A 57671-nucleotide genomic window follows, 5' to 3' on the forward strand; every position below is an offset into this window, starting at 1 on the left:
GTCCGCGGCGCCCACCGAGACGAGCTGCCGGTACGCAGCGGCGACCGTGTTGCGGTTGACTCCCAACTCGGTTGCGAGTTCACGGATCGGCGGCAACGAGTCGCCCGGTCGCAGACGACCGGAGACGATGGCGTCTCGCACGCTCTGGACGATGGCCTGCACCGTCTGCCCGGTGATCACGACGCTCACCACGACCTCCCTGCTGATCAAGATCACGTTCTTTTGTCCTAGGACAAATGCTACGGTGGTCGCACGGCACCGAGATCAGGAGTTGTGCGCCATGAACCGAAGTCCCGAATCCGCCCGTCCGGCCTGGGTGCGCCAGGTCGCCTACTGGTACGGCGGGCGACTGCCCGCGTCGATGACGGACTGGGTGCGCAACGACCTCGCCGGTCCCGGTGCGTCCGTGCGGATGGTCGCCCGGTGGTCGATACCGTGCATCCTGCTCCTGCTGCCGATGTTGTTCGTCCCCGCCCCGTGGGGAGTGCGGATCACCATGACGATGCCGATCCTGCTGTCGTACCTGTTCTTCTCCATCGCCCTGAACCGGGTCTACCGTCGCTACCGACTGGTCCAGCACGGACTGGACCCCGAGCTCGTCAACGCCGTCGATCGTGTGAAGAACGCCGACCTGTACGCCGAGTACCACCGGAAATACCGCGGCGAGAACGGCCGGCCGGTGTCCGTCTCCCGGTAGGGGACCAGGCCGCGTCACGGTTGCTCAGCCCCAGCTCGGCAGCCAGATCTGCTGCCGCCACAGGCCGGGCGAGATCGGGGAAGCGGTGAGGATCGGCCACAACCACACGAAGTTGGTGACGACCAGACCCACGTAGATCGCCACCACCATGATCGCGAGGGCCCGACGCTCGGGCCGGGCGCGGGCAGTCGCCGCAGCCGAACGCAGCAGGTCGCCGCAGCACAGCGCGAGGCCCATCACCAGGAACGGCGCCAGCACGGTCGCATAGAAGAAGTACATCTGCCGGTCCAGGGCGAGGAACCACGGCAGGATCCCGGCGAGGTAGCCGACCAGGACCGCCGCGTACCGCCAGTCACGCCGCACGATCCACGACCACAGTCCCCACAGCAGCATCGGCAAGGCCAGCCACCAGAGAGCCGGTGACCCGATCAGCATCTGCGCGCGCACGCACTCGCCCGCGCCGCACTGGTCGGGACCGTTCTCGAGCGCGTAGAGCATGGGGCGCAGGCTCATCGGCCACGTCCACGGCTTGGACTCCCACGGATGCTGGTTGCCCGCCGAATTGGTCAGCCCCGAATGGAATTCGAGGATTCCCGACTCGTAGTACCACAGCGATCGCCAGGCGCCCGGGACCCAGGCGAACGGTCCGTCGGTACCGATCGTGTTGCCCACCTGATAGCGGTAGACGGCCGTCTCGCTGTTGAACCAGGGCAGGTAGGTCAGGAAGTAGATGACGACCGGCATCACCGCGAGGCTCGCGCCGCTCGGTACGACGTCGCGCACCAGGGTGCCCACCCAGGGGCGCTGCACGTGGTACGCCCGGCGGGCGGCGACGTCGAAGCCGATCGCCAGTGCGGTGAAGAAGATGACGTAGTAGATGCCCGACCACTTGGTGCCGCAGTTGAGCCCCAGCATCACGCCGGCGACGAACCGGTACCACCGGAAGCCGAGGCGCGGCCCGAAGGGACTGTCGGCGATGCGGCCCTCGCGGTACACGCGGTCCATACGCTCCCGGACCTGGTCGCGGTCGGCGACGAGCGCGGCGAAGGTGGCCACGATGAACAGCGTCTGGAAGATGTCGAGCATGCCCATCCGCGACTGCACGAACAGCACGCCGTCGCAGATCGCGAACACACCCGCGATCGCTCCGACGAGCGTCGAACGCGTGAGCCGACGAACCGCACAGTAGATCAACACGACGATGAGGACGCCCGAGATGGCCGGTGCGACGCGCCATCCGAGCGGTCCGTAACCGAAGACCGCCTCCGAGGCGGCCAGCATCCACTTGCCGACCGGCGGATGCACGACGAGGCCGTACGCCGGGTTGTCCTCGATCCAGTTGCCGCCGGTCAGCACCTGCCAGCCCTGCGGGACGTAGTGCTTCTCGTCGAAGACCGGTGTGCCCTTGTCAGTGGGGTGGGTCAGGGCCCAGAAGCGGGTGATGGTGGCCAGCAATGCGATGACCACGCCGACGAGGAGTCCACGCCCGCGGTCGGGGGCACCGAAGAGCGGTGCGGGCACGTCCGGGCCCAGGCGAGGTGGCACCCGATCGATCCTAGTGGTCCCTCGTAAGCTGGCTGTCGATGAACGCCGCCCAGTCCGACTCGCCCCAGCTCGACGACGATACGACCGTGTCTCCTGACGCCACCGGGGGCGCCGATCCCGGTCCCGGTCACTCATCGGACGCGCGCGGCCGGCTGGTGTTGGCGGCCACCCCGATGGGACAGGTCGACGACGCCTCGCCGCGTCTGCGTGCGGCGCTGCGGACCGCGGACATCGTCGCCGCCGAGGACACCCGTCGCGCCCGTGCGCTGGCCGCGGCGCTCGATGTCGAGATCGGCGGACGGTTGGTCAGCTATTACGACCAGGTCGAGGCCGCTCGGACGCCGGGTCTCGTCAGCGCGATCGCCGAGGGGCAGACCGTACTGCTCATCACCGACGCCGGGATGCCGTCGGTCAGCGATCCCGGGTACCGCGTCGTCGTGGCATGCGCGGACGCGGGACTACCGGTCACGGCACTGCCCGGGCCGTCGGCGGTGACGACGGCCCTCGCGGTGTCGGCACTGCCCTCCGAGCGGTTCTGTTTCGAGGGGTTCGCTCCCCGCAAGCCCGGCGCACGGGCCGCGTGGCTGCGTGAACTGGTGTCCCAGCCCCGGACCGCGGTCTTCTTCGAATCACCGCACCGGCTCGCCGACACGCTGGCGGCCGCGGCCGAGATCCTCGGTCCGGACCGTCGCGCGGCGGTGTGCCGTGAGATGACCAAGACCTACGAGGAGGTCCGGCGCGGCGGACTCGCCGAACTCGCGGAATGGGCGAGTGGGGGCGTCCGCGGCGAGATCACCGTCGTGATCGCGGGTGCCGTCGCGGCCGAACCCGTCATCGACGACCTCGCCGATCGAGCCGAGGAACTCGTGGCCGACGGCATGCGCCTCAAAGACGCCTGCGCCGCGGTCACGCAGGGTTCCGCTGCCTCTCGACGCGACGTCTACCAGCAGGTGCTYGAAAGACGTCGAGCTGATCCGGGCTGACGCGCAACTCCACCCGCGGCGCGAGGCGGTAGGGGCGGCTCGAGACGAGCGCGCCGACCACCCGGCGCAGCCGCGACAGTTCGGCGCGCACGCTCACCGTGTGGCCGTCGTCGCCGAAGAGCAGCTGGCTCAACCGCTGTGAGGTGAGGCCCTGCTCGCCGGCGTCGGCGAGCAACAGCAGGATCTGGGCGTGGCGACGGGTCAGGACGGTGCGCCACGGTTCACCGTCGCCGGTCACCGTGACCGTCGGCTCACCGTCGAGGGAGAGCTCGGCCAGGACCGGGCCGGACGGACCCGCCGGACGCACCAGCCATCCGCGGCCGAGACGTTCGACCACACAGATCCCCAGTCCCGGCACGAACTGACGCATGTCGTCCGTCGGCACCGCGACGCGCACGGGCGGGGTGCAGCCGCGTCCTTCGGCCACCCACCCGTCGTCGTCGATGAGCAGTCCCGGTCCGTGCAGGCCGGCCAACTGCGCCTGGCCGGTGAACCGGAGTTCGGCGAGCTCTCGCTGGTGGGCAAGGGTGATCTCGTGTTCGCCGAGTGCGGCCAGCGCCGAGGTGAACGCCGATGCCGCCGGCTGCATCTCCATGGCCGGGCCCGCCAGGCCGGCGATGGCGATCATGTCGCCGGTGCGGTGGTCGTGCACCGGCACCGCGGTGCAGAAGAGTCCGTGCAGCGAACTGTAGTAGTGCTCGGCGCCGAACAGCCGGGTCGGGCGCTGGAGATGAACCGCGAGGCCCACCGCCGTGGTGGCGGTGGAGTTCTCGTCCCAGCGGCTGCCCTCGACGAGGTCGAGTCGATCGGCCTCCGGGAGAACGGACGCGGAACCTCCCCGCCACAGCAGCACGCCGTCCGCGTCGAACACGCCCAGGGTCATCGACGCGTCGTCCGCGGACTGGGCGAACAGCCGCTGCAGCGGCTGCACCGCGTCCCGCAGCGGGTGCGTGGCCCGGCGCGTCTCGAGTTCGTCGTCGGAGATGTGGCCCGGATTGTGCGTGTCGACGGTGGACCGGTGTCGACCCGACCGGACACGGCCCCATGATTCGACGACATCCTCCGGGACCTCGGCACGTGGGGTGCCGCCGGACATGAAGGCATCGTGGTCACGGCGCAGATCACGATCGAGCACCGCGAGATCGGTGGACGACCGGATGGGCACAGTCATGGCGAAATCGTACCCAAAGCGGCACTCGATCATGCCGATCCGCGCGACCCCACGATGCTCGCGGCCTTGTCGAGGCACTCCTGCCATTCCCGAGCCGGGTCGGAATCGATGGTGATCCCACCGCCGACACCGAGGGCGATGGCCCCGTCGGGTGCGATCTCCACGGTCCGGATGGCGACGTTGAGATCGAGGGCGCGGTCGGGTCCGGCCATGCCGATGGCGCCGCAGTACACGCCGCGGGCATCGGCCTCCCAGTCGTCGAGCAACTCCATCGCCCGCAGCTTCGGGGTGCCGGTGACCGACGCCGGCGGGAACGTCGCCGCGAGAACGGCGTCGTTGCCCGTGCCCGGTGCCACGATGGCCTCCACCCGCGAGACGAGGTGCCAGACGCCGGGGGCGGGCACGACCGACAGGAGCTCGGGTACCCGCACGCTGCCGGTCACCGCGATGCGTCCCAGATCGTTGCGGACCAGGTCGACGATCATGATGTTCTCGGCGATGTCCTTGGCCGACGCCGCCAACGCGTCGGGGTCGGCGTGCGCGGGCAGGGTGCCCTTGATCGGCGACGACGTGATGATGTTGCCGGTCCGGCGCAGGAACGTCTCCGGCGACAGGCTCGCCACTGTTCCCCAATCGCCCTGTAGGAAAGCGGCTTTCGCCGGTGCGGTGGCGCCCGCGAGTTCGGTGAAGAAGTCGACGGGGTGGCCGCCCAGCGTTCCGGTGAAACGGGTGCACACACAGGCCTGGTAGACCTCGCCGTCCCGGATCGCGTCGAGACACCTCGCGATGGCGGCGAGGTGCGGAACCCGCTCCGGAGCATGCCATTCCGTCGCCGACGATCGGGTGGTGGCGCTCGGCCGGGCCGAGGAACGGTCGCCGGCGGCACGGACGGTCGCCGTCGCCCAGTCGGGGATGCCGGTGCCGACGGGCTCCCATCGGCCGTCGCGGAGCACGAGCACGCCGTCGGTGTGCCCGCCGGCGTTCGCCGGCAACGACGCCTCGTCCGGCCGCACCGGGAACCCGAGGTAGCCGAACCAGAACCGGTCGGGATCGTCGGGTGGGAGGCAGCCGGGCGTCAGTGCGACCGACGGTGCGATGACCGCGTCGGCGTCGTACCAGTCACCGATCAGCGCGGCCGGTGGCGGCAGGCGACGGGCGGCGGTCTCGGCGTGCAGTGCGCGGAGCACGTCGAGCGCAGGCGCTGCCGCGACCGGGCCGGGCAACGCAGATCCCACCCCGTTCGACGCGACCATACGGAGTGTGCGAGGTCAGTTCTCGTATCGCGGGAACACCGGAGTCGGCTTCGGCAGCACGGTTCCGGGTTCCAGCCGGCTCGCGACCGCGGTGAACTGACGATCGTCGTCGGCGACGAGCAGGTCGAGGATCTTGTTGGACGACTCCGGCATGACCGGCTGGCTCAGGAGTGCGACGATGCGCACGACCTCGGCGCAGACGTAGAGAACCGTGCCGGTGCGCTCGAGATCGGTCTTGGCCAGCTTCCACGGTTCCTGTGCCGAGATGTACCGGTTGGTCTCGGCCAGCGTCGCCCACAGGGTCTCCAGGGCCAGGTGGATGGCCTGGTTGTCGATGTGGGCCCGCACGGCGTCGAGCAGGGAGTCGGCACGCGCGAGGAGCGCGGTGTCGACGTCGGTCAGTTCGCCCGGTGCCGGCAGGGTGCCGTCGAAGTACTTGCCGATCATCGACAAGGTGCGCTGGGTCAGGTTGCCGAACTCGTTGGCGAGGTCGGCGTTGATACGCGACACGATCGCCTCGGCGGAGTACGAACCGTCCTGTCCGTAGGACACCTCGCGGAGGAAGAAGAACCGCACCGGGTCGAGCCCGAACTCGTCGATGAGGTTCTCCGGGTCGACGACGTTGCCGACCGATTTGCTCATCTTCTCGCCCTTGTTGAACAGGAATCCGTGCGCGAACACCCGCTTCGGCAGTTCGACGCCGGCGCTCATCAGGAACGCGGGCCAGTAGACACAGTGGAACCGGATGATGTCCTTGCCGATGATGTGCAGGTCGGCCGGCCAGAAGCGTGCGAAGGCGTCCGGGTCGTCGACGAATCCGACGCCCGTGAGGTAGTTGGTCAGGGCGTCGACCCACACGTACATGACGTGTTCGGGATGGCCGGGCACCGGGACGCCCCAGTCGAAGGTCGTGCGCGACACCGACAGATCGGTGAGACCCCCCTTGACGAAACTGATGACCTCGTTGCGCCGGACGTCGGGGCCGACGAACTCCGGCTGGGACTCGTAGAGCTCCAGCAGTTTGTCCTGGTATGCCGAGAGCCGGAAGAAGTAGGTCTCCTCCTCGGTCCAGGTGAGCACGTGTCCGGTGTCGGTCGCGACGCGGTCGCCGGACTCGTCGACCCGGGTGTCGGCCTCGGCGTAGAAGGTCTCGTCCCGGACGTCGTACCAGCCCGAGTACTTGTCCAGGTAGATGTCGCCGCGGTCGCTCATCCGCTTCCACAGTTCCTCCGACGCCCGCTTGTGGTCCTCGTCGGAGGTGCGGATGAAGCGTTCGAAGCTGGACCCGAGGCGTTCCTGCAGGGCCTGGAATCGGTCGGAGTTCCGCTTGGCCAGTTCCGCGGTGGGGATGCCCTCCGCAGCGGCGGTCTGCTGCATCTTCTGCCCGTGGACGTCGGTACCGGTCAGGAACCGGACGTCGAACCCGTCGAGCCGCTTGAACCGTGCGAGCGCGTCGGCGGAGATGTACTCGTAGGCGTGCCCGATGTGCGGAGCGCCGTTGGGGTAGGCGATCGCGGTGGTGATGTAGTACGGGCGTCCGCCGCCGTGGGACGCGCCGGACGGATCAGGGCTGGTCAGATCGGGTGCCATAGTGCCCAACAGACTACCGACCGCGCGCGACCGGACCCAATTCCGGTCCGGCCGATTCGGTCGGTTCACACCCACCCCTTTTCGGTGAACCCACGGCCCGGTGTGGACGTGGGTTCACCGAAATGGAGTGGGTTTGCGGCTCATGGAACCTGGCGCTCAGTCCACCGGCCGCTGGTCCAGAATCACGACCGCTGTCCGGGCGACCATGTCGTCGGCATCATGGATGTACACCTGTAGCGCCGAAGTCGATGCGGTACCGGGGATTTCGGCGAGCGCCTGCACCAGCCTCGATCGGACGGCCGCGTCGGGGTCGGCGCCCAGGCGGTCGACGAGCAGGTCGACGATCCGTTCTCGATGTGCCTCGTGGCCGGCGAGGATCTCGGCGGCCTCGACGTCCCGGTCGCCGGCTGCGATGAGCTCGACCAGTGCATCGACCGCAGCGGCGACGCCGCGACGCCCGAGGGTCAGGGCGGCGATGCGTCGGACCACGGTGTCGGGGTCGTCGAGCAGGCCGCGCAACACCGTGGCGACCTCCGGGGTCTCGTCCATGGCGGCGAGGGCGGTGACCGCTCGGCGTCGGATCGACGGGTCGGGGTCCGACGCGCTGGTGGCGAGACGCTCGATGCCGCCCGGCCGCTGCGCGAGGGCCCAGCGCAGCGCGCCGGCGACGTTGGGATCGGTCTCGGCCAGCAGCGCGTCGGCCAGCGAATCCCCGGACACGCCCACCTCCCCGGCGAGCAGTGCGGCCTGCTGACGAAGGGCCGCATCCTCGGACTGGACGGCACGGAGCAGACCGATCACGCCCAGCACCGACGACCAGTCCGAGGGACCCGTCGCCCGGACATGTTGCAGGCGCTCGAGGAGCTGCGCGTCGGCGGCCATCCTCGCCTTCGTGTCGTCGACGAGCCGGTCCATGAGCGAGTCCGGCGCGAACTCCGGGTCGTCGAGCGCGAGTCCCACCTCCCGCAGCGACAGTCCGAGCGAGCGGAGACTCTCGACGTGCATCAGCCGTTCGAGGTCGGCGTCGGAGTATTCGCGATAACCGCCCGACGTCCGGCCCGTGGGCCGGACGAGGCCGAGCGAGTCATAGTGGCGCAGCATCCGGTTGCTCAGACCGGTATGCCGCGCCACCTCGCCGATCAGCACCGTTACGTACCGTCCTCTGGCTCGATCGCCGACGAATTCTCCGCCGCGGCATCGCTGTTCACCAACCGTGTCGCGTACTCCAACGCAGCGGCGAAGTCGCTGTCCGGGTCGTCGATCAACCGCTCGGTGGCGGCCACGTGTGCCCGTACCGTCAGATCGCCGCGCCTCTTCGCGGCGGTCAATGGTCCGGCGGCGAAGCCTCCGAGCCCGGCCAGGGCACGGCTGAGACTCCGCTGCACGTCCGTGCTCCCACGACCGAGTTCGCCGGCCAGTTCGTTCGCGAGCCAGGTCTCCCGCCCGGACGGGACCAGGCCGACGGCGGTCCGCCACGCGGCGCGCGCCACCTCGTCGTCCGTGTCGTGCAGGAGCGCGAGGGTGATCGACGTCCACGCCGATCGATCCCCGATCTTCGACAGGGTGTGCAGGGCCTGGGCCCGCGCCTGTGGGGACGCCGACCCCAGCTCGGTCACGAGTCCGGGAACCGTGAGATCGGCGGGCAACCGCGTGAGGGCCCAGGTCAGCATGTCCCGCACGAAGAAATCCGGCTCGACGCCGCAGCGTCGGATCAGCTCCTCGGCGTAGCCGGGATGCGGGTTGCTGCCCGCCGCCATCGCGGCCCGCAGCCTCGTCGAGGCGTCGTCGGCGGCGAGCGCCGCCAGCAGGGCAGGGTCGGACGCGTGGGTTGTCTGGTCGGTCATCGTCGACCACCTCCTTCGCCACCCATCTGAGCGCTTGACACAGTGAGAAGGTCAAGCGCTGAGATGTAGTGGTGTGTCTCGGAAATAAGCGACTGGTCTCCGGCGCTCGATCGGTGCCTGGCTGCGTTGTCGTCGGTCGAGATAGCTCCGCTATCCCTCCCTCCTCCGCCTTGCCAGACCACCGATCGCTCCACCGGATACCGGCCACCTATTTCCGAGACACACCACTAGATCTCCCGGCGATACGGTTCGCACCCCGGCGGGGCCTTCGGTGGTTCGCGGTATTCCAGCTCCGGAATGTGCATGGTCATCGGCGCGGACTCGAGTGTGAACTTCTCGCCGTGGTGCGCCAGGTCGATCGGCGGGCCCGACAACAACCGGTACGTCGCATTGTCCTTGTCGACGGCCACCACGATCTTCGAGTCCCGGATGATCATGCGGAAGGACATGTAGGTCAACCGCTTCGGCAGCCGCGGTGCGAACGTGATGTTCCCGCCGAAGTCGCGCATACCGCCGAAACCCGCCACGCAGTCGGTCCAGGCACCGGCGAGAGCCGCGATGTGCAGGCCACTGCTGACGTTGTTGTGCAGGTCGTGCAGGTCGGTGAACACGGACTCGGCGAGCAGGTCGTAGGCGAGATCGGGGTAGCCGACCTCGGCGGCGGTGACCGCCTCGCAGCAGGCCGACAGCGACGAGTCACGAACGGTCAGTGGGTAGTAGTAGTCGAAGTTGCGCAGCTTCTGCTCGGGCGTGAAGGCGTCCCCGAACAGGTAGGTCGCGAAGACCAGGTCGGCCTGCTTGACCACCTGCTTGCGGTAGAGGTCGTAGTACGGGTAGTTCAACAGCAGCGGATAGCGTCCCACCGACGACTCGAAGTCCCAGGCGCCCAACAACGTGAACGACTCACACTGCTGGTGCACGCCGAGCGCGTCGTCGAAGGGGATCGTCATGTCGTCGGCGCACGCTTCCCAGTGCGCCGCCTCGGCGGTCGTGACCCCGAACTGCTCGGCGAGATCCGGACGGCGATGCACCGCCGCCACGGCGTCGCGCAGATTCTGTTGCGCCGCCAGGTTGGTGAAGGTGTTGTTGTTCACGACGGCGGTGTACTCGTCGGGACCGGTGACCCCGTCGATGCGGAACTTACCGTTCACATCGTGGTGCCCGAGGCCGGCGAACAGCCGGGCGGTCTCGACGAGAAGTTCGACGCCGCATTCGGTTTCGAACTGCTCGTCGTTGGTGGCCCGCAGATAGCGCGCGGTGGCGTTGGCGATGTCGGCGGAGACGTGGACGCCCGCGGTGCCCGCGGGCCAGTACCCCGAACACTCGTCGCCGTTGATCGAGCGCCACGGGAACATGGCCCCGCGTTGCCCCAGTTCGGCGGCCCGGGACTTCGCTTTGTCCATGGTGGAGTGGCGCCATCGCAATTCCTCGCCGGCGGCGGCGGGCACGGTGTAGGTGAGCATCGGGAGGATGAAACTCTCGGTGTCCCAGAAGGTGTGACCGTCGTAGCCGGGGCCGGTGAGACCCTTGGCCGGGATCGCGCGGGACTGACCGCGCGCGCCGGCCTGCAGGACATGGAACAACGCGAAGCGAACCGCCTGCTGCAGTTCCGGATCGCCGTCGAGTTCGACGTCGGCGTCGCGCCAGAAGTCCTCGAGGTACCGGACCTGGTCGGCCTTGAGCGAATCCCAACCGGTCTCCATCGCCATCGCGAGGGCCGCGTCGACCTGGGCGCGCAGCGCCGGCACCGAGCGTCGGGCCGACCAGCCGTACCCCATGTACTTGGTGAGGGTGAGACTCTTGCCCTTCGGCACGTTGGCCGCGATGGTGAGCCGGGCCAGGTCGCCGTCGGCGCGGATGAAGGTGTCGGCCTTGTCGGGGAAGTAGATCTCGTGGTCCATGCCGGCCGCCATGTGCAGGCCGGACTTCTTGGTGTGGTGGACCAGCATGCCCCAGTAGTTGCGACAGGTGGCGAGGTCGGAGACAAGCGGGGCGTCGAGTGCCGCCGCCAGGCGCGGGTCGTTGCCCGGTGCCGGAACCGGCTCGTTGGCCAGGAGATCGGACTGCAGAACGAGTTTCATGTCCTCGTCGACCGGCTCGACCTCGTACCGGATCGCGGCGATCGTGCGTTTGGTGAAGGACACGAGGCGTTCGGACTTGATGCGGACCTTTCGGCCGGTGGGTGAGGTCCACACCGTGTGACGACGCAGGGTGCCGGTCCGGAAGTCCAGCGTCCGCTCGTGCTCCTCGGTACGCCCGTACCGAAGGTCCATCGGCTCGTCCTCGACCAGCAGCCGGATGATCTTGCCGTCGGTCACGTTGACGACGGTCTGTCCGGATTCGGGATATCCGTAGCCGCTCTCGGCATAGGGCAGGCCGCGCAGCTCGTAGAAGCCGTTGAGGTACGTGCCGGGATGATCGACCGGCTCACCCTCTTCGAAGGACCCGCGTAAACCGATGTGCCCGTTGGACAGTGCGAACAGCGTCTCGGTTCGGCCCAACATGTCCAGATCGACGCCACCGCGCCACTTCAGCTGCCACGGATGGATCTCGAAGCCGAAGTCGTGGCCGTGCTCGGCGGTCATGCGGGGAGCAATTCGACGAGGTCGTTCACGACGATGTCGGCGCCGGCGGCACGCATCGCCTCGGCCTGGCCGCCGCCGACCCGGTCGATGCCGACGACGTAGCCGAAGGCTCCCGCGCTGCCGGCCGCGATGCCGGAGATGGCGTCTTCGAAGACGACCGCCGCGGCGGGCTCGACGCCCATCAGTTCGGCGCCCAGGAGGAACGAGTCGGGTGCGGGTTTGCCCTTCAGGCCTTTCGACACGATGTCGAGTCCGTCCACCCGGACCTCGACGAATTTCGACAGGTCTGCCGCATCCAGCACTGCTGCTCCGTTCTTCGAGGAGGTCACCACGGCGATCCGGAGACCGGCGTCGCGCGCCGCCTCGAGATATCGCACGGACCCCGGATAGGCCTGCCCGCCGTCCTCGGCCAGGCTGACCAGGAACATGTCGTTCTTACCGTCTCCGATCGCGGTCACGGTCTGCGCGTCGACATCGTCGATTCCGCGAGAGGCGAGGAAGGCCCGGACGCCGTCCTCACGGGGACGTCCGTCGACGTAGTCCAGATAGTCCTGATCGGTGAACTCGACGAAATCGGCGTGGTCTGCGCCGCCCGCACGGGCGGCGAGAAAGGCGTCGAACGCCTTCTTCCACGCCTTGCGGTGGAGCACCGCGGTCTCGGTGAGAACCCCGTCGAGGTCGAACAGTGCGACGGTGATCGAATCTGGCAATCCCAACACGCTTCGCCACGCTACCCGTCCCGGGCGACTCCGGCGCGATTTGCGTGGCCACCCCGGGCGTTTTCTGCCGGCCGCGGGCGCGCGATCGCACGCGTCGTCCCGGACAGCGGTTCGTCCGGCGACGCCTGCGCGCCCGAAAAGGCTTTGACCGGGCGACAACTGGAGGTGAGACGATGGTCCGATGACCCGACGATTCGCTCAGATCGATGTGTTCTCCGCTACCGAGACCGGTGGTAACCCGGTTGCCGTGGTGCTCGATGCCACCGACATCCCCGACGACCGGATGGCCGCGTTCGCGCGCTGGACGAACCTGTCGGAGACGACCTTCGTGCTGCCGCCGACCGACCCTGCCGCCGATTACCGTCTGCGCATCTTCACCCCGGACGGCGAGCTGCCGTTCGCCGGGCATCCAACCCTCGGCTCGGCACATGCCTGGCTGACGACGGGCGGCCGGCCTGCGGGGGAGGACATCGTGCAGGAGTGCGGCGTCGGCCTCGTGCGACTGCGGCGCTCTGGTGCACGGCTGGCCTTCGCGGCGCCGCCGTTGCGGCGGTCCGGACCCGTCGACGCCGCCGTCGTCACCGAGGTCGCCGCGGCGCTGCGGGTCGACACGGCCGAGGTCCGCGCGGCCGAGTGGGTCGACAACGGGCCGGAATGGATGGTGTTGCAACTCGAATCGGGCGAGCGGGTGCTCGAGGTGACCCCGGACATCCCTGCCCTCGGCGATCACAAGGTCGGATTGTTCGGGCGGTACGGCTCGGGGGACGGAGAGGTCTTCGGCGAGGTGCGCGCGTTCGTTCCGGGCATCGGGGTACCCGAGGACCCGGTGACGGGCAGTCTCAACGCCGGAATCGCCATGTGGTTGCGTGCCACCGGGCAGGCGCCGGCGTCCTACGTCGCCGCGCAAGGTGCGGCGCTCGGTCGGGCCGGCCGCATCCACGTCCACGACGACGGCGAGCACATCTGGGTCGGCGGCGACACGACGACGGTGATCGAGGGCACGGTGACGCTCTAGTGGTGTGTCTCGGAAATAAGCGACTGGTCTCCGGCGCTCGATCGGCGCCTGGCTGCGTTGTCGTCGGTCGAGATAGCTCCGCTATCCCTCCCTCCTCCGCCTTGCCAGACCACCGATCGCTCCACCGGATACCGGCCACCTATTTCCGAGACACACCACTAGCGATGTCGGACCGCACCGGATGGTGTCGGCGCGCTGTGCCAAGGTGGGTGCCATGAGCGACGCCCCTGGCGACCCGGACAAGGGTGATCCCGAGACGAGTGGCGGCGAGACCCTGAGCAACAAGGCTGCCAAGAAGCGACGTCGACGCGAACCGCCACCGGACCCGGCGCCGCTGCCCGGCCTCGTCGACGCGCACACCCACCTCGCTGCATGCGGCGGACGCGACGCCGAGACGGTCCGCGCGATCTGCGACCACGCGCTGGGCGTCGGCGTCGGCCATGTGGTCACCGTCGCCGACGACATGGTCGATGCACGGTGGGCGGTCGCCGCCGCGGAGTGGGACGTTCGCGTCTACGCGGCGGTGGCCCTGCACCCGATGCATGCCGGCGATCTGAACGACGAGACCGCCGCCGAGCTCGAGCACATGGTGCGTCACCCGCGAGTCGTCGCGGTGGGCGAGACCGGGCTCGACTATTACTGGCCCGGAAAGTCCGACGACTGTGCGTCGCCCGAGGTGCAGCACGAGACGTTCCGCTGGCACATCGACCTCGCGAAGCGGGTCGGCAAGCCGCTGATGATCCACAACCGCGAGGCCGACCGGGATCTACTCGACGTCCTGGCCGCGGAGGGCGCCCCGGAATCCGTGATCATGCACTGCTTCTCCGGTGACCGAAATGTTGCACGCGAATGTGTCGAGCGTGGGTTCATGCTCAGTTTCGCCGGCACTGTGAGCTTCGCCAACGCCGATGAGCTCCGGGTCGCGGCCGAGTTGGTCCCCGACGACCAGATCCTCGTCGAGACCGACGCGCCGTTCCTGACCCCGCATCCCTACCGTGGCCAGCCCAATCAGTCCTATTGTCTGCCGTACACAGCCCGGGCCCTCGCGGCCGTGCGTGGCGTGGCGGACGAGGAGATGGCTCGCATCCTCGGGGCGAACGCACGGCGCGTCTACGGCATCCCTTTGCCATAATCTGGCCGGTTCGTTATCGTACTGTGATCCAGCTGGCCGATGTGCTGATCCACTCGGCCGGCGTGGTGCCAGTGTTGCCTATCAGGATGTCGTGCCCTTGTCTTCTCTGCCCAACCCAGAGCTGCAAAACCCCGAACTGTCGAACCCGGAGCCGTCCGCTCCGACATCGTCGGGTTCGGTGTTCGCCAAGATCAACGGCTCGAAGTCGTTGCGTGTCCGCGTCGCCGTCGGCGCCGTGTGCGCCACCGTCGCGGCCGGCGGGGTCATGGGCGTCAGCATGCACAAGAACGTCGCGATCGACGTGGACGGCGACATCCGGCACGTGTCCACCATGGCGATGTCCGTCGAGAGTCTCCTCGAGTCGGAGGGGCTGGCGCCCGCCGACGGTGACAAGGTGAGCCCGGCACCCGACTCGGGCTTCGGCGACGGCCAGACCATCAAGGTCAACAAGCTCAAGGAACTCACCCTCGACATCGAGGGCAAGCGCGAGACCATCGTCACCAACGCCTCGACCGTGGACCAATTGATGGCCGAACGCGGACTGACCCACGCCGCCGAGGAGACCGCCTTCGGCGAGGAACTGCCGGTCGACGGCGGTCAGATCGAGGTCGCGCTGCCCAAGCCGGTGAACCTCGTCGACGGACCGGCCCGCAAGCGCCCGACCGTCGCCGCGCATACCGTCAAGGATCTGCTCGAGTCGCTCGGCACCCCGCTGGGCGCCGAAGACAAGGTCACCCCGGCCGCCGACACCAAGATCACCCCGAACCTCAAGATCGTCGTCACCCGGATCAAGACCGAGGACGTCACGCTCACGGAACCGGTCGCCCCGCCGGAGGTCAAGAAAGAGGACCCGACCCTCGTCCGCGACCGCAAGGTCGTGGAGAAGAAGGGCACGCCCGGCGAGGCGCGTGTCACCTACAAGGTGACCACCGTGAACGGCCGGGTCGTCAAGCGCGACAAGCTGACCAGCGAGGTGCTCAGCGAGCCCGTCGCGGCCACCGTTCGCATCGGCACCAAGCCGGGTGCGCCGTTCGTGCCGCCGGGGTCGGTGTGGGATGCGCTCGCCGCGTGCGAGGCGACCGGCAACTGGGCGATCAACACCGGCAACGGCTTCTACGGCGGCGTCCAGTTCGACCAGAACACCTGGGAACGCTGGGGCGGACTCGAGTACGCGCCGCGCGCCGACCTCGCCACCCGCGAAGAACAGATCGCCATCGCGAAGAAGACCCAGGCGGTCCAGGGCTGGGGCGCATGGCCGTCCTGCTCGTCCAAGCTGGGCCTGCGCTGATCAGCGACTCGACAGCGGGTTCACCCGACAGCGCGCCCGACGAGGCTCCGCGTCTCCTCGGGCCGGCACAGATCAGGGAGCTCGCGGCGGAGGTCGGCGTCCGGCCGACCAAGACTCTCGGACAGAACTTCGTCCACGACGCGAACACCGTGCGAAGGATCGTCGCGGCATCGGGGGTCGGGCCTGACGACACCGTCCTCGAGGTCGGGCCCGGGCTGGGCTCGCTCACCCTCGCCCTCCTCGGGACGGCGGGCAGGGTCGTCGCCATCGAGATCGATCCGGTGCTCGCGGAACGTCTTCCGGCGACGATCGCGGAGTATGCCCCGAGTCGGCAGGGCAACTTCGAAGTCATCCTCGCCGACGCGCTACAGGTGACGCGCGACGACCTGCCGGTGGTCCCCACCGCTCTGGTCGCGAACCTGCCGTACAACGTGTCGGTGCCGGTCCTGTTGCACCTGCTCGGACTCTTCCCGGAGATCACCACCGCCCTCGTGATGGTGCAGGCCGAGGTCGCCGACCGCCTCGCCGCCGGCCCGGGCAGCCGCACCTACGGGGTGCCGAGCGTCAAGGCGCGCTACCACGGTCGCGTGAGCCGGGCCGGTGCGGTGGGGCGCAACGTCTTCTGGCCCGAACCCAAGGTGGAGTCGGGTCTCGTCCGCATCGAACGAACCGACGACCACTCGACCGATCCCGTTGTGCGGCAACAGGTGTTCGCCGCGATCGACGCTGCATTCGCCCAGCGACGCAAGACGATGCGCTCGGCGCTGGCCGGCTGGGCCGGTTCGGCGGCCGAGGCCGAACGCCGGCTCCGTGAGGCCGGTATCGATCCGGGTGTGCGGGGCGAGAAGCTCGACGTCGACGACTTCGTCCGCCTCGCTCGCACGACCTGATCTCGACGCCGGGTCGCTGATCGCGGGAGACCGCGGCTCGTCGTGGGGGCGGGCGCAAAACCACTCGCCGTCGGCGGGGAGAGGCTCGTACCGTGTTGTGCATCCACAGCATCGACGACGAGGTCCGACATGGCTCCACCACAGACTCTGACGACGCCGAGGCTGCGGCTGCGCGCACCCGCCGACCGTGACATCGAACCGATCTTCCGCGCCTGCCAGGACCCGGACATCCAGCGCTTCACACTGGTCCCGGTCCCGTATACGCGTGCGCACGCCGAACATTTCGTCCGCGACATCGCCCCGGCCGCCGGGTCGTCGGTGTGGACGATCGAGATCCCCGTCGGTGAACTCGTCGGCACCATCGGACTGCGAACCGTCGAGAAAGGCGTTGCGTCACTGGGCTATTGGTGCGCGCCGTCGCATCGGGGCCATCGCTACCTCACCGAGGCGCTCGCCGCGGTCCTCGACCACGCCTTCGCCGACCCCGCCGACGGCGGAGCCGGGTTCGATCGCGTGATCTGGCGGGCGCTGGTCGACAACGTGGCCTCGGCGCGGCTGGCGGCGTCGGCCGGCTTCCGCTACACCGGCCGACGCCCCGAGGACGAGATCGATCAGCTCCCGTCGGGTCGCCACGTCGGCGATGTGCACACCGCCGTGCTGCGGGTGGGCGAAGACCGCACCCCGCAGTCCTGGAACCTCGAGCAATCGGACTCAGTTCGACGCGGCGCGCAGTTTCTCCAGTAGCTCGGGAGCGGCGTCGCGCAGGAACGCATCCTGGGTGTCGCCCCCGATCTGCACCAGCGCGATGTCGGTGAACCCCGCCTCCCAGAAGGGTTTCACCGCCTCGACGATCTGGTCGAGGTCCGGGCCGCAGGGGATGTTGCCCGCGACGTCGTCCGGCGTGACGAACTGCGTCGCTGCGGCGAAGCCCGCGGTGGTGCGCAGGTCGGCGTTGACATCCCACCCGCCGGCGAACCACCGGAACTGATCGTGGGCGCGCTCGATCGCCTTGTCGCGGTCGGGATCCCAGCTGATGGGGATCTGCCCGATCGCGCGGGACCGCTGCCCGTCGACGGTCGGGGTCGACGAATGTTCGTTCCACGCCTTGATGAAGTCGGCGTCGGGTTCGACGGCGATCAGGTGGTCGGCCAGTGGCCCGAAGGTCTCGATACCCGCATTGCCCGCCACTGCGACGCCGATCGGGACGGGCTGGTCGGGCAGATCCCAGATCCGGGCGGCGTCGACCTGGAAGAACTCGCCGCGGAAGTCGACGAGCTCACCGGTGTGCAGTTTGCGGATGATCTCGATCGCCTCGGCGAGCATGTCCTGGCGGTCGGCGACCGAGGGCCAGCCCTCGCCGACGACGTGCTCGTTCAGGTTCTCGCCCGAGCCGAGGCCGAGAGTGAAGCGACCGTCGGCGAGGATCTGCAGCGTCGCAGCCTTCTGCGCGATGATCGCCGGGTGGTAGCGGATCGTCGGGCACGTCACGTAGGTCATCAGGTCGACCCGCTCGGTCGCGTGGGCCACGGCTCCCAGGACCGTCCACGCGTACGGTGCGTGTCCCTGGGCCGAGAGCCACGGGAAGTAGTGGTCGCTCGACACCTCGAAGTCGAAGCCGGCGTCTTCGGCGCCGACGGCGTACCGCACCAGCTCTTTCGGGCCTGCCTGCTCGGTCATCAGGGTGTAGCCGAAACGTGTTGCCATGGAGGTCTCCTCTGCGAGATGGGTCGCTTCGGTGTAGCCATGAGTCATGGGTCCGAAACCCGGGACGCTCGAGACGGTGGTGCCCGGACGACGGACGTTCGACGACGGGGCGCGGTTCTCGACCCCGGAAACGAGGCGCAGATGCCAGACCAGAACGCGGATGGGTCGGTCGACACCGTGCTGCTCGATGTCGACGGTACGCTCGTCGACTCCACCTACCTCCACGCATTGGCGTGGATGCGGGCCTTCGCTGCTCACGACCTGATCCCGCAGTGGTGGCAGGTGCACCGGGCGATCGGCATGGGCGGCGACCGTCTCGTCGGCGAGCTGCTCGGCGACGACGTGGAGGAATCGCTCGGTGACACCTTGCGCGACGAGTGGGAGGACGCCTATCGCGACCTGCTGCCCGACGTGCGGCCCCTGCCCGGCGCGGCCGATCTGGTGCGGGGACTGCTGGACGCCGGCTACCGGGTGGCGCTCGCGTCGTCGGGCAAGTCGGAGTTCACCGACGCCGCCCTCGAGTCGATGGGATTGTCGCGGAACGACTTCGCCGCCGTGACCACCTCGGACGACGCCGATTCGTCCAAACCGGCGCCCGACATCCTGTCGGTCGCCCTGGACGAGGCCGGCGGCGGTAAGGCCGTCGTCGTCGGCGACACCGTGTGGGATGTGGCCTCGGCGCATCGCCTGCCGGCGGAGTGCGTGGCGGTACGGTCCGGTGGATTCGCGGAGGGTGAGTTGCGCGACGCGGGCGCGGTGCTGGTCGTCGAGCACGTCGGTGAACTCGTCGACCGCGGCTGGCGCCCCTGATCGACGGCGGCTGGATCGCCGGACCGACCGCATCGGTGGGCGCGGGGCCGACGCCGGGGCGCTAGGCTGGATCATTGTGTCGCGAACGTCGCTGTCGGTGGTGTCGGACTCCGTCACCGCGCGGGCTCCGTCGAAAGTCAATCTGCACCTCGGGGTCGGTCCGCGCCGCGAGGACGGCTACCACGACCTCGTGACCGTCTTCCAGGCGCTGTCCCTGCACGACGACATCAGGGTCGCCCGGGCCAACGAGATGAGCATCACGGTTCGTGGCGAAGGCGCCGGGTCGGTCCCGACGGACGAGTCCAACCTGGCGGTCCGGGCGGCGCTGGCACTTGCCGAGTGGGCGGACCGTCCCGGCAAGGTCGCGATCGACATCGACAAGACGATCCCGGTGGCCGGGGGCATGGCCGGTGGCAGCGCGGATGCCGCCGGGGCGCTGGTCGCACTCGCCGCCCTGTGGAAGCTCGACATCGGCCGCGACGACCTCGCCGCGATCGCGGCGGACCTGGGCAGCGACGTCCCGTTCGCGTTGCACGGCAACACCGCCCTGGGTACCGGACGCGGGGAGCGGCTGATGCAGGTCCTCTCCCGCGGTGACTTCCACTGGGTGCTCGCGCTCGCACGCGACGGACTGTCCACGCCCGCGGTGTACCGCGAACTGGATCGGCTGCGCGACAGCCGTTCCGGAGAATGCGCCACCGACGACGAGCGGGACCTCCTCCGCCGCCCGGACGAACTCATGCAGGCTCTGGCGTCCGGTGACCCGCATGCGGTGGCGCCCCTGCTGCACAACGACCTACAACCGGCGGCGCTGTCGCTGCAACCCACCCTCCGCCGGACCCTGCGTGCCGGAATCGACGCCGGAGCACTGGGCGGCATCGTGTCCGGCTCCGGTCCGACATGCGCCTTCCTGTGCGSCGACGAGACCGGCGCGGTGAACGTCGCCGCCGAACTGTCCGGCGCCGGCGTCGCCCGGTCGGTCCGCACCGCCAGCGGTCCCGCCGCCGGTACGCGCGTCCTCGGAGCCGACGTCCGCCACTGATCGCCTACGGTTGCCTGATGTCCCGCAGACCCTCCGCAGTCGTCGCCCCACTGCTCGCGGTCAGCGCAGTCGTCGCTCTACTGCTCGCGCTCTGCATCGTCACGGCCGGCCCGTCGACGGCCGCCGCACCCGCCGACGGTTTCGTCTTCACCACCTCCGAGGTTCCCGACGACGAACTCCCGTCGGCGGCCGGTTCGGGCACCCGCCTCACCTATGCGACGCGCGATCAGAACGGCCGCCCCGCGATGTCGAGCGGCGTGTACTGGGTGCCGAAGGGTACGCCGCCCGCTGGTGGCTGGCCCGTCGTGTCCTGGGCACACGGGACGGTCGGCCTGGCCGACGAGTGCGCGCCGACCCTGCACCGGCTGGGCGACGGCGTCGAGGCCCCGGTGCGCGCGGCGCTCGACGCCGGTTTCGCGGTCACGGCAACCGATTACGCGGGGCTCGGGTCGGCGGGGGAGACCGAATACCTCGGCGGTCGCGCGGCGGCTCACTCGGTGATCGACATGATCCGCGCGGCGCGCTCGGTCGACGCCTCGCTCGGATCACGCTGGGTGTCGACCGGGCACTCCCAGGGCGGCCACGCTGCGCTGCACGCGGGCCGTCTCGCCGCGGAATTCGCACCGGAACTGCCGGTCGCCGGCATCATCGCGATCGCCCCGGTCTCGTCGCTGGACAACCTGTTCGGTCTGTTCGGTCCCCGCGTGCCCGGCCTCGGCGCGCTCAATGTGCTGAGTGCGCCGTTCCTGTTCACCCTCGCCGGCCTCGACCACGCGAATCCAGAACTCCGCGTCGCCGATTCCCTGACGTCGGACGGCAAGCGTTTTCTCGACCGCGCGCGTGCCCGGTGCAACGGGGATCTCGTGGATGCGTTGCGGTCGGTGCCGCCGGGCTCACTCGTGGCGTCGTCGTTCACTGCGGAGCAGGACTTCCGGGACGCCCTGCGGGAGTACGCCGAGGTGCCCGTCTCTGGCTACCCGGTGAAAGTCACGCTCGCACATGGTCTTCTCGATCCCGTGCTGCCGTACCCGCTGAGTCGTTCGCTGCGGTCCGCGATGCGCGACGCCGGCACGGATGTGGACCTCAAGACCTACGCGCGGGCCGATCACAGCGGCGTCGTCGACGAGTCGCTGCCGGACGTGCTGGCCGCGATCCGGGAGTCGTTCGGCCGTTGAGGTCGGGCCGACCGGTTCTCGCGGAGTCGATCACTCGACGCTCTCGCCGAGTTCCATCCAGCGTTCCTCGAGTTCCTCGAGTTCGGATTCCATGCTGCGGATGCTCTCCGTCTCCGCGGCGAGGCCTTGGTAGTCGGACTGATCATGGTCGGCGAGCGCGGTCCGGGCAGCATCGATCTTGCTGTGCAGCTTGTCGATCCGACGCTCGAGCGAGGCGAGCTCCTTGTTGGCCGCGCGCAGCTCGGCGCCGCTGAGGGTGGAGCCCGACACGCCGCCGTTCCCCGAAGCTGTGGCGCTCGTACCGGATCCGCCCGATGTCGATCCGGAACCCGACGTCTTCGCCTGTGCCGAGCGGAGTCTCAAGAACTCGTCGACGCCGCCGGGGAGGTGGCGGAGCCCGCCGTCGAGGACGGCGAACTGCTGATCGGTGACCCGCTCCAGGAAGTACCGGTCGTGCGAGACGACGATCAGCGTGCCGGGCCACGAGTCCAGCAGGTCCTCGAGCGCGGCGAGCATGTCGGTGTCGAGGTCGTTGGTCGGCTCGTCGAGGATCAGCACGTTCGGCGCGTCGAGCAGGATGAGCAGCAACTGCAGCCGCCGCTTCTGCCCGCCCGAGAGGTCGCGGACCGGGGTCGAGAGCTGCGCGCCGTCGAAGCCGAGCCGCTCGAGCAACTGCGACGGCGACAGTTCCTGTGCCTTCGACCCGGAACCGAAGGTGTACGTGGTCTGCAACTGCGCGATGACCACCCGCACCGGGTCGTCGAGGTACCGGTCGAGGTCGTCGAGGCGTTGGGTCAGGGTGGCGACCTTGACCGTCTTGCCGCGTTTGACCCGGCCGCCGGTCGGTTCCACGGTTCCGGCGATGAGGCCGAGCAGCGTCGACTTGCCCGCGCCGTTGACCCCGAGTATGCCGGTGCGCTCACCGGGCGCCAGCCGCCACTCGACGCCGTCGAGGACGGTGCGGTCACCGTAGGAGACCGACACGTCGAGCAGGTCGACGACGTCCTTGCCCAGACGAGCGGTGGCCAGTGACTGCAGGGCGACCGTGTCGCGGACCGGTGGGACGTCGGCGATGAGGGCATTGGCCGCGTCGATGCGGAACTTCGGCTTCGACGTCCGGGCCGGCGCGCCGCGGCGGAGCCAGGCCAGTTCCTTGCGGGCGAGATTCTGTCGTCGTGCCTCGATCGCGGCGGCCTGCCGGTCCCGTTCCACCCGCTGCAGGATGTACGCCGCGTAGCCACCCTCGAAGGGTTCGACGATGCGGTCGTGGACCTCCCAGGTGACCGTGCACACCTCGTCGAGGAACCACCGGTCGTGGGTGACCACCAGCAGTCCGCCGGCGTTGGCCGGCCAGCGTCGCTTCAGGTGGTCGGCGAGCCAGGTGATGGCCTCGACGTCGAGGTGGTTGGTCGGCTCGTCGAGCGCGAGGACGTCATGCTCGCCCGCGAGGAGTCGTGCCAGCGACACGCGGCGGCGCTGACCACCCGACAACGAACTGGTGGGCGCTGTCCATTCGACGTCGCCGAGCAACCCGCCGATGACGTCGCGGACCTTCGCGTCGCCCGCCCATTCGTGTTCGGGACGGTCGCCGACGACGGCGTGCCCGACGGTCTCGTCGTCGTCGAAGACGTCTACCTGGTCCAGCACGCCGATGCGGACGCCGCCGCGGACGGTGACGCGACCGGAATCGGGTTGCATCCGTCCGGCGAGCATCGCCAGCAGGCTCGACTTACCGTCGCCGTTTCGGCCCACGATGCCGATCCGGTCGCCCTCGTTGACCCCGAGGGACACCGACTCGAAGACCTTGGTGGTCGGGTATTCGAGGCCTAGGGTTTCCGCGCCGAGTAGATGAGCCACCCGACAAACGCTAGTGGGTGACCGGTCTCGGCCTAACGGCGGATGGCCCCGTTGATCATGGCCGCGAACGCGACGGCGCCGGCCTGGTTGACGTGGAAGGGCAGCGCGATGCGATTCGACAGCGCGCTCTCGTACCAGGGATTGATGAGGTTGCAGGCATCGTGTCCCGCCGATCCTCGGTTGGCGTCGATGAAAGTGCCGCCGACCTCGGTCGACGCCCGCCAGAGCGCGCCGTTGGCGCGGTTGAAGACCTCGCGCATCCACCGGGCGTCGGGGTCACTCAGCGGGACCAGCGGCCAGCACCCGGTGAACCCGATGAAGCCGCCCAGACCGACGACGATGATCTGGGCGTGCGGCGCCTTGTTCCGGATCGCGCGCAGAGCGGGGGTGACGCGGTTCTCCATGAGTTCGATCCGCCACCGGACCTCGTTCTCGAGGGCACGGTTGTGGCGGCAGCGCCGGTCGGTGAACGCCGGGGTCCGGCACTGGCCGAAGATCGCGCCCCACCGCATGTCGTTGCCGCCGATGCTCACGGTGATCAGCTGAGCGTCGCGCGGAACCAGGTGCAGCTGAATGGGTTTCGTGCCACCGCTGGTGTGCTGCGGGGCCCGGTACAGATGTGCCGACTGCGCGCCCGCACACGAGGCGTCGATGAAGCGTCGCGGCAGGGTCGCGGCGGCGACGAGGGTGGGGTAGTTGAACGCCGACCGCTTGCACCCGCCGAAGTAGGCGGGCGTCGGGGTGTAGAAGCTGCCGGACGCACGCGAATCACCGAGAGCGACGTAGGTACCGCCGGTGTAGCGCGTCGGGGCCGCCTGCGCGGGCGCGGCCACCGCCGCCATCATCGACACCACGAACGCGGTGACCAGCACCGTCGCCAAGATCTGGACCCCGCCCCGAAACCTGCCTACCACCGAACACCGCTTCCACTGCCCACCGAGTTTGCTCAGGGAATCGTAAGGCACGACCTCGGGTCCGACGACAGAGTGCGGGATCCGTATTGGAAACCGGCACGAATCCCGCACTGTGCGGGAAGTGGAACCGGCGCGACGGGGGATGCGTCTACAACTGCATGGCCACTGCACCCGAATTGCGGACCTTTGTCCTCACGCGCGACGGCGTGATCACTGCGGCGCAGGCCCGCGAGCACGGTCTCAGTCGTGCCTCGGTGGCCCGGCGGGTGAAGTCCGGTGAGTGGGTACGTGCGAGTTCCGGCGTCTACCGCCTGGCCGATCATCCGGTGACCGCACGGACCCGGACCCGACTGGCGACCCTGCAGGTCTCCGCGGACGCCGTTCTCAGCGGACTCGCGGCGGCGTGGTGGCATGGCCTCGTGACCAAACGGCCGACGACGATCACCGTCACCGCTCCCCGAAGCTGGCACGGTTCGCCGGAGAAGGGGACGGTGGTCATCCGGAGATCCCTCGACGCGGCCGACGTCGTGGTCGAGAAGGGACTCACGGTGACCGCGGTGCCGTTGTCCGTCCTCGAAGGCGCCGTTGAAGGAAAGATGGACGTACTCGACCGGGCACTTCAGAACAAGAAGGTCACGGTTGACGCTCTCCTCGAGACCTACCAGCGGCGACGCCGCTGCCGTGGTGCAACCGAGATGGCGAAGATGCTCGTGCTCGTCGGTTCTGGTGCCCGTTCGGCTGCCGAACGGCTGACCGTGAAACTGTTCGCCGAGCACGACATAGCGGGTTGGGTCGCCAACCACCCGGTGTCCGGTTACCAAATCGACTTCGCCTTCGTCGGGAGGAAGGTGGCGGTCCCATCACCCCTCCGCAAAGTGCGGGATTCGTACTGGAAACCGTTACGAATCCCGCACTTTGGAAGAGCTCTGGACCACCTACAGGCCGAGATCCTTGGCGATGATCGTCTTCATGACCTCGCTGGTGCCGCCGTAGATCCGCGTGACGCGGGTGTCGGCGTAGAGCCGGGCGATGGGGTACTCCAGGACATAGCCGTACCCGCCGTGCAACTGCAGGCACTTGTCGATGACCTTGCCGGCGGTCTCGGTGGCGAACAGTTTCGCGCGGGCCGCATCGGGGACGGTGAGCTCACCCTCGTTGTGGAGTTCGAGTGCGCGGTCGACGAACTGCCGGATGGCCTCGACCTCGGCGGAGCACTCGGCGAGGACGAACTTGGTGTTCTGGAACGCCGCAACGGGTTTGCCGAAGACGTCGCGCTCCTTGGTGTAGGCGATCGCGTGCTGAACGGCCGCGGCGGCGGTGGCCGACGCCCCGATGGCGATGGTGAGTCGTTCCTGCGCGAGATTGTGCGCCAGGTACGAGAAGCCGGCACCCTCCTCGCCGAGCCGGTCCTCGACCGGCACCTTGACCGAGCTGAACGAGAGCTCGGCGGTGTCGGAGGCCTTGAGGCCGATCTTCTCGATCTTGCGTCCGACGGCGAAACCCTCCGACGAGGTGTCGACCACCAGGATCGACAGGCCCGCACGACGATTCGACTCGTCGAACGGTGCGGTCCGGGCGACGACCAGGATGCGGTCGGCCAAGGCGCCGCCGGTGATGAACGTCTTCGCGCCGTCGAGTACGTAGTGCGACCCGTCCTCGGACAGCTTGGCGGTGGTCGAGATGTTGGCGAGGTCCGACCCGGTGCCGGGTTCGGTCATGGCGATCGCGAACATGAGTTCGCCGGAACAGAATCCGGGCAACCACCGCTGCTTCTGCTCGTCGGTGGCGTACTCGACGAGGTAGGGGAGGATCAGGTTCGAGTGCACCGAGTAACTGCCGAAGGTGACACCGGCCGCCGATGTCTCCTCCGCGATCACCATCGAATAGGTGAAGTCCGAGACGCCACCGCCCCCGAACTCTTCGGGTGCCTCGATGCCCAGGACGCCGAGTTCGCCCAGCCTGTTGTAGAACTCGCGCGGCGGATGGCCCTGCTTCTCCCAATCGTGGTACACCGGCGCGACCTCTTTGGCGATGAAGTCACGGATGGTCTTGCGGAAGGACTCATGGTCCTCGGTGAAGATGCGACGCTGCATTGGTCCCTCGAAACTGTTGTGGGCGGACGGGTCTGACGACATTCACCTCAAGTGGTCATCGCTCCTGATATTCGCGTAGGAGCCCCTTGGAGATGATCTGTTTCTGGATCTCGCTGGTGCCCTCGCCGATCAGCAGGAAGGGCGCGTCGCGCATGAGGCGCTCGATCTCGAATTCCTTCGAGTAGCCGTAACCGCCGTGGATGCGGAAGCTGGCCTGAGTGACCTCGGCGCAGTACTCACTGCACAGGTACTTGGCCATCCCGGCGGCGACGTCGTTGCGCTCGCCGGAGTCCTTCAACCGTGCCGCATTGACCATCATCAGGTGTGCCGCCTCGACCTTCGTCGCCATCTCGGCCAGCGAGAACGCAACGGCCTGGTGTTCGGCGATGGGTTTGCCGAAGGTGGACCGCTGCTGCGCGTACTTCACCGCGAGTTCGAAGGCGCGCTGGGCGATTCCGCAGGCGCGGGCCGACACGTTGACGCGCCCGACCTCGACGCCGTCCATCATGTGCGCGAAGCCGCGGCCGGGTTCGCCCCCGAGGATGTCGGTGGCGGGCGCGCGGTAACCGTCGAAGATCAGCTCGGTGGTGTCGATGCCCTTGTAGCCCATTTTGTCCAGCTTGCGCGGGATAGTCRGGCCTGGGAGTACCTCGCCGAAGCCGGCCGGCTTCTCCACCAGGAACGTCGTGAGGTTCTTGTGCGGCTTCTCGTTGCCCTCCTCGGTACGGACAAGAGCGGCAACGAGAGTCGACGACCCGCCGTTGGTCAGCCACATCTTCTGACCGTTGATGACGTATCCGTCGTCTCCGTCCCGCTTCGCGCTGGTCTTGATCGCCGCGACGTCGGACCCCAGTTCCGGTTCGGACATCGAGAACGCGCCGCGCACCTCGCCCGTCGCCATGCGGGGGAGGAAGCGCTGTTTCTGCTCGTCGGTCCCGTGCTGGCGGATCATGTACGCCACGATGAAATGGGTGTTGATCACGCCCGACACGCTCATCCATCCACGTGCCAGTTCTTCGACGCACAACGCGTAGGTCAGCAGGGACTCGCCGAGTCCGCCGTACTCCTCGGGGATCATCAGGCCGAACAGGCCCATCTCGGCCATGCCGTCGACGATGGCCTGCGGATACTCGTCGGCGTGCTCGAGTTCCTGTGCGGTGGGGATGATCTGCTTGTCGACGAACGAACGGACGTTGGCCAGGATCTCCGTCTGGATCTCGGTGAGGCCCAGGGTCTGCGCGAGGCGGGTCATGGTGGCTGGTCTCCGAAGTCGGTCGGGGTGCGCTCGCACCGTCGGGCGGACGTGGTGCGCGACCGGCACGCGTCCGTCTCACAGCATGCCCGGCGGCGGCCCGGCGAAGTAGTCGCGGTGAACTAAGGGAGCGATAGCGCGAGCCAATGGCTCTCGGCTGTGCCACCGGCGCCTATCGGTCCGATAGCCATCGCCGATGACCCCGCTCGCAACTCCGTGTCCTCGACACATAGGCAGCGACAGTCAGGTCGTTCGCCGAGCGAACGTTGTCACATGGGTTCGACCCTGGTTTGAATCGGAACGGATATGAGCCATAACACTGACGGAGCGCATCGCAACCCAGATCACTCGGCTGGAAGAGGTAATGCCATGACGGTCTCCACCGCCTCCGGATCAGGAGCCGGCGACAAGCCCGGGTCAGCGGCGCGCACGGGACCCGCTGGTCCCGCCCACACCGTCGACTTCGAAGCGGCCCAGACGCCGCGAGGTCTCGGCCCACGCGGCGAATCACGCGCCGGCGCCTGGGGTCTCACGGCTCTGCTGGTCAGCCTCTACGTCATCAACTACGCCGACAAGGCAGTGCTGGGCATCATCGCGCAACCGCTCCGCGAGGAGCTGGGCCTGAGCTCCTCGCAGATCGGTCTCGTCGGCAGCCTGTTCTTCCTGACGTTCACGATCGGCGGATTCTTCGCGGGACTGCTCAACCGCTGGATGACCCTGCGCTGGTCGCTGGTCCTGCTGGCCCTGTGCTGGGCCGCGGCCATGCTCCCCATGGTGGTGGTGGCGTCGTTCGCGGTCCTCGTCCTCAGCCGGCTGTTCCTCGGTCTCGCCGAAGGTCCGAGTTCGGCGCTCCTGCACACGGCGGCCTACTCCTGGCATCCGCCGGCCCGGCGCGCCTTGCCCGGTGCCCTCCTCGCCGGTGCCGCGTCGATCTCGAAGATCGCGATCGCTCCGCTGCTCGCCGTGATCACAGTGAGCTTCGGGTGGCGCTGGGCACTGATCTCCCTTGCCGCCGGTGGCCTCGTCTGGTGTGTCGTCTGGCTGTCGACCTGGCGCAACGGCCCGTACATCGCGAGTGGGAAGACGTCGAAGGACGCGCCGACCGCGAGTGCCGGCGCCGAACCCGCGACGCCGTGGATCTCGATCTTCCGCTCACGCACGTTCGTCACCGGCGCGCTCGTCGTGATGAGCGTTTATGCGCTGGTCAGTGTCGTGCTCACGTGGTTGCCGTCGTACTTCGAAGAGGGGCTGGGGTACAGCCGCCTGCAGTCCGGGTCGATGTTCGCGTTCCCCTCGATCGTCGGCCTGGTCCTGATGGTGCTGAGTTCGATCACGAGTGACCGGATGATCTCGAAAGGGGCGACCTCGCGGATGCTGCGCATCGTCGTGCCGTCGGTCGGGGTTCTCGTCTCCGGCGTCCTGCTGTTCCTGCTGCCCTCGGTTGGCACACCGATCGTCGCGGTCGCGATCCTGTCGATCGGTTATGGCTTCGCGGCCACGGTGTTCCCGCTGTTCAACGCGGCCGTCGCCGAGATCTGCCCGCCCCGGCAGACCGCCGGAACGCTAGGTGTCTTCCTGGCGATCATGGCGATCGGCGGTCTCGTCGCGCCGTACGCGACGGGTGTCATCGTCGACGCGGCCGCCACGCCGGCCGAGGGTTACGCCACCGCGTTCCAGGTGCTCGGAATCGTCGCCGCGGTGTGCGCGGTGCTCGCGCTGGTCTTCGCCGATCCCGAGCGCGATCGTGCTCGGTTGCGTCCGCACGCGCCGACCGTCGAAGGCGCCACCTCGTGACTTGCGCGTCCCATAGGTAGGGCCTCATCGACTGTGAGTGTGAATCGACTTGTCTGCCAAGCGCCCCGGTGGTCGGCTCGTCACAGCGGGCGATCGGCGTCCGCCGGCGTGGTGCACGTCGGACACAACTTCATCCCTTGCCCTGACATCGAGGAGTCCCCATGCGTGATGCAGTGATCGTCGACGCGGTCCGCGCGCCCATCGGCCGCCGCCGCGGCGCCCTGTCCGGTATCCATCCCGCCGACCTGTCCGCCCACGTACTGGAGGCGCTCGTCGAGCGGACCGGCATCGATCCGGCCGTCGTCGACGACGTCGTCTGGGGATGTGTCAGCCAAGCCGCCGAGCAGGCGGGCAATGTCGCGCGGACGGCCGTGCTCGCCGCCGGCTGGCCCGAGAGCGTCCCCGGAACCACCGTGACGCGCGCCTGCGGGTCCAGCCAGCAGGCGGTCAGCATGGCGGCCGCGGCGGTGGTGTCCGGCCAGCAGGATGTCGTGATAGCCGGCGGGGTCGAGTCGATGAGTCGTGTCCCGATGGGCAGCGCCGCACCGAATGGCGAGCATCAGCCGCCCACGGTCCTCGACCGTTACGGCGTCGACAAGTTCAGCCAGGGGATCGGCGCCGAGATGGTCGCCGCGAAATGGGGATTGGACCGCACCCGCCTCGACGGGTACTCGCTGCGCTCGCACGAACTCGCTGCGCAGGCGGCCGACCGTGGTGCGTTCGACGCCCAGTTGGCGCCGATCCCGGGGGTGCTCGAGGGTGACGAGGGCATCCGCCGCGGTGGGACGCTCGAATCGCTCGCCAAGCTCAAGCCGGCCTTCAGCGAGGACGGCGTGATCCACGCCGGCAACTCCTCGCAGATCTCCGACGGGTCGGGTGCCCTGCTGATCATGGCCGGCGAGACCGCGAAGTCGCACAGTCTCACGCCGATCGCCCGCATCCACACCGCGGTCGTCGCCGCCGATGACCCGGTGATCATGCTGACCGGACCGATCCCGGCCACGGCCAAGGCGCTCAAGCGATCCGGGCTGTCGATCGACGACATCGGGGCCTTCGAGATCAACGAGGCGTTCGCCCCGGTTCCGCTTGCGTGGCAGGCAGAGACGGGTGCCGACATCGAGCGTCTCAACCCGCTCGGCGGTGCGATCGCCGTCGGTCACCCGCTCGGCGGCTCGGGCGCCATCCTCATGACCCGGCTTGTCCACCACATGCGCGACAACGGAATCCGGTACGGACTGCAGTCTATGTGCGAAGCCGGTGGCATGGCCAACACCACCATCCTCGAACTGCTCTGATTCGACAGAAGCGCAGCACCGCTGGCCCTCCTGCTCCCTGCTCCCTGATCCGAAAGAAGCGACCCCATCCCATTGCTCCCTGAGGTGTGAGGAGCGATAGCCGCCGGGCCGAGCAAGCGACGAAGGAGCGCGTCGAGGTCGACGAGCCACGAAGGGCCTGGTGAGGCAAGTTTCGAAGCCCTTCGTGGCTCGCTTCGCTCGCACCTCAGGGAGCAACGGGGGCTCGCTTCGCTCGCACCTCAGGGAGCAACGGGGGCTCGCTTCGCTCGCACCTCAGGGAGCCGGGCCGGGCTCGCGAGCTCGCTCATCTGGGAGCACGAAAATCTCATCGAAAGGTGCTGGATCACAATGAAACTCAATGGACTGTCGGTCGCGATCACCGGTGGCGCGTCCGGTCTCGGGCTCGCGACGGCCCGGCGCGTCATCGACGCCGGCGGCCTGGTCACCCTGATCGACCTGCCGACCTCGGACGGTCAGGCCGTGGCCGACGGACTCGGCGCCGCAGCGTCGTTCGCGGCCGCCGACATCACCGACCGCGAACAGTTCGCCGCCGCACTCGATGTCGCCGACGACCGAGGTGGCCTGCGCGGACTCGTGCACTGTGCCGGGGCGGGCCGGCGCATGCGCATCCTGGACAAGGAGGGCAGGGCGGGTTCGGTGGAGGACTTCGAGTTCGTCATCAAGCTCAACCTCGTGGGGTCGTTCCATGCGCTCTCGCTCGGCGCGGAACGTATTGCGCGACAGGAGCCCGTCGACGGGGAGCGGGGCGCCATCATCATGACCGCGTCGGTCGCGGCGTACGAGGGACAGATCGGCCAGATCAACTACTCGGCGTCGAAGGCGGGCATCGTCGGGATGACGCTGGTCGCCGCGCGGGACCTGGCCAGCAAGCTCATCCGCGTCAACACCATCGCGCCGGGCACGATGGACACGCCGTTGCTCGCCCGGTTGCGCGACGACGTGCGCGATGCGCTCGCCGCGAGCATTCCCAATCCGGCGCGGCTCGGTCGGCCGGAGGAGTTCGGTCAACTCGCCGCGTCGATCCTGGAGAACACCTATCTCAACGGCGAGACCATTCGACTCGACGGGGCGATCCGGATGGCACCGCGGTAACCCGAACCCCGGCACGTCCGTTCTGCGGCTTCCACAACGCCTTTCGAGAGGATTCATCGCGATGTCTGCCACGGCGCCCACCACTCTCAGCTATCCCGACGCCACGATGGCGGTGCTGCCCGCGAGTATGGCCGCCCTCTACGGCGAGCGCGCGGCCGTCGTCGACGGCGCGACGACGCTCACGTTCACCGAGCTCGACGTGCGCTCGGCCGCCGCGGCGTCGGCGTTGCGTGCGGCCGGAGTGAGCGATCGCGATGTGGTCCTGCTGTACCTGACCAACAGCGTCGAGTTCGTCGTCGCCTACTACGGATCACTGCGGGCCGGTGCGGCGGTGACCCTGGTCAATCCGTTGCAGCCCGTACCGGGTCTGCGACGTCAGATCGCGGAAACCGGTGCGGTGGTGGGTTTCACGCAGGTCGAGCAGTCCGCGCGTCTCCGGTCCGCGGCCGTCGGCACGGCGTTGACGACGGTGGTGACGGTGGACGGGACCGCGAATGCGCCGGAGGGCATCGACTCCGTCCCCCTCGCGGAGTTCGTCGTCGGGCACGAGGCGGCCCCGCCGGTCTCGACCACGAGCGACGATGTCGCGCACCTCGCCTTCACCGGCGGCACCACGGGTGTCTCGAAGGGCGTCCGGGTCCTGCACCGCAACGTGCTCGGCAACGTCACGCAGATGATCGCTTGGCGGGCAGGTCATTCCGTGGCGGTGGGAACCGACGGTCTCCTGACCCTCACTCCCCGGTCGTCGGAGAACCCGGGGGTGGTCCCCGGGCATGCGGCGACGGTCGTCGTGTCCCCGCTGTTCCACGCGCACGCCCTCGTCAACATGTCGTTTCTCTGCTGTGCGGTGCCACGCACGTCTTCGCCGGTCGTTTCGAGCCCGGGCGGATGCTGGCTCTCATCGAGGCGCATCGGGCGTCGTACGTGACCGGGAGTCCCGCGATGTGGCATGCGCTCGCCGTGCACCCCGACGTCTCCACACGGGACCTGACCTCGGTGTGGGTGGTCTCCTCCGGCGCGGCGCCGATCGATCACGTGACCCTGGAGCAGCTCGAGAAGGCGTTCCCGGCAGCGGCGATCGTGGAGGGATACGGCCTCACCGAGGYGACGTGCCTGGTGTCCTCGGCGCCCCTGACGTCCGGGGGTCGATACCGGCTCGGGAGTGTGGGTCTGCCGACGTTCGACACCCAGATCGAGATCCGCGCCGTCGACGATCCGGCCGTGGTCCTCGCGCCGGGGGAGAAGGGACAGTTGTGGGTGCGCGGCCCGCAGGTCACCGACGGCTATCTCGATCACCCTGAGAAGACGGCCGAGCAGTTCGTCGACGGGTGGCTCGACACCGGTGACATCGCCTACCGCGACGCCGACGGGTACCTCTACATCTGCGACCGTGCGAAGGACATGCTGATCTACAAGGGCTACAACGTGTATCCGCGCGAGCTCGAGGAGATCCTGGTGACGCATCCGGACGTCGGTGCGGCAGCGGTCGTCGCCCGGGAGGCGGGTGCGGTGGGGCAGGAGCCGGTGGCCTTTCTCGTTGCCCGGGACGGTCACGTCATCGACGCCGATGCGGTGTCGGACTTCGTCGCCGCGCAGGTGTTGCCCTACAAGAAGATCCGGGACGTGTACGTGGTCGACGAGCTGCCCACCTCGGCGGCCGGCAAGGTCCAGAAGGTGGCGTTGCGGGAGCGCCTGGCGAACGCCTGACAGGGTCAGCGCCGGCGCCGGCGCACGCGCGTGTGGTCAGCGCTGCGCGCGCTTGACCAGGTTGCGCCCGATGATGAGTCGCTGGATCTCGCTGGTGCCCTCGTACAGGCGCAGCAACCGCACCTCGCGGTAGATGCGTTCCACCGCGACATCGCGCATGTAACCGCTGCCGCCGTGGATCTGCACGGCGAGATCGGCGACCTTGCCGACCATCTCGGTGCAGAACAGCTTGGCAGCCGACGGGGCGATGCGGCGGTCGGTGTCGTCGACCCACGCCCGGGCGGCCTCGCGCACCAGTGCGCGCCCGGCCATCACCCCGGCCTGCTGGTCGGCGAGCATGGCCTGGACCAGTTGGAACTCGCCGATCGCGGTACCGCCCTGGGTGGCGGTGGCGGCCCAGGTGACCGACTCGTCGAGCGCACGCTGCGCGGTGCCCACCGAGAGAGCCGCGATGTGCACCCGGCCTCGGGCCAGGCTCATCATCGCGGCCTTGTAGCCCACGTCCTCGCTGCCGCCGACCAGTGCCGACGCCGGCACCCGCACGGCGTCGAAGTGCACGTCGGCGGTCCAGGCGCCCTCCTGGCCCATCTTGCGGTCCTTGGCGCCGACGCTGAGTCCGGCGGCGTCGGCGGGGACGAGGAACACCGCGATGCCGGTGCCCGCCTCGTCGGCCGGGCGGGTACGTGCGAACACGACGAACAGATCGGCCAGCGGGGCGTTGGTGATGAACCGCTTCTCGCCCGTGATCACCCAGTCGTCACCGTCGCGGACGGCCTTCGTGCGCAGTCCGGCCGGATCGGACCCGGCCCCCGGTTCGGTCAGCGCGAACGAGGCGACCACCTCGCCGGACGCGATCTTCTCCAGCCACGCCGACTTCTGCTCATCGGTGCCGAAGTGGACGAGGACCTGGCCGGCGATGCCGTTGTTGGTGCCGAACATCGAGCGCAGCGCCAGGGAGGTGTACCCGAGCTCCATCGCGAGTTCGACGTCCTGGGTCAGATCGAGGCCGAGACCGCCCCACTCCTGCGGGATGGCGTAGCCGAAAAGGCCCATGCTCTTCGCCGTCTGGCGGATGTCGTCGGGGATGGCGTCGGTGTCGAGGATCTCCTGCTCCCGCGGGACCACCACCTCGCGGACGAACTCGCGCGTCGCGGCGAGGATGTCGGCGAAGTCCTCGTCGCCCACCTCGGAGGAGGTCGTCCGCGCTGAATGCATCACTCCGGTCATGCTGTCACTCTCGCGGCCGGCGGGCGAGGGGTCCAATACGAAACCGGGATCGCTGCGATAGCCGTTGCGTATGAGCGCGGAGGGGTCGATCGGGGCGGAACCTCGATAGATTTGTCCCCGCGGCACTCACCGCGGGCCCGGCGCTTCGCGACCGGTTGCCCGACGACCGTCACCCCGCCGCCCTCGAAAGGACTCCGATACATGTCATCGCACCCGCCCGCCGCCGCGTTGCTGGAGGGTCGTACCGCCGTCGTGACCGGCGGAGCCCAGGGCATCGGTTTCGAGATCGCCCGCTCGTTCGTCGACGCCGGCGCGCGAGTCGTGCTCGGTGACCTCAGCCTCGACGCCGCGCGGGCGGCCGCGGACGAGCTCGGCGGCCGCGACGTGGCCCGCGCGGTGAGGTGCGACGTCGTCGACGCGGGGGAGGTCGACGCGCTGCTCGCGGCCGCGGTCGACGGGTTCGGGTCACTCGATGTGCTGGTGAACAACGCCGGGATCACCCGGGACGCGACGATGCGCACCATGACCGAAGACGATTTCGATCAGGTCATCTCGGTGCATCTCAAAGGCACCTGGAACGGCACACGCAAGGCGGCGGCGATCATGCGCGAGGCCAAGCGTGGTGCGATCGTGAACATCTCGTCGCTGTCGGGCAAGGTCGGCATGGTCGGGCAGACCAACTACTCGGCCGCCAAGGCGGGCATCGTCGGCCTCACCAAGGCCGCGGCCAAGGAGATGGCCCATCACGGCGTGCGGGTCAACGCGATCCAGCCCGGCCTCATCCGGTCGGCGATGACCGAGGCGATGCCGCAGAAAGCGTGGGACCAGAAGATGGCGGAGATCCCGATGCGGCGCGCCGGCGAGGTCGGTGAGGTCGCGAGCGTCGTGCTGTTCCTGGCGTGTGACATGTCGTCGTACATGACGGGCACCGTCCTCGAGGTGACCGGCGGCCGTTTCATGTGACCGCCGGCCCTGCTCCATGCCTCCTCTGACACCGAAAGGTCACCCATGCGCGACGTCGTCATCTGCGAACCGGTCCGTACCCCGATCGGCCGTTACGGCGGGATGTTCAAGAATCTCACCGCCGTTGATCTCGGGGTCGCCGCGCTGACGGGGATGCTCGACCGGACCGGACTCGACCCGGAGAAGGTCGAGGACGTCATCCTCGGTCACTGTAACGGGAACAGCGAGGCGCCCGCCCTGGGACGAGTCATCGCACTCGATGCCGGGTTGCCGATCACAGTGGGCGGCATGCACATCGATCGTCGTTGCGGGTCGGGACTACAGGCCGTCATCCAGGCCGCCTACCAGGTGTCCTCGGGGGACAACGACGTCGTGGTCGCCGGCGGTGCCGAGTCGATGAGCAACGCGTCGTTCTACTCGGTGGACATGCGGTGGGGTGGGGCCCGGACCGGAATTGCCATGCACGACAGCCTCGTCCGGGCGCGCTCGACCGCCGGCGGCAAGAACTACCCGGTGCCCGGCGGCATGATCGAGACGGCCGAGAACCTGCGCAAGGACTACGAGATCTCCCGGGAAGAACAGGACGAGCTGGCTGTGGCATCGCACGAACGAGCGGTGCGGGCCCAGAAGGATGGCGTACTGGCCGAAGAGATCGTCCCGGTCACCGTGGCTTCGCGATCTGGTGATCAGGTCATCGACACCGACGAGCATCCACGCCCGGATGTCTCGGTCGAGTCGCTGTCGAAGCTGAAGCCGATCATGGGCAAGACGGATCCGGACGCGACGGTGACGGCGGGCAACGCCAGCGGTCAGAACGACGCCGCGTCGATGGCGCTCGTGACCACCCCCGAGGTCGCCGAGAAGTTGGGTCTACGCCCGCTGGTGAAGCTGGTGTCATGGGGTCTGGCCGGTGTGCCACCGCGCACCATGGGGATCGGGCCGGTCCCCGCGACCGAGAAGGCGCTTGCCAAGGCCGGTCTGACGCTCGCCGACATCGACGTGATCGAGCTCAACGAGGCGTTCGCCGCGCAGGCACTCGCCGTCACCCGCGAGTGGGGTTTCGGCCGTTTCGGTGCCGGCGGCGATTTCGACCGCACCAACGTCAACGGCTCGGGCATCTCGCTGGGCCACCCGGTCGGCGCCACGGGCGGACGCATGCTGGCCTCCCTGGCGCGTGAACTGCACCGGCGCGAGGCCCGCTACGGCCTGGAGACCATGTGTATCGGCGGTGGCCAGGGCCTCGCCGCGGTCTTCGAACGCGTCAGCTGACCCCGAGACTCACCGGGCCCCACCTGATCCGCACCGGTGGGGCCCGGTGTTCCACCCGTTCATCCCGCAGTTTCGCGCACGAGGTCGACGAAGGCCTGACCGACGGCCGACAGCGACGGCGGGTGGAATGCGATGGCAAAGGGTCGCACCACATTCGGTTCGATCTCACGGATCACGACCGGCTCGTCGGCCGACTCTGCCACCGATCGTTCGAGTAGAGTGCCGCCGATTCCGGACTCCACCATCGGGAGCCGTTCCTCGCGGATCTCCGACAGCACGGCCAGCGGCGGGCGGACGCCCCCGACGCGGATCGCCTCCTCGAACTCGTCGGCCACCGAGTAGCCGCGTGGCACGAACACCATCGGGATCGCCGGCAGATTGTTCAGCGGGATCGGGCCCTCGGGTACGTCGGTGCCCGGCGGGTAGACGAGCACGTGTTCGTGTTCGCCGATCACGATCACCTCGAGGTCGTCGCCGGCGATGGGTAGGTGGGCGACGGCGAACTCGCAATGACCGTCCTCGATGGCCGACGCGGCCCTGGTCTCATCGCGTAACTCGCCGAGTCGCACCGAAACCCGCGGATAGGCGGCCCGGAACCGGGCGACGAGATCGACGACGGGCCCGACCGCGGTCGCGGCGAAGGCCAGGATCTCGAGGTGGCCGGTGAGTTCGTCCTCCGAGGCGGAGAGCAGATCGTCGACGGCGTCCATGTCGCGCACGATCTGTCGCGCGGGACCGACCATCGTGCGCCCGGCCGYCGACAGGACCATCCCGCGACCGATGCGGTGAAACAGCTGGACTCCGAGTTCGCGTTCGAGCGCCCGGAGTGCTTGGGACACGGTGGGTTGCGCGACACCGAGAGCCGACGCGGCCCCGCCGATGCCCTTGTTCTCGACCACCGCCAGGAAGTACTCGACCTGTCGCAATTCCATGGCGTGTCACCAATCCCGTGGTTCGGCGGGGTCCGGCGCGATCCCGCAGTGGACCTTCGCCGCGGAGATGAAGGCGAGGGCGGCCGGCGAGGGGAGCCCGGATCGCAGCACGAGACCCCACGGTCGGGTGAGTGGTGGGTCGAGCGCGAGCCGACGAAGTCCCGCAAGCTGCCGGTCGGCCACGGTGCGTGGGAGAACCGTTGCGCCCGTGCCCTTCTTGACCAGACTCCACACCGCGGACGGTAACTGGCAGTCGACCACCACGTTCTTGGCGTTGTCGTCGAGGAGTCCGCTGAGGAGTTCCGCGCTGATCGGGTCGCTGTGATCGACGACGAGTGGCAGCGAGCGCACCGCAGWCTGCGGTATCGGTTCGGGCAGACCGTCGGCGAGCGTCGTCGGCGCCGCGACGATGAGTTCCTGCTCGGCCATCGGGATGGCGGTGAAGGTCGCGTGCTCGGCGGCCGAGTCCATGATCCCGATCTCGGCGTCCCCGGATCGCAACGCCGACAACACCCCGGTGGGACTGTCGGCGGAGACGACTCGAACCGACAAGCGTGGGAACCGTTCCCGGAACAGTCGGACGATGTTGACCACCGGGTCCACACTGAACGCCGCGTAGGTCACGATGTCGACGCGACCGGCGCGCAGTTCCCGAACCGCGTCGACCTTGGCCTTGGCGCGGTCGACGTCGGCCAGGATGCGCCGGGCGGCTACGTCGAGTTTGCGTCCGGCCTCGGTGAGTTCGAGGCGTCGTCCGGTGCGGTCGAACAGGGTGACGCCGAGACGTCTCTCGAGCGTGCGGATCGCCTGGGACAGCGACGGCTGTGAGATGTAGAGCGACTGGGCGGCCTTCGTGATGCCGCCGTGGTCGACCACGGCGACGAAGTAGGTCACGAGGTGCAGGTCCACCCCGGTCACTCTAGTGACCCGAGTGTCAGGTCACTTGCCGGTCCAGCGCGGCGCGCGTTTCTCGGCGAAGGCGACCGCACCTTCCTTGGCGTCGTCGGAGACGAACACCGGACCGAGGAAGTCCCACTGCTTCTTGATGAGTTCGGGATCGGTGTAGCGGATCGCCATGGAGGTGACCTGTTTGGTGGCGCGGACGGCAAGGGGGCCGTTGGCGGCGATGACGGCGGCCAGTTCGCGGGCCCCGGCGAGTGCCTCGCCGGGTTCGGTGATCCGGTTGACCAGGCCGAACTGGTGGGCGCGTGCCGCGGTGAGCGGGTCGCCGGTGAGCGCGAGTTCCATGGCGAGCTGGTAGGGGAGGATCTTCGGGAGGCGTAGGAGGCCACCGGCGGCGGCGGCGAGTCCGCGCTTGACCTCGGGGATGCCGAACTTGGAGTCGTTTGCTGCGACGACGAGGTCCGCCGACAACGCGAGTTCGCATCCGCCGGCCAGCGCCCAGCCCTCGACGGCGGCGATGAGGGGCTTGGTCGGCGGGGCCTCGGTGAGGCCGCCGAACCCGCGTCCGTCCAGCGCGACCTTCTCGCCGCGGGCGAAGGCCTTGAGGTCCATCCCGGCGCAGAACGTGCCACCGGCACCGGTGATGATGCCGATGGTGAGGTCGTCGCGCGACTCGAGTTCGTCGATCGCGGCGGCGATACCCTCCGACACCTCGAGATTCACGGCGTTCTTCGCCTCGGGGCGGTTGATCGTGATGACGGCGACGCCGTCGGCGAACTCGGTGAGCACGGCACTCATGGGGACTCCTGGAGTTGGTGGACGGGACGGGCGGTCAGGTGTTCTCGGATGTGGAGATCTGTTGCGGCTCAGCCGGTGTGGGCTCGCCGGCGGCAAACCAGCGGATCGGCTCCGGGGTGGTCGGATCGGTCGCCGTCTCATCGGGAACGTGGGCGTCGAGGACGCCGCGTTCCTGCAGGACGACGAGATGGGCGTGGGTCTCCCGCAACGCGAGTCGGCTGAGGGTGAGGGACAGCTCCTCGAACGGACGCGACCACGTCACCGACCGGGTGATCTCCCAGGCCGTGCTCTCCGGATACCGGGTCACGGTCGAGGCGATCTCATCGAGCCGCTCCTCGTGATGCGTGAGGAGACCGGTGACACGGTCGCCGAGGCCTCGGAACCGGTACTCGTGGGACGGCAGCGCCTCGTGGTCGCGCATCTTCTCGGTGTTGGCCAGCGAGATCAGGTAGTCGGCGAGGGGACTGTCGGTCTGCATGGGATTGGTCGAGATGTTCGGACTGATCCGCGGCAGCAGGTGGTCGCCGGTGAAGACGATGCCGGCGGTGTCGTCGGCGAAGCAGAGGTGCCCCGCGGTGTGGCCCGGGGTCCAGACGGCGCGGAGATCCCAGCCGGGGATGTCGAGCGGGGCGTCCCCGGTCAGCTCGCGGTCGACGGTCCGCCCGTCGGGCAGGCGGATGAAACCGACCAGCCCCTCGTCGGCGACCTCGGTCGGTGCGCCGAGAGCGCGGAGTTCGGATCGCGCCTGGCCGAGTTGGTTCTCCACCTCGGTATCGGAGTAGTGGCGCAGGTACCGGGAATCGTTGCGATGCATCCACAGCTCGGCGTCCACGTGCTCGAGTAGACGCGGCACGAGCCCGAAATGGTCGGGGTGCAGATGGGTCACGCCGATGGACCTGATGTCGGCGAGGTCATGGCCGGTGGAGCGGATGCCTGCGACGAGGATGTCCCACGACTTGTCGGACGGCCAGCCGGCGTCGATCAGTGCGAGACCGCCGTCGGGCAATCCGAGGGCGTAGACCAGGACGTATCGCAAGGGATTGGATCCCATGGGGACCGGGATCGACCACAGCTGCGGCCGGACCTCCTCGACCGGGGGCAACACCTTGTCGGCCCAGGCCTGCTTCTGCAGCGTGCCGGTGACCTCGATCGTGCCCATCCAGCCTCCCGCCGGGTCCGTCGCGTGGTGACACCGCTGATGGTCGTTGCAGTGATCAACAGTCATCCGATCACGAGAGGCGATCGCGCTCAAGCTGTGGGCGGCTCAGACATCCTGAGGTAGGACCTATGGATCCAGGTCGGCGAGTCCGGCCGCGGCGCCGTCGCAGCTCGCCGCGACGTCGTGAACCAGTCGCCCGGCGAGTTCCGGTTGGATGAGCGGGAAGAGATGGCTCGCCCCGGGGACGATGGTCAGCGACGCGTGCTGTGCTGCCTCGACGAAACGTTGTTCGTGGACCCGGAACTGGTCTTGGCTACCGTTGACGAACATCGTTCGGCCGGGGTAGCGCCGGACCTCGCCGAGCGCGTCGAACCGCTTGATCTCGGCGACGACGTCGGCGATCGACCCCAGTGCCAGTCCGCCGATCTCCATGTCGGCGGACACCTGACGTCCCACGGCGAGGCGGGTGGCCACCTGACTGATGATCGCCGCCTGACGCGGCAGGAACGCGGTGACCGCACCGAACGTCTCGAACGGCGCGGCCAGCAGCGGACTGGGCTGCGCGGTCGCGCACATCGGGACGAGGGCCGCGACGGCTTCCGGATGGCGTCCGGCGACCGCCATCGCCACGTAGCCGCCCATCGACATCCCGGCCACGACCGCCGGCCGGCCGAACCCGCTGATCTCGGCGAGCACGGCGTCCACCGCGCCGGACATCGTGAACGTCTCGTCGCGGCGCTGCCCGTGGCCAGGGAGGTCGGGGGTGGCGACCGCGCGCCTCGGGTCGGGACCGGCCACAGCCGCCGCGACCCGGTGCAGGGTCGCGCCGCTCACGCGCAAACCGTGGACGAGGACGACGGGCGTGGGTTCGACCACCGGCGCGTCGACGGGAACGGGTGCGGGCTCGGCCATCGCACGCAGTATGCCGCCTATCGGTTCTCGACGCCGCCGGCGTCACCGACTGTTCGTCAGCGGTCTGCTTCGACGTCGGTTTGTTCGGCACCGATCTGCCCCGGCGTTCCCGCCGGTTCGCCCGGTGGGGGCACCGGTGACACGCGCCGACCGATGCCGATGCGGTCGAGGAAACCGGCGTCGTGGGAGACGACCAGCAGTGCACCGGTCCAGGCCTCTAGTGCGTCCACGAGTTGCGTGACGGTGTCGAGATCGAGGTTGTTCGTCGGCTCGTCGAGGATCAGCAGCTTGGGTGTCGGGTCACCGAGCAGTGCGTCGGCCAGTGCGACGCGCAGCCGTTCGCCGCCGGACAGTTCGGCGAGTGCGCGATCGGCGCGCGCACCCCGGAACAGGAACCGCGCGAGATGCGCCCGCACCTCCTGCGTCGAGATGTCCGGGTGGGTCCGCGCGAGGTGCTCGGCGATCGAGACGGTCGGGTCGGGGAAGGTGATCTGCTGCGGCACGAAGGCGAACGGTACGACGACGGATTCGGAGACGATCAACTCCGCGATCAGTGTCGATTTCCCGGAACCGTTGGGCCCCACCAGAGCCACCCGCTCGGGTCCGTCCATGCGCAGGCGGTCGTCGACGACGATCTGGGCGCGCGGGGCCACTTCCGGCGTCGGCACGACGATCCGTGCGGTGCGGTCGGTGCGGATGTCCTCGCGGGCCTCGTCGAGACGTGTTGCCGCAGAGGCCACGTCGTCACGATGGGCTTTGCCCAGTTTGCCCGCCGACACCTGCGCCTCGCTCCGGCGGTTGTGTGCCACGATCTTCGGCACCCGCTTCTCCCGTTCGGCCGTCGCGCCCGTCCGGGCCCGCCGATCGAGTTTGATCAACGCCTCGGTCATCTCGCGGCGCTGCTTGCGCAGATCGCCGGCGGCGGTGGCCACCGCTGCCTCGGCGGCGTCTTGTTCGGCGTCGATGATCTCGCGGTACCGGGAGTAGGGCCCGCCGAACAGCCGCACTCGACCTCGGTACAGCTCGACTGTCGTATCGACACGTTCGAGGAGCTCGAGGTCGTGACTGACCACGACCACCGTGCCCGGGAACGACTCGATGGCGTCGAAAAGCCGGGCGCGGGAGTCGGTGTCCAGGTTGTTGGTCGGTTCGTCGAGGAGCAGGATCGCCGGGTCAGCGATGAGTGCGGCGACGATCGCCAGCAGGGTCGCCTCCCCGCCGGACATGGCGCCGACCGTGCGGTCGAGGTCGGGCGGCAGTCCCATCTGCTCGAGGAGTCCGATGGCACGCTCCTCGACGCCCCAGTCGTCCCCGACTGCGTCGAAGTCCTGCGGATCTACCGAACCGCTCTCGATTCGTCGTATCGCACAACGAATCTCGTCGATGCCGAGCGCTTGTGCCACGGTCGACGACGGATCGGACTGCGGGTCCTGCACGACCACAGCGACATCGGTCGTCGACGAATCGCCTGCGATCGTGATGCTGCCCGACGCCGGGCGTGATCGACCGGCGATCAGGCCGAGGAGGGTGGACTTGCCCGCACCGTTCGCGCCGATGAGGGAGTAGGTCTCGGCGCCCAGGGTGAGTTCGAGGTGTTCGAAGACGACTGTCCCGTCGGGCCAGGCGAACGAGACGTCGGACAGCACGATGGAAGACGGCATGAGCGCTCCTGAAGTGGGTCGGGTACACCGACAGGGCGTCGGTGGGGTCCGTCGGCGGTGCCGACGGCCGGGGCCACTTCAGTTCTTCATCGCGGTGGATCACTCCTGGCGGGTCTGGGGGCAAGTGGTGACCACCGTAGCGGACGCGCTCGGAGTTGCCAACGGATTATCCGCCGACGAATCGGATCCGGGCTCACCGCTACGGTTGGGGTATGTCATTTCTCCGCACCTCGGTGTCCAACGGCGTCGGCGAGATCGTCCTGGACCGGCCCAAGGCTCTCAATGCGTTGGACCAGAGCATGATCGACGACATGTACGTCACGCTCGGCGAATGGGGTGACGACGACGCGATCGACACCGTCCTGGTCACCTCGGCGAGCGACCGGGCGTTCTGCGCCGGAGGCGACATCCGTGCGATCCGCGAGCACGCCATCGACGGCGACCACGCCTCGATCAGCCGCTACTTCGCCGGCGAGTACCGGCTCGATCAGCTCGTCGCCGACTACCCGAAGCCCTACATCAGCCTGATCGACGGGGCGGCCATGGGCGGGGGTCTCGGGATCAGCGTGCACGGCGAGATCAGGGTCGTCACCGAGAAGGCGATGATCGCCATGCCCGAGACCGCGATCGGGTTCTTCCCCGACATCGGTTCGACCTACTTCCTGTCGCGGCTTCCGGAGGGCGTGGGCATGTGGCTCGGACTCACCGGCGCCCGGATCCGCGGTGTCGACGCGGTCGCCGTCGGCCTGGCAACGCATTTCGTGTCCTCCGCAGACCTGCCGGCGGTCGCCGACAGCATCCGTTCCGGTGCCCCGCTGGCCGACGCGCTGGCCACGTCGGGGACCGAGGACACCAGCGACGTGCCGTTGCGCAAGATCGGCGAGTACTTCGCCGACGACAACGTCAACGCCATCCTCGGCGGCCTGCGCGGCGCGGTCGGCGACGACTGGGCCCAGGAGATGGTCGGTCTGCTCGAGGGCGCCTCACCCACCAGTCTGTGGGTAACCGCGGCGATGATCAGCGCCGGGGCGAGGTCGGGGATCGACGAGTGCTTCGACCGGGAACTACATGCCGCAGAGGAGATCACGAAGACCCACGACTTCCGTGAGGGGGTGCGGGCCGTGCTCGTCGACAAGGATCGCAATCCCGAATTCGATCCGGCGCGCATCGACGACGTCGATCCCGCCGTCGTGGCCCGGATCGTCGGTGCCACCGCTGGTTGAGCCGCCTCCCCGCTGGTTGAGCTTGTCGAAGCCACTGGTCGGGTTTGCGAGGTCGGTTGCCGAGGTGGCCTCGACGGACGCGGCGTCCTCGCTACGCTCGGTCGACGCTGCTCGACCAGCGGGGGGTGGCGTCCTTACCACGCTCGCTCGAAGCTGCTCGACCGGCAGATCTCAGGGCGTGAGCTGAAACCACCCCGACAACGACACGCTGTCGGTCGAGTTGCCCTCGGAATCCGGCTGTTTCGTCGTCGACGACTCGTCGAGGTCGTAGCGGACGTCGTCGTCGGGCGCGAGCGGGTTGGCCTCGACCCGTGTCGCCGTCGGGCAGGTGAACGAGCCGGCCGCGAGTGAGCTCGACATGCCGCTCACGCTGAGCTGGCACGCGGACGAGTGGTGGTAGTCGCCGTTGATCGAGACCCCGATCTGGGCGTTGATCGGCCGTGTCAACGGCCCGACGGTCGGACGCGTCGCGCCCACCGGTGGCAACAGGCCGCCGGTCAGTTCGCTGATCAGGAACTCGATCTGCGCGCCGCCGGTGCCGGCGTCCTTGAACACGAAGAGCAGCGAGTCCGGCGGCACGTCGGGCCGCGCCGGGCCCCACCGGTCGAACTCATAGCAGTTGGGCTCCTCGGCGGGGGTGGCGCCCACCGCGGGTCCGCGTCGGGAGTCCGCCGGCGTGTCCGCGACCGCGATCTTGATGTTGCCGTGACGGAACTCGAAGTTCTGGCCACTGCGGTCGACGTTGCCCTGCGGTGGTTTCTCGGTGCAGAGCGCCGAGTCGACCGGACGTACGGTGGGCATCGGCGTCGAGGTGGTGGGTGTGGACTGCGGCGGGGCGTCGGAGCCACAGGCGGTGACGAGCGACGCCACCGCCGCGCACATCAGCACGGCGGCGCGCACCGGCCGGCGCCGTGTGCTCGTCGACCGGTCAGTCCGCTGCCGCGACAAGGGGTTCGAGAGTGAGGTCGGGGTGTTCCTTCTCGATGTACTGCAGGCGCCACTTGTCGCTGAAGAGGGCGAGAACGGCGCCGTCGGTGCGGGTGAAGACCTCGACGCCGCGTTGCCGATTCAGTTCGGGCGCGCTGTCGGCATCCGTGCGACGGGCGAGAGTGTAACCGAGCGGCTCGATGATGGTGTCGACGTTGTACTCGGCCTTCATCCGCGCGGTCACGACCTCGAACTGCATCGGTCCGACGGCGGCGAGCACCGGCGACGCATCACCGCGGGTGTCGTTGCGCAGGACCTGGACCACGCCTTCGCTCTCAAGCTGGTCCATGCCCTTGCGGAACTGCTTGTACTTGTCGGCGGTGGTGGCACGCAGGGTCGAGAAGTGTTCGGGCGCAAAGGACGGGATCGGCGGGAACTGCACCTTGGGGCCGTCGTAGAGAGTGTCGCCGGGCGCGAGCGCGGTCGCGTTCACCAGCCCGACCACGTCACCGGGGTAGGCGGTGTCGACCGTCGAGCGGTCGCGGCCGAAGACGGCCTGGGCATACTTGGTGGCGAACGGCTTTCCGGTCTGCGCATGGGTCACGACCATGCCGCGTTCGAACTCGCCGGACACGATACGCATGTACGCCAGGCGATCCCGGTGGCTGGAGTCCATCCCGGCCTGCACCTTGAAGACCACCGCGCTGAACGGGTCGGTCACCGGCCGTGGATTGCCCTCGACGTCGGCCCGCGGCCCGGGCGGGGGAGCGAGCTCCACGAGGACCTCGAGGAGTTGCCGCACACCGAAGTTCAGCATCGCGGACGCGAAGATCATCGGCGAGGTCTGCCCGGCGAGGAACAATTCCTGATCGTGGTCCTGGCCCATCTCGGTGAGCAGTTCGCTCTCCTCGAGTGCCGAGGTCCACTCGTCGCCCTCGCGAGCCAGCGCGTCGTCGGCGGACATGATCTCCTCGGGCGCGATCTTCGCGCCGCCCGCGGTACGGGTGAAGTGCACGTACTCGCCGGTTCGCCGGTCGAGGAGACCACGGAAGTCGCCGGCGATGCCGACCGGGAAGAACAGCGGGGTCGGGGTGAGGCCGATGCGCTCGGTGATCTCGTCGATCAGTTCGAGGGGGCTCTGACCCGGCCGGTCCCACTTGTTGATCACCGTGATGACCGGGATGCCCCGGTGGCGGCACACCTGAAAGAGTTTGAGGGTCTGCGGCTCGAGTCCCTTGGCGGCGTCGATGAGCATCACCGCGGCGTCGACCGCGGTCAGCACGCGGTAGGTGTCCTCGGAGAAGTCGGCGTGACCCGGGGTGTCGACGAGGTTGATGACGCTCGGGATCTCGGGGTCGGCCTGGGCTGCGGCCGAGTAGTTGAACTGCAGCGCCGTCGAACTGACGGAGATGCCGCGCGCCTTCTCCATCTCCATCCAGTCGGAGACGGTCGACTTACGTCCGGCCTTGCCGTGGACGGCGCCGGCCTCGCTGATCATCCGCGCGTGCAGCGCCAACGCCTCGGTCATCGTCGACTTGCCGGCATCGGGGTGGGAGATGATGGCGAAGGTACGACGACGCGTCACTTCGCGACTGATCACCTCGGAACTCACGAGGTTCCAGGCTACCGGGCGTGCAGGGGGCGGCCAAACTCCCTCGCGGCGGAGTGCCGGGGCAGGTTGTGCCGGTATGCGGCACCTTGTGCCCCCGCCCAAAAACTGGGAACCCGTCACCGTTGCTGTGCGTCTGATGGTCGTGCAGCTTCCACCGGGCCTTCGGCGCCGCGTTCTCGCCCGTGACGGGGTACTGACCATGGCGGATGCGCTCGAATTCGGCCTCACGCGGTCCGCGGTCCGGCGTCGAGTCGATTGCGGAGACTGGATGCCGCGCACGCGCGGGGTGTATTTGCTCGCCGATCATCCGACGACGCCGGCCACCCGTGCGCGACTGGCAGTCGCGAGCGTGGGCCGAGGTGCGGCGCTGTCCGGATCGGGAGCGGCGTGGTGGCACGGGCTCCTCGACGAGCCGCCGAAGAAGTTCACGGTCACCGCACCGCGATCGCGGCATGGCTCTCCGGTCGAGGGCGTTCGGGTCCGGCGCCGCTGCCTCGCGGACGCGGAGGTGGTGACCCGCAAGGACTTGCTCGTGACAGCCTTGCCGCTGTCCGTGCTGGAAGCCGCACTCGAGCGCGACAGTGGAGTCCTCGACAACGCGCTGCTCGTTCGCAAGGTCTCGCTGCGCCAGCTGCGCGTCGCCGCTGATCGTCGACGTGGCAAGGAGGATGGACCCGCGATCGCGGCCCTCGTCGACGGCGTCGAATCCGGCGCGCGCTCGGTGGCGGAGCGGCTGGCTGTCGACGTGTTGAGCGCCGGAGGTGTGAGCGGTTGGTCGTGCGGTCACCCGGCCGGCGGGTACTTCATCGACCTCGCGTTCCCGGATCGGCTGTTGGCGGTGGAGATCGACGGGATGGCGTTCCACCGCGACGCGGAGACGTTCCAGCGAGACCGCCGACGCCGAAACGACCTCATCGCTTTGGGTTGGACCGTCCTCAACTTCACGTGGAGTGATCTGCGGGAGCGGCCCGACGACGTCGTGGCGCGTGTCCGCCAGGCGCTCGGCTTGCAGCACGACCGGCCGGCATGACAAATCCGGGGGCATCATGAGCCGCTGAGCGGATCAGATTGCCCCCGGACTCGATACGGCGCCCTACTCGAACGGAACCGGCGGCATGGTGACGACCTGCGCGGCGTAGGAGAGTCCGGCGCCGAAGCCGAGGAGTAGTGCGGTCTGGCCAGGCTGTGCCTTGCCGGTGGACAGCAGGTCTTCCATGGCGAGCGGGATCGAGGCGGCGCTGGTGTTGCCGGTGTACTCGATGTCCTTGGCGACGACCGCGTCGTCGCGGAGTTTGAGGTTTTTGGCGAGGAGTTCGTTGATACGGGCGTTCGCCTGGTGCGGCACGAAGACGTCGAGGTCCTCGGAACCGAGCTTCGCGGCCTCGAGGGCGCGGTGGGCGACCTTGCCCATCTCGAAGGCGGCCCAGCGGAACACCGCGGTGCCCTCCATGCGCAGGTAGGGGCGCTGGGTGCGGTCGCTGTCGAGGAAGGTGACCCAGTCGAAGTCCTGGCGGATCGCGTTGAACTGGGAGCCGTCCGAGCCCCAGATCACCGGGCCGAGCTGTTGCTGTTCGGTGGGTCCGACGACGACCGCGCCGGCCCCGTCGCCGAAGATGAAACAGTTGGTGCGGTCGGTCATGTCCATGGTCACCGAGAGTTGCTCGGCGCCGATGACCAGCACGTGGGTGGCGCTGCCGCCGCGGATCATGTCGGACGCGAGTGCCATGCCGTAGCCGAAGCCGGCGCAGCCGACGGTGACGTCGAAGGCGGGCACGCCGTTGCAGCCGAGTTCGGTCGCGACCTTGGTGGCGCCGGCCGGGGTCAGCAGCAGGTGGGTGTTGGTGGCGAGGATGACGGCGTCGATGTCCGAGCCCTGGAGCAGCGCATTGGCGATCGCCTTGCGGCCGGCGTTGACCGACATCTCCATGACGCTCTCGTCGCGACGCGCGAACCGGCGCGTCTTGATTCCCGTACGGGTGTAGATCCACTCGTCGGAGGAGTCGATGTGCTGGCAGATCTCCTCGTTGGTGACGACGCGTTCGGGGCGGTACGCGCCGATGCCGAGCATGCCGATGTTGTTGATGCCAGTGGTGTCTGCGATGACCGCCATGGTGAACCCTTCCCAAAACGTGCCCGGCGAATATGTGACCCGACATACGACGGTACTCACACCGCCTCTTACTGGGAAGTAGCGGGACCCCGCCCGCAATCGTTACGGAGTCGCGAAACGCGGACCGAAGTCGTCCTCGATGAGGGGAATGCTGGTCCGCAGGTCGGTCGACCACCGCCGGGGCGTCGGAAAGCGGCCCGCGGTCACGACGATCAGCACACGATGACGTGCGCGCAGCGCCGAACGCACGAGTCAGTACACCATTCGACGACATCGAGAAGGGGAGTCCGCATGATCCACGCACGCGGGTTGGTCCAGGTGTTCAGCACCGGGAAGGGAAAGAAGAAGCGCGAGGTGAGGGCCGTCGACGGCGTCGACCTCGACATCGCCGAGGGGGAGGTGGTCGGGTTCCTCGGGCCCAACGGCGCGGGCAAGACCACCACGCTGCGCATGCTGACGACCCTCCTGCGGCCGACGGCGGGAACCGCGACCGTCAACGGTTACGACGTCGTGGCCGACCCGGTCTCGGTCCGCCGCAGCATCGGTTACGTCTCGCAGGCCGGCGGCACCTTCAGCCAGGCGCAGGCGGGCGACGAGATCGTCGATCACGGCATGCTCTACGGGCTGTCCCGGGCCGAGGCGACCCGCCGCGGCCACGCCCTGTTCTCCCAGCTCCAACTCGACGGCCTGTGGGAACGCCAGCCCAAGAACATGTCCGGCGGGCAGAAACGCCGACTCGACATCGTGATGGGATTGGTCCACGAACCGTCCCTGGTCTTTCTCGACGAGCCGACCACCGGCCTCGACCCGCAGGCGAGGGCCAATCTCTGGGACCACATCCGGCGGTTGCGCACCGAACGCGGCGCGACGGTCTTCTTGACGACGCACTACCTCGACGAGGCCGACGAACTGTCCGATCGGATCATCATCATCGACAACGGCCGGATCGTCGCCGCGGACACCGCCGACAACCTCAAGGCGCAGGTGTCCGGCGACCTGGTGGCACTCGAGGTCGCCGACTCCGCGGCCGTGTCCACCGCCGCGGAGAAACTGGCCTCGGTCACCGGTGGCCGCGCGGACGGCCGGATCGAGATCGACGGCCGGCACGTCCGGAGCCGGGTGCCGCGGGCGGGCCGGGCCGTCCCCGGACTGCTGCGTGACCTCGACGCCGCGGGCATCACCCTCGACTCCATCGAGGTCATCCGCCCGACCCTCGACGACGTCTTCCTCACCCTCACCGGTCGGTCGCTGCGTGACGCCGAGACCGAGCGGGGCAACGAGATCCATTCGGAAACAACCGATTCGACGAACGCCGACGCCCAGTCGGCCGAACTCAACCAGCAGGGAGCCAGCCGATGACCACGTTCCTCCGCGAGAGCACCATCGTGTTCCGTCGACAGATCCGCATGAACCTGCGCAACCCGGCCTGGGTCCTCATCGGGGTGATGCAACCGGTCCTCTACCTCGTCCTCTTCGGGCCGCTGCTGAAGCCGCTCGTCGCGCAGTTCCCGGGCGGCGCCGACAATCCGTACACGTTCCTGGTCCCCGGTCTGCTCGTGCAGCTCGGTCTGTTCGGCGCGTTGTTCGCCGGATTCAGCCTGATCGGGGAATGGCGCGAGGGTGTGATCGAGGCCGAACGGGTGACCCCGGCCAGCCGCACCGCCCTGCTCACCGGTCGACTCATGCGCGACATGCTGCAACTTCTCGTGCAGGCGCTGATCCTGGTGGTGCTGGGCTATCTGATGGGCATGCGGGGTTCGGTGATCGGCGTGATCCTCGGCATCATCATCACGATGCTGATCGGTGGCGCGTGCGCCGCGGCGTCGAACGCCCTGGCGCTGACCAAGAAGAGTGAAGATGTGATGGCGCCGCTCATCAACATGGTCATGATGCCGGTCCTGTTGCTGTCGGGCATCCTGCTCCCGATGACCCTCGGGCCGTCGTGGCTTCAGAGCCTCAGCGACTTCATGCCGTTCCGGTGGATCGTCGACGCGGTGCGCGACACCTTCTCCGGCGACCTCGCCAGTGCTCAGGTCCTCTGGGGCGTCCTCGCGTCGCTCATCCTGGCCGGACTCGGAACCCTGTGGGGCACTTCGGTGTTCCGCAAGGAGAATGCCTGAGGCGTGAGCCGCGAGCTCGCTCCTCAGTATCTGCGCCCGTGTTCTGCGCGAGCCCAATGACTGCTCCCTGAGGAGGCCGGAGCTTGCGAGCTCGACCCCTGCTCCCTGAGGAGCGAGCTTGCGAGCGTCACGAAGGGTCCTGGTGAGATGCGTCGCCAGACCCTTCGTGACGCGCCCTCCGCAAGCTCCGGGCGCTCCTCAGGGAGCGGGGGTTGGCCGCGCCCTCCGCAAGCTCCGGGCGCTCCTCAGGGAGCGGGGGTGACGCTCGCGAGCTCGCTTCTCCAAGAGCAGGGTCGGGCCCGAAGGTTCAGTCGAAACTGGTGATCGCCGGGGCTGGGGGCAGGGTGACGACCGCGCCCGCGTAGCTCAGGCCGGCGCCGAAGCCGAGGAGCAGCGCGGTCTGTCCGCCCCTCGCCTTGCCGGTGGCGAGCATCTCCTCCATGGCGAGCGGGATGGAGGCCGCCGAGGTGTTCCCGGTGTTCTCGATGTCGTTCGCCATCGGCAGGTCGTCGGGGAAGCCGAGGTTCTTCTTCATCAGGTCGTTGATGCGGGCGTTGGCCTGGTGGGGCACGAAGACCTCGATGTCCTCCACGCCGACGCCCGAGGTCTCCAGCACGGTGGCGAGGGCCCGGGGCAGGGTGACGGCCGCCCAGCGAAACACCTTGGGTCCCGCCATCGTCACCACCATGCGACCGACCGGGTCGGTCTCGGGGTCTTTGTCCTGGTAGGCCTGTGCGCGGTCCATGTATTCGGGGATGTCCCAGTTCTGCCCGATCGCCTCGGCGTTCTCGCCGTCGCTGCCCCAGACGGTCGGGGAGATGCCGTTCTCCTCGCTCGGACCGACGACGACCGCACCGGCGCCGTCGCCGAAGATGAATGCGGTGTTGCGGTCGGTGGGGTCCATGACCACCGACATGGTCTCGACACCGACGAGCAGGACATACTCAGCGCTGCCGGCACGGACGGTGTCGGCAGCGACCCCGAGGCCGTAGCCGAAGCCGCCGCACCCGGCGGCGACGTCGTAGGCGGGGATGCCGTTGAGCCCGATGTCGGAGGCGACGATCGGGCCACCGTGCGGGATCTTGGTCTTCCAACTGTTGGTGGCGAGGATCAGCGCACCGATCTTCTCCTTCGCCACCCCGGAGTTCGCGATGGCCCGCTCGGCGGCCGCGGCGGCCATCGAACGCGCCGACTCGTCGCCGCTGATCCATCGGCGGTTGCGGATACCGCTCCGCTCGAAGATCCACTCGTCGGACGAATCGAGGACCTGGCAGACCTCGTCGTTGCTGACCAGGCGTCGCGGACGGTAGGCGCCGATGCCGAGCATCGAGACGTTCTGGTGTCCGGTCTTCACCGAGAGGTTGACCACTGTTGCCGATCCCTTCATTGCCCGCCGCAGCGATTCTACGGCCGCGCGGCCGCCGAATTCGGTGTCCTCACCAGGCGTGCACGGTGTTCTGCGCGGACTCCAGATCCTGTCCGAGCAATAGTTCGACGGCGTCGCAACCGTTGGCGATGAGGAGTTCGACCTCGCTGCGAGCCGAGGACGGAAACGGTTTCAACACGAAATCGGCGGGATCCTGCCGGCCGGGTGGCCGGCCGATGCCGATGCGCACGCGCAAATAGTCGCGCGTACCGAGTACCTGACTGAGCGACCGCAGCCCGTTGTGGCCGCCCTCGCCGCCGCCCCGTTTGAGACGGACGGCGCCGAAGTCGATGTCGAGTTCGTCGTGGACGACGATCAGGTCGTCAGTCGTGACCGAGTAGAACTTGGCGAGCGGGCCGATCTGACGGCCGGACTCGTTCATGTAGGTGCGGGGTTTGGCCACGAGTACCGACTGGCCGCCGAGGCGTACCTCGGCGACCTCGGCACCGGACTTCTTGTGCACCTTCCAGCGCTCGCCGGCCGAGGCGACGAGGCCGTCGGCGACCATCGCGCCGACGTTGTGCCTCGTCTTCTCGTACTTGGACCCTGGGTTGCCGAGTCCGACAATGAGTTTCACCACTTACGCAGTTTCACCACCCGAACCGGGCAGTCGGTGGTCGGATTACTCCGACTCCGCAGCGGCTTCCTCGGTCGCCTCGCCCTCGGCGTCGCCCTCGGCTGCGGCGTCTGCCGAGCCGTCGGCGTCGGACTCGGTGGCGGCGAGCTGCGCCTCGGTGACCGACACGATGAGGGTCTCGGGATCGGCGGTGAGGGTCACACCCTCGGGCAGGTCCAGATCAGAGGCGTGCACGGACAGGCCGATCTCGGCGCCCTCCACGCTGACGACGATCTGCTCGGGGATCGACAGGGCGTCGGCCTCGACCTCGACGACGCTGGCGTCCTGGACGACGAGGGTGCCCGGGGCGGCGTCGCCCTCGACGATGATCGCGATCTCGACGGTGACCTTCTCGCCACGACGGACGATCAGCAGATCGGCGTGCTCGATGTAGTTGCGGATCGGGTGGACGTCGACCTGCTTGGTGAGCGCGAGCTGGCTGGAGCCCTCGATGTCGAGGTCGATGACGGCGTTGAGGCCGCTGTTACGCAGGATGGCGGCGAACTCACGGGCCGGGAGGTGCAGGTGCTGGGGGTCGGTGCCGTGGCCGTACAGCACGGCGGGGACCTTGCCCTCGCGACGCGCGCGGCGGGCTGCGCCCTTGCCCTTCTCGGTACGGGTGCTGACGGACAGCTTGCTGGTCTGGGTGGCCATGACGGTCTCCTCGCGATCGGTGGGTACGTTCTGTCGGCGTCGCGACGAGCAACACCGGGCACGAGTTCCGACCGCGGGCGTTCCATTCGCCCGGAGGGCGTGAGGAAGACCTGCGATGGCCGCGCCGATCACGGTGACTGGGTCACCCTCGCCGAGACAACGGCGATCAGAGTAGTCGATGACCTGCCGGGATGTCACATCGCCCGCTCGGTTCGCCGCGCTGGGGGATACTGGTCTGCCATGACCTCACAGACGCCGATCGAGATCGTGACGACCCTGCTGGACGAGTTCGCGCGGGGCGACGTGCCCGCCGCGCTGGAGACCATCGACGACGACATCGCCTACACGAACGTCTCGCTGCCGACGATCCGCGGGAAGCGGAAGGTGGCCGGTGTCCTGGGCGGGGTGGCGCGCAAGGAGTCGGTGGGCTTCAACTACCGGATGATCAACGTGTCCGCCGACGACACCGGCGTGGTGCTGACCGAGCGCGTCGACGAACTCCGGTTCGGGCGGCTGCATCTCCAGTTCTGGGTCTGCGGCCGGTTCGAGGTACGGGAGGGCCGGATCACGGTGTGGCGCGACTACTTCGACTACTTCGACATGACCAAGGCGCTCGCGCGGGGCGTCGCGGCACTGGCCGTGCCGTCGGTGCAGCGGCCGCTGCCCGCGCCGGCCGTGTCGGCCTGACCTGGGCGCTGCCGCGCCCCGGAGTCAGAGGATCTCGTCGAGCTTCTCGATGGGCCGGGGGATGCGAGTGCCCTTGTCGGTCACCACGATCGGACGTTCGACGAGGATCGGGTGCTCGACCATGGCGTCGAGGATCTGCTCGTCGGTGGCCGATGCGAGATCGAGCTCCTTGTAGAGGGCCTCGCGTTTGCGGACGGCCTGCGCAGGTGTGATCCCGGCGTCGGCGAACAGTTCGACGAGTTGTTCGCGGCTGTACGGCTCGTCGAGATACTTCACGACTGTCGGCTCGATCCCGGCGTCGCGCAGGGCCTGCAACGCCTTCCGCGAGGTCGAGCACTTGGGGTTGTGATAGATCGTCGCGTCCACGGGTGACACGGTACTCGGTGGGGCGCCGCTTGTTGGCTGAGGTGCGGGGAGCCGCAGCTTGCTCCCTGAGGAGCGCTAATCCCTCTGCTCCCTGAGGAGCGTCAATCCCTCTGCTCCCTGAGGAGCGCCAATCCCTCTGCTCCCTGAGGTGTGAGGAGCGCAAGCGACGAGCCTCGAAGGGCTGGCAACTCGTGCTACGGAGCCCTTCGAGGCTCGCTTCGCTCGCACCTCAGGGAGCGGGGGGGTCAGGCGATGCCGTCGAACAGGCTTGTGACGGAACCGTTCTCGAAGACCTCGCGGATCGTCTGGGCGAGCAGCGGTGCGATCGAGAGGACGGTGAGGTTCTCGAAGCGCTTCTCGGCCGGGATCGGCAGGGTGTCGGTGGCGATGACCTCCTTGGCGCCGCAGGACGCGAGACGCTCGGCCGCGGGATCGGAGAACACGCCGTGGGTGGTGGCGATGATGACGTCGCCTGCGCCGGCGTCCTTGAGGACCCGCACGGCGCCGGCGATGGTGCCGCCGGTGTCGATCATGTCGTCGATGAGGATGCAGGTGCGTCCCTCGACCTCGCCCACCACGCGATTGGACTTGACCTGGTTGGGCACGAGCGGGTCACGCGTCTTGTGGATGAACGCCAGCGGCGCGCCACCGAGGGTGTCGGCCCACTTCTCGGCGACGCGCACGCGACCGGAGTCGGGGGAGACGACGGCGATGTTGTCGGTGCCGTACTTGCCCCGGATGTACTCGGCGAGCTGTCCCTGAGCGTGCATGTGATCGACCGGGCCGTCGAAGAAGCCCTGGATCTGGTCGGTGTGCAGGTCGACGGTGATGATCCGGTCGGCGCCCGCGGTCTTGAGCAGATCGGCGATGAGGCGGGCGGAGATCGGCTCACGCCCACGGTGCTTCTTGTCCTGGCGGGCGTAGGGGTAGAACGGCAGGATCACGCTGATGCGCTTCGCCGAGCCGCGCTTGAGGGCGTCGATCATGATGAGCGCCTCCATGACCCACTGGTTCAGCGGGTACGGGCAGCTCTGCAGGACGAAGGCGTCCGAACCGCGGACCGAGTCCTCGAAACGAACGAACAGTTCGCCGTTGGCGAAGTCGCGGGCGGTCTGCGGGGTGACCTTGATGCCCAGTTCATCGGCGACTGCTTCGGCGAGTTCGGGATGGGCACGACCAGAGAACAGCATCAGGTTCTTCTGGTTGTCAGTGGTCCAGGTCATGAAAACTCTTCTGTTCGTGTCGTTTCGGATCTGCAGGGTCGAGCGCGGGTCGGGGTGTCAGGCCGTCCCGGAGTCGTTGTCGCGTGCCTCGAGGGCCGCGCGCGCCGCCGCGGTGTCGGGCCGCTTGCGCACGACCCAGTCCTCGATGACGCGTTGTTCGCCCGCCGAGACCGCGAGGGCTCCCGGCGGTACATCTTGCCGCACCACGGTTCCGGCGCCGGTGTATGCCCCGTCGCCGACGCTGACCGGCGCGACGAACATGTTGTCCGAGCCGGTGCGGCAGTGGTCGCCGATCACGGTGCGGTGCTTGGCAACCCCGTCGTAGTTGACGAAGACGCTCGACGCGCCGATGTTGGAGTGCTCGCCGATGGTGGCGTCGCCGACGTAGGTGAGGTGCGGGATCTTGGACCCGGCACCGATGGTCGCGTTCTTGGTCTCGACGAAGGTGCCGATCTTGCCCGCGTCTCCGAGGGCCGTGCCCGGTCGCAGGTAGGCGAAGGGTCCGACGGTGGCCTCGGCGCCGATGACCGCGTCACTGCCGTGCGTGCGGATGACCTGCGCGCCGCGTCCGACGGTGACGTCGGTGAGAGTGGTGTCGGGTCCGATCACGGCGTCGGCGGCGATGTGCGTGCGCCCGTGCAGCTGTGTGCCGGGCGCGATGTGCGCGTCGGGCTCGATGGTGACGTCGGTGTCGATCCAGGTGGTGGCGGGGTCGACGACGGTCACCCCGTCGAGCTGATGACGACGGATGATGCGGCGGTTGAGTTCGGCGCCCAGGGCGGCGAGTTGGGCACGGTCGTTGCAGCCGGCCACGAGCACCGGATCGGCGACGGTGTGTCCGCGGACGGCCCGCCCCTCGCCGCGGGCGATCTCGACGATGTCGGTGAGGTAGTACTCGCCCTGCACGTTGTCCGTCGACAGCTTCGACAACCCGTCGCGCAGCGCAGCGGCGTCGAAGGCGTACACGCCGGCGTTGACCTCGGTGATCGCGCGCTGCTCCGGGGAGGCGTCCTTGTGTTCGACGATCGCGGTGACGGCGTCCCCGTCGCGGATGATGCGTCCGTATCCGGTCGGGTCGTCGGCGACGAAGCTCGTCAGCGTGACCGCGGCCCCGCCGTCGGCGAGATGGGTGTCGATGAGCGCGCGGAGGGTGTCGGCGTCGAGGAGGGGGACGTCGGCAGCGGTGACGACGACGGTGCCGTCGAAGTCGTCGGGGAGTCCGCCGAGGCCCACCCGGGCGGCATCACCGGTCCCGCGAGGCGCGTCCTGTTCGGCGATCCCGATCACGACGCCGAGGCCTGCCCCGATCTCGCCGATGGCAGCCGAGACCCGTTCGCGTTCGTGGCTGACGACGGCGATGAGATGCTCGGGGTCGATGCCCGCGGTCCCGTGGAGCGCGTGGCCGACGAGCGAGC

51 protein-coding genes and 2 pseudogenes (1 of these 53 running past the window's edge) are annotated in these 57671 nt (G+C 68.6%); 22 read left to right on the forward strand and 31 right to left on the reverse strand.

All coding sequences use genetic code 11. The features are described 5' to 3' along the window. Positions 1 to 189 (reverse strand): GntR family transcriptional regulator (locus tag A9310_RS12410; RefSeq protein WP_139104607.1); only part of this gene is annotated, 189 nt, incomplete at its 3' end. 91 nt (positions 190 to 280) lie between these two features. Here A9310_RS12410 and A9310_RS12415 point away from each other — a divergent pair. Further along, on the forward strand, positions 281 to 697 hold the full coding sequence (locus A9310_RS12415; protein ID WP_065630882.1) for a DUF5313 domain-containing protein: 417 nt from the start codon (positions 281 to 283) through the stop codon (positions 695 to 697). 24 nt (positions 698 to 721) lie between these two features. On the opposite strand, the gene A9310_RS12420 is transcribed toward A9310_RS12415, so the two are convergent. Further along, entirely contained in the window at positions 722 to 2242 is a 1521-nt protein-coding gene (locus A9310_RS12420; RefSeq protein ID WP_254661246.1) for a dolichyl-phosphate-mannose--protein mannosyltransferase, read from the reverse strand. A gap of 38 nt (positions 2243 to 2280) precedes the next feature. On the opposite strand from A9310_RS12420, the gene rsmI reads away from it, so the two are divergent. After that, a complete protein-coding gene (gene rsmI / locus A9310_RS12425) occupies positions 2281 to 3225 on the forward strand; it encodes a 16S rRNA (cytidine(1402)-2'-O)-methyltransferase (protein WP_065630929.1) in 945 nt (314 codons plus the stop codon). Here rsmI and A9310_RS12430 read toward each other — a convergent pair. From A9310_RS12430 to A9310_RS12460, 7 genes are all read right to left on the reverse strand, one after another. Beyond that, positions 3149 to 4396 carry a helix-turn-helix domain-containing protein gene (locus tag A9310_RS12430; protein WP_065630928.1) on the reverse strand — a complete coding sequence of 416 codons (1248 nt, stop codon included), beginning with the start codon at positions 4394 to 4396 and terminating at the stop codon, positions 3149 to 3151. The genes rsmI and A9310_RS12430 overlap by 77 nt on opposite strands. 29 nt (positions 4397 to 4425) lie before the next feature. Then, positions 4426 to 5649, reverse strand: coding sequence for an aminodeoxychorismate synthase component I (locus A9310_RS12435; RefSeq protein ID WP_065630883.1), 1224 nt, complete (start codon positions 5647 to 5649; stop codon positions 4426 to 4428). A gap of 15 nt (positions 5650 to 5664) precedes the next feature. Then, a complete protein-coding gene (gene metG / locus A9310_RS12440) occupies positions 5665 to 7239 on the reverse strand; it encodes a methionine--tRNA ligase (protein WP_065630884.1) in 1575 nt (524 codons plus the stop codon). A 156-nt stretch (positions 7240 to 7395) separates the two neighbouring features. Then, positions 7396 to 8385 (reverse strand): HEAT repeat domain-containing protein, encoded by a 990-nt coding sequence (locus tag A9310_RS12445; protein ID WP_065630885.1) that lies wholly within the window; start codon positions 8383 to 8385, stop codon positions 7396 to 7398. A 2-nt stretch (positions 8386 to 8387) separates the two neighbouring features. Then, complete coding sequence (locus A9310_RS12450; protein ID WP_065630886.1) at positions 8388 to 9083, reverse strand: HEAT repeat domain-containing protein; 696 nt, start codon at positions 9081 to 9083, stop codon at positions 8388 to 8390. A gap of 227 nt (positions 9084 to 9310) precedes the next feature. Then, positions 9311 to 11668 carry a glycoside hydrolase family 65 protein gene (locus A9310_RS12455; RefSeq protein ID WP_058251451.1) on the reverse strand — a complete coding sequence of 786 codons (2358 nt, stop codon included), beginning with the start codon at positions 11666 to 11668 and terminating at the stop codon, positions 9311 to 9313. Further along, positions 11665 to 12387, reverse strand: a complete 723-nt coding sequence (locus A9310_RS12460) for an HAD family phosphatase (RefSeq protein WP_058251450.1) — start codon at positions 12385 to 12387, stop codon at positions 11665 to 11667. Before A9310_RS12460 ends, A9310_RS12455 begins: the two co-directional genes overlap by 4 nt. 181 nt (positions 12388 to 12568) lie before the next feature. On the opposite strand from A9310_RS12460, the gene A9310_RS12465 reads away from it, so the two are divergent. The 5 genes from A9310_RS12465 (at position 12569) to A9310_RS12485 (ending at position 17456) form a co-directional block, all read left to right on the forward strand. Then, positions 12569 to 13402: a PhzF family phenazine biosynthesis protein gene (locus A9310_RS12465; RefSeq protein ID WP_065630887.1), complete on the forward strand. Its 834-nt coding sequence runs from the start codon at positions 12569 to 12571 to the stop codon at positions 13400 to 13402. A gap of 214 nt (positions 13403 to 13616) precedes the next feature. Continuing rightward, positions 13617 to 14534, forward strand: coding sequence for a TatD family hydrolase (locus tag A9310_RS12470; protein WP_065630930.1), 918 nt, complete (start codon positions 13617 to 13619; stop codon positions 14532 to 14534). Positions 14535 to 14670: 136 nt separating this feature from the next. Continuing rightward, a complete protein-coding gene (locus tag A9310_RS12475; RefSeq protein WP_205333112.1) occupies positions 14671 to 15822 on the forward strand; it encodes a resuscitation-promoting factor in 1152 nt (383 codons plus the stop codon). Then, positions 15786 to 16712, forward strand: a complete 927-nt coding sequence (gene rsmA, locus A9310_RS12480) for a 16S rRNA (adenine(1518)-N(6)/adenine(1519)-N(6))-dimethyltransferase RsmA (RefSeq protein WP_065630888.1) — start codon at positions 15786 to 15788, stop codon at positions 16710 to 16712. Before A9310_RS12475 ends, rsmA begins: the two co-directional genes overlap by 37 nt. Before the next feature lie 129 nt (positions 16713 to 16841). Beyond that, a complete protein-coding gene (locus A9310_RS12485) occupies positions 16842 to 17456 on the forward strand; it encodes a GNAT family N-acetyltransferase (protein WP_065630889.1) in 615 nt (204 codons plus the stop codon). Here A9310_RS12485 and A9310_RS12490 read toward each other — a convergent pair. Further along, positions 17424 to 18416 (reverse strand): LLM class F420-dependent oxidoreductase, encoded by a 993-nt coding sequence (locus tag A9310_RS12490; protein ID WP_058251659.1) that lies wholly within the window; start codon positions 18414 to 18416, stop codon positions 17424 to 17426. The genes A9310_RS12485 and A9310_RS12490 overlap by 33 nt on opposite strands. A 141-nt stretch (positions 18417 to 18557) precedes the next feature. On the opposite strand from A9310_RS12490, the gene A9310_RS12495 reads away from it, so the two are divergent. From A9310_RS12495 to A9310_RS12505, 3 genes are all read left to right on the forward strand, one after another. Continuing rightward, complete coding sequence (locus tag A9310_RS12495; RefSeq protein ID WP_065630890.1) at positions 18558 to 19226, forward strand: HAD family hydrolase; 669 nt, start codon at positions 18558 to 18560, stop codon at positions 19224 to 19226. Between the two features lie 76 nt (positions 19227 to 19302). Further along, entirely contained in the window at positions 19303 to 20268 is a 966-nt protein-coding gene (locus tag A9310_RS12500) for a 4-(cytidine 5'-diphospho)-2-C-methyl-D-erythritol kinase (protein WP_065630931.1), read from the forward strand. A gap of 17 nt (positions 20269 to 20285) precedes the next feature. Continuing rightward, complete coding sequence (locus tag A9310_RS12505; RefSeq protein WP_065630891.1) at positions 20286 to 21443, forward strand: lipase family protein; 1158 nt, start codon at positions 20286 to 20288, stop codon at positions 21441 to 21443. 30 nt (positions 21444 to 21473) lie between these two features. Here the strand turns inward: A9310_RS12505 and A9310_RS12510 are convergent, their stop codons facing one another. Together A9310_RS12510 and A9310_RS12515 are read right to left on the reverse strand one after the other, a co-directional pair. Continuing rightward, a complete protein-coding gene (locus A9310_RS12510; RefSeq protein WP_065630892.1) occupies positions 21474 to 23300 on the reverse strand; it encodes an ABC-F family ATP-binding cassette domain-containing protein in 1827 nt (608 codons plus the stop codon). A gap of 32 nt (positions 23301 to 23332) precedes the next feature. Beyond that, the gene (locus A9310_RS12515; RefSeq protein ID WP_065630932.1) at positions 23333 to 24214 is read right to left on the reverse strand and encodes an SGNH/GDSL hydrolase family protein; all 882 of its coding nucleotides are present in this window, start codon (positions 24212 to 24214) and stop codon (positions 23333 to 23335) included. Positions 24215 to 24372: 158 nt separating this feature from the next. On the opposite strand from A9310_RS12515, the pseudogene A9310_RS26340 reads away from it, so the two are divergent. Continuing rightward, positions 24373 to 24519 (forward strand): annotated as a pseudogene (locus tag A9310_RS26340) (type IV toxin-antitoxin system AbiEi family antitoxin domain-containing protein); the annotation flags it as partial. Between the two features lie 630 nt (positions 24520 to 25149). Here A9310_RS26340 and A9310_RS12520 read toward each other — a convergent pair. Beyond that, the gene (locus A9310_RS12520; RefSeq protein WP_065630893.1) at positions 25150 to 26307 is read right to left on the reverse strand and encodes an acyl-CoA dehydrogenase family protein; all 1158 of its coding nucleotides are present in this window, start codon (positions 26305 to 26307) and stop codon (positions 25150 to 25152) included. 55 nt (positions 26308 to 26362) lie between these two features. Beyond that, positions 26363 to 27559: an acyl-CoA dehydrogenase family protein gene (locus A9310_RS12525; RefSeq protein WP_065630894.1), complete on the reverse strand. Its 1197-nt coding sequence runs from the start codon at positions 27557 to 27559 to the stop codon at positions 26363 to 26365. Positions 27560 to 27928: 369 nt separating this feature from the next. Between A9310_RS12525 and A9310_RS12530 the strand changes: the two genes are divergently transcribed. From A9310_RS12530 to A9310_RS12545, 4 genes and pseudogenes are all read left to right on the forward strand, one after another. After that, the gene (locus A9310_RS12530) at positions 27929 to 29353 is read left to right on the forward strand and encodes an MFS transporter (RefSeq protein ID WP_065630895.1); all 1425 of its coding nucleotides are present in this window, start codon (positions 27929 to 27931) and stop codon (positions 29351 to 29353) included. Positions 29354 to 29514: 161 nt separating this feature from the next. Next, positions 29515 to 30648, forward strand: a complete 1134-nt coding sequence (locus A9310_RS12535; RefSeq protein ID WP_065630896.1) for a thiolase family protein — start codon at positions 29515 to 29517, stop codon at positions 30646 to 30648. Positions 30649 to 30996: 348 nt separating this feature from the next. Beyond that, on the forward strand, positions 30997 to 31761 hold the full coding sequence (locus A9310_RS12540; protein WP_065630897.1) for an SDR family NAD(P)-dependent oxidoreductase: 765 nt from the start codon (positions 30997 to 30999) through the stop codon (positions 31759 to 31761). A gap of 61 nt (positions 31762 to 31822) precedes the next feature. Next, positions 31823 to 33468, forward strand: a pseudogene (locus A9310_RS12545) (class I adenylate-forming enzyme family protein). Between the two features lie 36 nt (positions 33469 to 33504). Here the strand turns inward: A9310_RS12545 and A9310_RS12550 are convergent. After that, the gene (locus A9310_RS12550) at positions 33505 to 34695 is read right to left on the reverse strand and encodes an acyl-CoA dehydrogenase family protein (protein ID WP_065630933.1); all 1191 of its coding nucleotides are present in this window, start codon (positions 34693 to 34695) and stop codon (positions 33505 to 33507) included. Positions 34696 to 34896: 201 nt separating this feature from the next. Between A9310_RS12550 and fabG the strand changes: the two genes are divergently transcribed. Beyond that, positions 34897 to 35658 (forward strand): 3-oxoacyl-ACP reductase FabG, encoded by a 762-nt coding sequence (gene fabG / locus A9310_RS12555; protein ID WP_065630898.1) that lies wholly within the window; start codon positions 34897 to 34899, stop codon positions 35656 to 35658. A 45-nt stretch (positions 35659 to 35703) separates the two neighbouring features. Next, a complete protein-coding gene (locus A9310_RS12560; RefSeq protein ID WP_065630899.1) occupies positions 35704 to 36927 on the forward strand; it encodes an acetyl-CoA C-acetyltransferase in 1224 nt (407 codons plus the stop codon). Positions 36928 to 36986: 59 nt separating this feature from the next. Here A9310_RS12560 and A9310_RS12565 read toward each other — a convergent pair whose 3' ends face one another. From A9310_RS12565 to A9310_RS12590, 6 genes are all read right to left on the reverse strand, one after another. Next, positions 36987 to 37859, reverse strand: a complete 873-nt coding sequence (locus tag A9310_RS12565) for a LysR family transcriptional regulator (RefSeq protein ID WP_065630900.1) — start codon at positions 37857 to 37859, stop codon at positions 36987 to 36989. Positions 37860 to 37865: 6 nt separating this feature from the next. Beyond that, entirely contained in the window at positions 37866 to 38768 is a 903-nt protein-coding gene (locus A9310_RS12570; RefSeq protein ID WP_065630934.1) for a LysR family transcriptional regulator, read from the reverse strand. A 30-nt stretch (positions 38769 to 38798) separates the two neighbouring features. Then, the gene (locus A9310_RS12575) at positions 38799 to 39560 is read right to left on the reverse strand and encodes a crotonase/enoyl-CoA hydratase family protein (protein ID WP_065630901.1); all 762 of its coding nucleotides are present in this window, start codon (positions 39558 to 39560) and stop codon (positions 38799 to 38801) included. 34 nt (positions 39561 to 39594) lie between these two features. Then, positions 39595 to 40719, reverse strand: coding sequence for an MBL fold metallo-hydrolase (locus A9310_RS12580; protein ID WP_065630902.1), 1125 nt, complete (start codon positions 40717 to 40719; stop codon positions 39595 to 39597). Between the two features lie 126 nt (positions 40720 to 40845). After that, complete coding sequence (locus A9310_RS12585; protein WP_065630903.1) at positions 40846 to 41631, reverse strand: alpha/beta fold hydrolase; 786 nt, start codon at positions 41629 to 41631, stop codon at positions 40846 to 40848. A 56-nt stretch (positions 41632 to 41687) separates the two neighbouring features. Further along, on the reverse strand, positions 41688 to 43292 hold the full coding sequence (locus A9310_RS12590; RefSeq protein WP_065630904.1) for an ABC-F family ATP-binding cassette domain-containing protein: 1605 nt from the start codon (positions 43290 to 43292) through the stop codon (positions 41688 to 41690). A 212-nt stretch (positions 43293 to 43504) separates the two neighbouring features. On the opposite strand from A9310_RS12590, the gene A9310_RS12595 reads away from it, so the two are divergent. Beyond that, positions 43505 to 44515, forward strand: coding sequence for an enoyl-CoA hydratase/isomerase family protein (locus tag A9310_RS12595; RefSeq protein ID WP_065630905.1), 1011 nt, complete (start codon positions 43505 to 43507; stop codon positions 44513 to 44515). A 171-nt stretch (positions 44516 to 44686) separates the two neighbouring features. Here A9310_RS12595 and A9310_RS12600 read toward each other — a convergent pair whose 3' ends face one another. Together A9310_RS12600 and A9310_RS12605 are read right to left on the reverse strand one after the other, a co-directional pair. Beyond that, complete coding sequence (locus A9310_RS12600) at positions 44687 to 45415, reverse strand: hypothetical protein (protein WP_254661247.1); 729 nt, start codon at positions 45413 to 45415, stop codon at positions 44687 to 44689. Positions 45416 to 45443: 28 nt separating this feature from the next. Next, positions 45444 to 47054 carry a peptide chain release factor 3 gene (locus tag A9310_RS12605; RefSeq protein ID WP_058250853.1) on the reverse strand — a complete coding sequence of 537 codons (1611 nt, stop codon included), beginning with the start codon at positions 47052 to 47054 and terminating at the stop codon, positions 45444 to 45446. 142 nt (positions 47055 to 47196) lie between these two features. Between A9310_RS12605 and A9310_RS12610 the strand changes: the two genes are divergently transcribed. Then, positions 47197 to 48084, forward strand: coding sequence for a DUF559 domain-containing protein (locus tag A9310_RS12610; RefSeq protein ID WP_065630936.1), 888 nt, complete (start codon positions 47197 to 47199; stop codon positions 48082 to 48084). Positions 48085 to 48147: 63 nt separating this feature from the next. On the opposite strand, the gene A9310_RS12615 is transcribed toward A9310_RS12610, so the two are convergent. Continuing rightward, positions 48148 to 49164, reverse strand: coding sequence for a beta-ketoacyl-ACP synthase III (locus tag A9310_RS12615; RefSeq protein ID WP_004022635.1), 1017 nt, complete (start codon positions 49162 to 49164; stop codon positions 48148 to 48150). A 102-nt stretch (positions 49165 to 49266) separates the two neighbouring features. Then, positions 49267 to 49413 carry a hypothetical protein gene (locus A9310_RS25900; RefSeq protein WP_165630292.1) on the reverse strand — a complete coding sequence of 49 codons (147 nt, stop codon included), beginning with the start codon at positions 49411 to 49413 and terminating at the stop codon, positions 49267 to 49269. 42 nt (positions 49414 to 49455) lie between these two features. Here A9310_RS25900 and A9310_RS12620 point away from each other — a divergent pair, with 42 nt between their 5' ends. Next, the gene (locus A9310_RS12620) at positions 49456 to 50523 is read left to right on the forward strand and encodes an ATP-binding cassette domain-containing protein (protein ID WP_065630906.1); all 1068 of its coding nucleotides are present in this window, start codon (positions 49456 to 49458) and stop codon (positions 50521 to 50523) included. Next, the gene (locus A9310_RS12625) at positions 50520 to 51284 is read left to right on the forward strand and encodes an ABC transporter permease (protein ID WP_065630907.1); all 765 of its coding nucleotides are present in this window, start codon (positions 50520 to 50522) and stop codon (positions 51282 to 51284) included. Before A9310_RS12620 ends, A9310_RS12625 begins: the two co-directional genes overlap by 4 nt. Before the next feature lie 307 nt (positions 51285 to 51591). On the opposite strand, the gene A9310_RS12630 is transcribed toward A9310_RS12625, so the two are convergent. From A9310_RS12630 to A9310_RS12640, 3 genes are read right to left on the reverse strand one after another with little or no spacing between them, the layout of a single operon-like run. Continuing rightward, positions 51592 to 52671 (reverse strand): beta-ketoacyl-ACP synthase 3, encoded by a 1080-nt coding sequence (locus tag A9310_RS12630; protein WP_065630908.1) that lies wholly within the window; start codon positions 52669 to 52671, stop codon positions 51592 to 51594. 49 nt (positions 52672 to 52720) lie between these two features. Continuing rightward, positions 52721 to 53287 carry an aminoacyl-tRNA hydrolase gene (gene pth / locus A9310_RS12635; RefSeq protein ID WP_065630937.1) on the reverse strand — a complete coding sequence of 189 codons (567 nt, stop codon included), beginning with the start codon at positions 53285 to 53287 and terminating at the stop codon, positions 52721 to 52723. 45 nt (positions 53288 to 53332) lie between these two features. After that, a complete protein-coding gene (locus A9310_RS12640) occupies positions 53333 to 53980 on the reverse strand; it encodes a 50S ribosomal protein L25/general stress protein Ctc (RefSeq protein WP_065630909.1) in 648 nt (215 codons plus the stop codon). 240 nt (positions 53981 to 54220) lie between these two features. Between A9310_RS12640 and A9310_RS12645 the strand changes: the two genes are divergently transcribed. Next, the gene (locus tag A9310_RS12645; RefSeq protein WP_065630910.1) at positions 54221 to 54667 is read left to right on the forward strand and encodes a limonene-1,2-epoxide hydrolase family protein; all 447 of its coding nucleotides are present in this window, start codon (positions 54221 to 54223) and stop codon (positions 54665 to 54667) included. 24 nt (positions 54668 to 54691) lie between these two features. On the opposite strand, the gene arsC is transcribed toward A9310_RS12645, so the two are convergent. From arsC to glmU, 3 genes are all read right to left on the reverse strand, one after another. Further along, positions 54692 to 55033 (reverse strand): arsenate reductase (glutaredoxin), encoded by a 342-nt coding sequence (arsC, locus tag A9310_RS12650; protein ID WP_065630911.1) that lies wholly within the window; start codon positions 55031 to 55033, stop codon positions 54692 to 54694. 245 nt (positions 55034 to 55278) lie between these two features. Further along, on the reverse strand, positions 55279 to 56256 hold the full coding sequence (locus tag A9310_RS12655; protein WP_004022643.1) for a ribose-phosphate diphosphokinase: 978 nt from the start codon (positions 56254 to 56256) through the stop codon (positions 55279 to 55281). Positions 56257 to 56313: 57 nt separating this feature from the next. Further along, positions 56314 to 57671: the 3' portion of a bifunctional UDP-N-acetylglucosamine diphosphorylase/glucosamine-1-phosphate N-acetyltransferase GlmU gene (glmU, locus tag A9310_RS12660; RefSeq protein WP_065630938.1), read on the reverse strand. It continues 103 nt past the right edge of the window; the window shows 1358 of its 1461 coding nt (coding positions 104–1461); its start codon lies beyond the right edge, outside the window; the stop codon is at positions 56314 to 56316.

This window comes from Gordonia sp. UCD-TK1, from assembly GCF_001691435.1.
Lineage (GTDB): Bacteria > Actinomycetota > Actinomycetes > Mycobacteriales > Mycobacteriaceae > Gordonia > Gordonia hongkongensis.

Bases quoted from the DNA above. Each gene is read 5' to 3' on its own strand.
- A9310_RS12415 (WP_065630882.1), top strand. From the start codon at position 281: ATGAACCGAAGTCCCGAATCCGCCCGTCCGGCCTGGGTGCGCCAGGTC.
- A9310_RS12435 (WP_065630883.1), bottom strand. From the start codon at position 5,649: ATGGTCGCGTCGAACGGGGTGGGATCTGCGTTGCCCGGCCCGGTCGCG.
- metG (WP_065630884.1), bottom strand. From the start codon at position 7,239: ATGGCACCCGATCTGACCAGCCCTGATCCGTCCGGCGCGTCCCACGGC.
- A9310_RS12450 (WP_065630886.1), bottom strand. From the start codon at position 9,083: ATGACCGACCAGACAACCCACGCGTCCGACCCTGCCCTGCTGGCGGCG.
- A9310_RS12455 (WP_058251451.1), bottom strand. From the start codon at position 11,668: ATGACCGCCGAGCACGGCCACGACTTCGGCTTCGAGATCCATCCGTGG.
- A9310_RS12465 (WP_065630887.1), top strand. From the start codon at position 12,569: ATGACCCGACGATTCGCTCAGATCGATGTGTTCTCCGCTACCGAGACC.
- A9310_RS12470 (WP_065630930.1), top strand. From the start codon at position 13,617: ATGAGCGACGCCCCTGGCGACCCGGACAAGGGTGATCCCGAGACGAGT.
- rsmA (WP_065630888.1), top strand. From the start codon at position 15,786: ATGGCCGTCCTGCTCGTCCAAGCTGGGCCTGCGCTGATCAGCGACTCG.
- A9310_RS12485 (WP_065630889.1), top strand. From the start codon at position 16,842: ATGGCTCCACCACAGACTCTGACGACGCCGAGGCTGCGGCTGCGCGCA.
- A9310_RS12490 (WP_058251659.1), bottom strand. From the start codon at position 18,416: ATGGCAACACGTTTCGGCTACACCCTGATGACCGAGCAGGCAGGCCCG.
- A9310_RS12495 (WP_065630890.1), top strand. From the start codon at position 18,558: ATGCCAGACCAGAACGCGGATGGGTCGGTCGACACCGTGCTGCTCGAT.
- A9310_RS12505 (WP_065630891.1), top strand. From the start codon at position 20,286: ATGTCCCGCAGACCCTCCGCAGTCGTCGCCCCACTGCTCGCGGTCAGC.
- A9310_RS12520 (WP_065630893.1), bottom strand. From the start codon at position 26,307: ATGCAGCGTCGCATCTTCACCGAGGACCATGAGTCCTTCCGCAAGACC.
- A9310_RS12530 (WP_065630895.1), top strand. From the start codon at position 27,929: ATGACGGTCTCCACCGCCTCCGGATCAGGAGCCGGCGACAAGCCCGGG.
- A9310_RS12535 (WP_065630896.1), top strand. From the start codon at position 29,515: ATGCGTGATGCAGTGATCGTCGACGCGGTCCGCGCGCCCATCGGCCGC.
- A9310_RS12540 (WP_065630897.1), top strand. From the start codon at position 30,997: ATGAAACTCAATGGACTGTCGGTCGCGATCACCGGTGGCGCGTCCGGT.
- A9310_RS12550 (WP_065630933.1), bottom strand. From the start codon at position 34,695: ATGACCGGAGTGATGCATTCAGCGCGGACGACCTCCTCCGAGGTGGGC.
- fabG (WP_065630898.1), top strand. From the start codon at position 34,897: ATGTCATCGCACCCGCCCGCCGCCGCGTTGCTGGAGGGTCGTACCGCC.
- A9310_RS12560 (WP_065630899.1), top strand. From the start codon at position 35,704: ATGCGCGACGTCGTCATCTGCGAACCGGTCCGTACCCCGATCGGCCGT.
- A9310_RS12575 (WP_065630901.1), bottom strand. From the start codon at position 39,560: ATGAGTGCCGTGCTCACCGAGTTCGCCGACGGCGTCGCCGTCATCACG.
- A9310_RS12580 (WP_065630902.1), bottom strand. From the start codon at position 40,719: ATGGGCACGATCGAGGTCACCGGCACGCTGCAGAAGCAGGCCTGGGCC.
- A9310_RS12585 (WP_065630903.1), bottom strand. From the start codon at position 41,631: ATGGCCGAGCCCGCACCCGTTCCCGTCGACGCGCCGGTGGTCGAACCC.
- A9310_RS12590 (WP_065630904.1), bottom strand. From the start codon at position 43,292: ATGCCGTCTTCCATCGTGCTGTCCGACGTCTCGTTCGCCTGGCCCGAC.
- A9310_RS12595 (WP_065630905.1), top strand. From the start codon at position 43,505: ATGTCATTTCTCCGCACCTCGGTGTCCAACGGCGTCGGCGAGATCGTC.
- A9310_RS12615 (WP_004022635.1), bottom strand. From the start codon at position 49,164: ATGGCGGTCATCGCAGACACCACTGGCATCAACAACATCGGCATGCTC.
- A9310_RS12620 (WP_065630906.1), top strand. From the start codon at position 49,456: ATGATCCACGCACGCGGGTTGGTCCAGGTGTTCAGCACCGGGAAGGGA.
- A9310_RS12625 (WP_065630907.1), top strand. From the start codon at position 50,520: ATGACCACGTTCCTCCGCGAGAGCACCATCGTGTTCCGTCGACAGATC.
- A9310_RS12630 (WP_065630908.1), bottom strand. From the start codon at position 52,671: ATGAAGGGATCGGCAACAGTGGTCAACCTCTCGGTGAAGACCGGACAC.
- A9310_RS12640 (WP_065630909.1), bottom strand. From the start codon at position 53,980: ATGGCCACCCAGACCAGCAAGCTGTCCGTCAGCACCCGTACCGAGAAG.
- A9310_RS12645 (WP_065630910.1), top strand. From the start codon at position 54,221: ATGACCTCACAGACGCCGATCGAGATCGTGACGACCCTGCTGGACGAG.
- A9310_RS12655 (WP_004022643.1), bottom strand. From the start codon at position 56,256: ATGACCTGGACCACTGACAACCAGAAGAACCTGATGCTGTTCTCTGGT.